Below are 55,242 nucleotides of genomic sequence, written 5' to 3' on the forward strand. Positions count from 1 at the left end.
GTCCCGACGACGTGAGCGGTGACGTCAGGTGCTGGGGAGAGGGTGGGGAGGGTGGAGAGAGGTCAGGCGCCTAGGGCGGGGAGCACCACGGCGTCGATGTACGACAGGAGGAAGGCCTGCGTCGGCGGCCGTTCGTCGATCAGCGTGCGGGCGGCGAACCCACCGATCATCATGTGCATCACGTAGTCGACCGCGGGGTTGTCCGCACGGACCTCGCCCCGGTCGATCGCCCGTTGCAGCACCCGGCGGAACTCCGCCATCTCGGGCTCGATCAGATACTCCTTGAACGCCTTCAGCAGGTCCGGGTTGCCATGGATGGCCATGGCCAGACCTCGCATCAGGGCGGAGTTCTGCTCCATCTCGCAGTCGTCCGACGCCATCGTGAGCGCGTGCAGGTCACCCCTGAGCGAGCCGGTGTCCACCGAACCGCCCGCCGCGCCCGGCTTGTTGTGCCGCACGGCCTTCGCCACCAGCTCGGCCTTGCCGCCCCACTGGCGGTAGAGCGTGGCCTTGCTCGACTTGGTGCGCGCGGCCACGGCGTCCATGGTGAGGGCGTCGTAGCCGACCTCCCTGAGCAGGTCGAGCACGGCCGCGTACAGCTCGGCCTCGCGCTCGGGCGTGATCCGACTGCGACGCGCGGTCGCGACCTCAGTCATGCCACTCACCTTTCCGCTCGGGGGGTGCCTTCCTCGTACACCACGAACATACCCTGCCAGCGAGCGAAACGAAACCGTTTCGTACGTGTGCTGGCTCACGTGTGTGAAGGAACCGTAAGTATCCACAAGTTGCCCTGCCCCATCCAGGGGAAAAGCATGGGGAGGTGAGTTATCTGCGCCTGCCGCACCTGAGCGGCGACCTGTTGACCTTCGTGGCCGAGGACGACCTCTGGCTGGCTCCCCTCGACGGCCCGGGCCGCGCCTGGCGCCTCACCGTGGACCGTACGAAGACGGGCCACCCCCGCTTCTCGCCCGACGGCGCCACGATCGCTTACACGAGCTGGCGCAGCCTGGTCCCCGAGATCCACGTCGTGCCGGTGGACGGCGGCCCGGGACGGCAGCTCACGTACTGGGGCTCGCCCGATACCCAGGTCTGCGGCTGGGACCCGGGCGGCACGGTCCTCGCCGTCGCCTCCCACGGCGAGCCCTTCTCCTACTTCACCTGGGCCTACAAGGTCACCCCCGACGGCTCCCCCGGCCGCAAGCTCCCCTGGGGCCCGGTCTCCGACATCCAGGTCGCCGACATCGCCGGCGAGCGCAGAACGCTCCTGCTCACCGGCACCCCGCCGCACGAACCTGCCGCCTGGAAACGCTACCGGGGCGGCGCCACGGGCCGCCTGTGGCTGCACGGCGAACGCCTGCTCGCCGACCTCGACGGCCACCTCCACTCCCCCATGTTCGTCGGCGGCCGGATCGCCTTCCTCTCCGACCACGAGGGCATCGGCAACCTCTACTCCTGCGCGTACGACGGCTCCGACCTGCGCCGGCACACCGACCACGACGCCTTCTACGCCCGGCACGCCTCCAGCGACGGCACGCGCGTGGTGTACCAGTGCGCCGGGGACCTGTGGATCGTCGACGACCTCGCCGCCGAGCCGCGGAAACTCGACGTACGGCTGAGCGGGCCGCGCGCGGGCCGCCGTACGTACCAGGTTCCCGCGGGCCAGCACGTGGACGGCATCTCGGTCGACGAGACGGGCCGGGCCAGCGCGGTCGTCGTACGCGGCAGCCTGTACTGGCTGACCCACCGCGACGGCCCCGCCCGCACCCTCACCGACACCCCGGGCGTACGGGTCCGCCTCCCCGAGATGCTGGGCTCGACCGGCCAGGTCGCCTACGTGACCGACGCCGAGGGCGAGGACGCGATCGAGATCGCCTGTCTGCCGAGGGCCACGGGAGACCGCGAGCCGCGCCGGCTCGCCTCCGGACAACTGGGCCGGGCCCTGGAACTGGTCTCCGATCCGCAGGGCGAACGCCTCGCCATCGCCTCGCACGAGGGACGACTGCTGCTTCTCGACGCCAGTGAGGACTCCAACGGCGAGGTGACCGAGCTGATCCACTCGGTCAACGGCCCGGTCCGCGACCTCGCCTTCTCTCCGGACGGGGCGTGGCTGACCTGGTCGCACCCGGGGATCGGGCGGACCCTGCGGCAGATCAAGATGGCCCGCATAAGAGACCGCCACATCATCGACGTCACCGACGGCCGCTTCGAGGACGAGGGCCCGGTCTTCACCCGGGACGGCCGCTATCTGGCGTTCCTGTCCTGGCGCGGCTTCGACCCGGTGTACGACGTCCACACCGGCGACCTGTCCTTCCCGCTCGGCTGCCGCCCCTACCTGGTGCCCCTGTCCTCGGCCACGCCCTCCCCCTTCGCGCTGACCCCGGAGGGCCGGCCGGCCGCCGGGGGCCTGGACCCGGTGGAGGAGGACGAGGGCGACGGCGCCGTGACCGTGGAGGTGGAGGGCCTGGAGAGCCGGGTCACCCCGTTCCCGGTCGCCGCCTCCAAGTACTCGGCGCTGCACCCGGTCGCGGGCGGCGGGCTGGTCTGGCTGCGCTGGCCGATCTCCGGCGCGCTGGGCGAGACCTTCGCCAACCCGGACGACACCACCGGCCGCCCGACCCTTGAGCACTTCAACATCAGCAAGGCGAAGAAGTCCGAACTCGTCGAGCACCTCGACTGGTTCGCGGTCAGCGGCGACGGCACCCGGCTGGTCGTGGTCGACGAGGGCGATCTGCGGGCGGTCCCCTCCGCCGAGTCCGGCGACGGCGACTCCACGGTCTGGATCGACCTGCGCCGCATCCTGCACGAGGTCGACCCGGCCGCCGAGTGGCGCCAGTCCTACGAGGAGGCGGGCCGGCTGATCCCCGCGTACTTCTGGGACCCGGGGATGTGCGGCGTCGACTGGAAGGGGATCCTGGAGCAGTACCGCCCGCTGGTCGAACGAGTCGCGTCCCCCGACGAGTTCGCCGACCTGCTCCGCGAGGTGCTCGGCGAACTCGGCACCTCCCACGCCTATGTCACGGCCGCCCGCCGCAACGAGGGCCCGCCGCACTACCAGCGCTGGCAGGGCCTGCTCGGCGCCAACTTCGTGCACAGGGACGAGGGGTGGGTGGTCAAGCGGATCCTCCCCGGCGACTCCTCGGACTCCAAGGCCCGTTCCCCGCTGGCCGGCACCGGCATCCGCGAGGGCGCGGTCCTCACCCATGTCGACGGCCGTGCGGTGGACCCGCTGACCGGCCCGTACCCGCTGCTCGCGGGCGCCGGCGGCACGACCGTGGAGCTGACGTTCACGCCCGCGGAGGGCGAGGCGGGCCGCTCCCGCCGGGTCGCCGTGGTCCCCCTGATCGACGAACGCCCCCTGCGCTACCAGGACTGGGTCGCCAAACGCCGGGCCGTCGTACGGGAGTTGAGCGCCGGACGGTGCGGCTACCTGCACATCCCGGACATGGGCGGTTCGGGCTGGGCCCAGTTCAACCGCGACCTGCGCATGGAGGTCTCCCGCCCCGCGCTCATCGTCGACGTGCGCGGCAACGCGGGCGGCCACATCAGCGAACTGGTCGTGGAGAAACTGACCCGCACCATCCTCGGCTGGGACCTGACGAGAAACGCCCAGCCCGTGTCGTACGCCTCGAACGCCCCGCGCGGCCCGGTGGTCGCCCTCGCCGACGAGGCGACCTCCTCCGACGGTGACATGATCACGGCCGCCTTCAAACTCCTGAAGCTGGGCCCCGTCGTGGGCCAGCGCACCTGGGGCGGAGTGGTCGGCATGACCGGCCGCCACCGCCTGGGCGACGGCACGGTGATCACCGTACCGATGAACGCGGCCTGGTTCGACGCGTACGGCTGGGGCGTCGAAAACAGGGGCGTCACCCCCGACTTGGAGATCCTCCGCACCCCCCTGGACTGGGCGGAGGGCCGCCACGCCCAACTGGACGACGCCGTACAACTGGCCGTGGACCTCCTGGAAACCAACCCCCCGGGAACACCCCCGGACCACAGCAACGTCCCAGACCGTTCACGTCCAAAACTCCCGCCCCGAGCAACTCCCTAGGGGCGCGGGGCTGTATCGATGTGCGGCTCCGCCGTGTGGGCGCCATCAGCCCCCACCGCCCCGCACCCGACAACGCACCCCTGCGGCAACCCAAAAGTGGGGCGCCCCAAAAACACAGGGCACCCCACCTTGTCGGCTAAAGCCCAGCGCAGCGGCTACGCCTCGAAGTCCTCGAGCCGGTCCTCCTCGTGCCGCATGCGGTCCGACTCCTCGTCCCGCATCCGGTCACGGTCACGGTCCTGACCCGGGCCCTGGCCCTGGCCCTGGCCCTGCTGACGGCCACGCTGACCCTGCTCACGGGCCTGCTCGGCCCTCCGCTTGGCCTGCTCCTGCAACTGCTGGGACTTGTCCTGGAACTGGTCCTTCATACCCATGTGGGTTCACTCCCATTGAGGGTGAGGGGAAAGGCCCTTGACCGGGCCTCGACCAGATTCACACGCCCGGACAACCCTCGCATTTCGATCAGTTACGCTGCGTGGCCCGAGCCGCCTCGTCCGCCGCCCCACCTGCGCCGACGAGCCCCCCGCGCATACCCTCAAGCCGTGACCCGAACCGCCGCATCTCCCGTTGTCCGACGGTCCCGATGATCCCCGGCAGGTATCCGCGCACGCCCTGCATCCCGCGCAGCCACCACTGCCCGTACACATGGCTCGACCGCCGCTCGATCCCGGCCACGAGCCGGTCCACGGCCGGACCCAGCGAGTACGTCTTGTTGGACGGCCAGGGCAGCCGCTGCCTGAGCTCCCGCATGACCTCGTCCTGGTCGGCGCCGCGCACCATGTCCGTGTCGGTCCAGGAGAGATACCCGACGCCGACACGTACGCCCTTGTGGCCGACCTCGGCGCGCAGACTGTGCGCGTACGCCTCCACACCGGACTTGGAGGCGCAGTACGCCGTCATCATCGGCGCCGGGGTGATCGCCGCGAGGGACGCGATCTGCAGCAGATAGCCGCGGCTCTCCATCAGCACCGGCAGGAACGCCCGTGCGGTGACGGCCGATCCGATGAGGTTGACCTCGATCACCCGCCGCCAGGCCTCCGGGTCGGAGTCGACGAAGGGCCCGCCGGTCGCGACGCCCGCATTGGCGACGACGATGTCGACCTTGCCGAACCGCTCCTTGACCTCGGCGGCCACCCGGCTCATCGCCTCGTGGTCGGTGACGTCGGCGTACCAGTGGTCGCTGTCGCTGTGCAGCCGCCCGGAGACCTGCTTGAGGGCGTCCGGTTCCAGCCCGACCAGCGCCACCTTGACCCCGCGCGCCGACAGTTTGCGCGCGAGCAGTTCGCCGACCCCGCGCGCCGCGCCGGTGACGACCGCGACCTGTCCCTCCAGGCTCACCCTGCTCATGCACCCTCCTTGATCGTCACGTACATCGTCACCAGGTCCCGGATCCGGGCCGTGACCAGCTCCGGCGCCTCCACCGGGGTCATGTGGCCGAGCCCCGGCAGCTCGGTCAGGCCCACGCAGTCGGGCAGCGCGGCGACCAGCGCCCGCGCCTGCACGGGCGGTGTGAGCCGGTCGGCGGTCCCGACGACGACGGCCGTCGGCACCCTCAACTCCCGTACGGCGTGGTCGAGATCGAGCAGGTCCAGCACCTGCGACCAGGCATGGCGCACCGTGCGCGGGCAGGCGTGCACGATCCGCGCGCACGCCTCCACCATGTGCGGTGCCGAACCCGGCCCCATCGTCCCGTACTTGAGGATCCGGCGCGCGAGGGGCGTGACCGGTCCGAGCGGCGCGCGCGAGCCGAGGATGTGCTTGGTCAGCCAGGTCCGCAGCGCCCCGGCCCCGATCGGTACGACGGTCGACTCGGCGACCAGCCGTGAGGAGCCGGTGCTGCACAACAGGACGGCGGCTACATGCTCCCGGAACCCGGGCCGTCCACTCGCGGCCATCACGGTCATGCCGCCCATGGAGTGCCCGGCGACCAAGGCCTTCTCACCGGGTTTCAGGGTCGCGTCGAGTACGGCCTCGAGGTCGTCCGCGAGGGCCTCCGTACTGCAGGCCGGGCTCGCCGGGCTGCGTCCGTGGCCGCGCTGGTCGTAGGCGATGACGCGGTGGTCGACGGCGAGGTCCCGGATCTGGGCCGCCCAGAAGGCGGTCGAGCAGGTCCAGCCGTGGGCGAGGACGACGGCGGGGGCGCCGTCCGGGCCGTGGATCTCCACGTGCAGCCGGGCGCCGTCGGCGGAGACGGCGGTGAGCTCACGGGCCGGGGCGGGCGGGGCGTACGGCCCGGAGGCCACGGCGGTCAGACGGCTCACGCGCCCACCTCCGCGGCCGAGGCGGCGGGAACGCGCAGGAGTTCGTACTCGGCGAGATCGACCCGCCGGGTGGCCCGCCGGAACTCGGTCGTGGTCCCGGGCCAGATGGTGGTGTTACGGCCGCTGGGGTCGAGGTACCAGCTGGTGCAGCCACCGGTGTTCCACACCGTCCGCCGCATCCGCTCCTGCACCCGGCGGTTCCAGGCGGCGACCGCGCCCGGCCGGGCGTCCAGGGCCGCTCGGCCGCCGAGGACGTCCAGTTGCCGCAGGAAGTCCGCCATGTAGTTGAGCTGGGACTCGATCATCAGGATCATCGACGAGTTGCCCAGACCGGTGTTGGGCCCGATGATCGTCAGCCAGTTCGGGAACCCGGCGGCGGACGCCCCGCGCAGGGCCTCCATCCCGCCCTTCCAGGTCTCGGCGAGGGTCTTGCCCTCGGCGCCCACGACCCGTTCGGCGATGGGCATGTCGGTGACGTGGAACCCCGTACCGAAGATGATCGCGTCCACCTCGGCCTCGCTCCCGTCGGCGGCCACCACGTTGGAGCCACGGATCTCGCTCAACCCGCTCGCCACGACGTCGACGTTGGGCCGCGCGAGCGCCGGGTAGTACTCGCTGCTGAGCAGGATCCGCTTGCAGCCGATGCGGTAGTCCGGGGTCAACTCGGCACGCAGGGCGGGGTCCTTGATGGCACGGCCCATGTTCCGCTTGGCCAACTGCTCCACGAAACCCAGCTCGTCGGGGTGCTTGGTGAACGCCTGGACCTGCAACTCCCGGATGCCCCACAGCAGTCCGCGCCGGGCCTTGGCGGTGAAGGGCAGCGCGCGGTGCAGCGCCCGTTCGGGCCCGGTGATGGCGCGGTCGACGCGGGGCAGCACCCAGGGCGGGGTGCGCTGGAAGAGGGTGAGGTGCCCGACCTCCGGCTGGATCGCCGGCACGATCTGAATGGCGGAGGCACCCGTCCCGACCATCGCGACGCGCTTGCCGCGCAGGTCGTAGTCGTGGTCCCAGCGGGCGGAGTGGAAGACCTTGCCGGGAAAGGAGTCCAGCCCCGGCACCTCGGGGATCCTCGGGTCGGACAGCGGCCCGGTGGCGGAGACGACGACATCCGCGGAGAGCGACCCGGAGCTGGTCTCGATGTCCCACCGGAGCTTCGCGCCGTTCCAGGTCATCATCTTGACCTCGGAGTCGAAGCGGAGGTGCGGGCGCAGTCCGAAGACGTCCGTCACATGCTCCAGATAGGCGCGGATGCGCTCCTGCCCGGAGAAGGTGCGCGGCCAGTCGGGATGCGGCGCGAAGGAGAACGAGTACAGGTGGGACGGCACGTCGCACGCGCACCCGGGATAGCTGTTGTCCCGCCAGGTGCCGCCCACGCTCCCGGCCCGCTCCAGCACCACGAAGTCGGTGACACCCTCGCGCCGCAGCCGTACGGCGGCCCCGAGCCCGCCGAACCCGGACCCGATCACCGCCACCCGCACATGCTCGTGTTCGGCCATGCCGTCGCCCTTCCTCCGCAACTCCGCCAGTGAACACTGGCGCAATGGGAGGGTAGAGCAGCTCCGTACCGATGGGTAGGGGGTGCGGAAGGGAAAGTTACCGGCGGTACAACATAGGCTGCGGGCGGGACAGGGGCTGACGGACGACGCGAGTACCGCATGGAGGAGCTGGCACGGCTGGCCGGCATCACGGTGCGCACCCTGCGCTTCTACCGCGAACGCAAGCTGATCCCGCCACCCCGCCGCGAGGGCCGTATCGCCTGGTACGACGACCACCACCTGGCCCGGCTGCGCACCATCGCGGCGCTCCTGGAACGCGGCCACACCCTCACCGGCATCGCGGAACTGGCGGAGGCCCTGGACCACGGCCGCGACGTGGCCGACGTCCTCGGCGTCGCCCCCACCGAGGAGGAGCCGGTCCGCCTCACCCCCGAGGAACTCGCCGCCCGCTTCGAGGGCCAGGTCACCCCAGAGAACCTCGCCGCCGCCCTCGACCTCGGCTACCTGGGCACCGACGGCGACGAGATCGTCCACATCAGCCGCCGCCTCCTGGACGTCTCCTCCGCCCTGGTCCGCGAGGGCATCCCGCTCGCCGAGGTCCTGGCAGCGGGCGCCCGCGTCCGCGAACACGTCGACGAACTCGCCGAGATGTTCGCGGCCCTGGTCCTCCGCCACGGCACAGAGACCGACCTCCACCGCCTGCGCCCCCTGGCCCGCAGCGTGGTGGAGGCGGAACTGTCACTGGCGCTGGATCGGCGGTTGCGGAAGCGGGAGTGACGGGGTGGCTTACCGGAGGTCGTAGACGACCGTCACGGGCGCGTGGTCCGACCAGCGCTCGTCATGTGTGGCCGCCCGCTCGACGTACCCCTTCACGGCCTTGGCGGCCAGCCCGGGCGTCGAGACGTGGTAGTCGATGCGCCAACCGCTGTCGTTGTCGAAGGCCCGTCCGCGGTAGGACCACCAGGTGTACGGGCCCTCGACGTCCGGATGCAGGGCGCGTACGACGTCCACGTAGCCGCCGTCGGCCTGGTCGAACACCTGGGTGAGCCACTCCCGCTCCTCCGGGAGGAAGCCGGAGTTCTTCTGGTTGCCGCGCCAGTTCTTGAGGTCGGCCGGCTGGTGGGCGATGTTCCAGTCGCCGCAGACGACGACCTCGCGCCCGTCGGCGGCGGCCCGCTCGCGCAGCGCCTTCAGGTGGACGAGGAACTCGGCCATGAAGCGGACCTTCTCGTCCTGCCGCTCGGTGCCGACCTCGCCGGAGGGCAGGTAGAGGGAGGCGACGGTGACCCCGGGCAGGTCGGCCTCGACGTACCGCCCGGTGGTGTCGAACTCGGCCGAGCCGAAGCCGACCCGGACGCGGTCGGGCTCACGGCGGGTGTAGAGGGAGACGCCGGCGCGGCCCTTGGCAGCGGACGGCGCGTGCACGACGTGCCACCCGTCCGGCATGCGCACCTGCTCGGGCAGCTGCTGCGGCTCGGCCCGCACCTCCTGCAGGCACAGCACATCGGCGGAGGTCCCGGCGAGCCACTCGACGAAGCCCTTCTTCGCGGCGGCACGCAGTCCATTGACGTTGACGGAGGTCACAGTGAACACGCGGGAACCCTACCGGCACACTGGACACAGTCCAGATCCCGGCTACGCACAGGTGTACGGTCCACAGCATGAACATTCGCCGCGTCCCCTTCGACCACCCGGACGCCGTCAAGCTCAACGACGAGGTCCAGGCCGAGTACCACGTCCGCTACGGCGACGGTGGAGACGCCACCCCGCTCGACCCGACCGACTTCGAGCCCCCGAACGGCGTCTTCCTGATCGCGTACGACGAGTACGACAGCCCGGTCGCGACCGGCGGCTGGCGCGCCCAGGACGCCAACGACGAGGGCAACCGCGATGGCGACGCCGAGCTCAAGCGCATGTTCGTGGTGGCCTCGGCCCGCGGCCGCGGCCTCGCCCGCCGCATCCTGGCCGCCCTGGAGGAGGACGCGCGGGCGGCGGGACGCGCCCGGATGGTCCTGGAGACCGGCCTGAAGCAGCCGGAGGCCATCGCCCTGTACACGTCCAGCGGCTACGAGCCGTGCGAGAAGTTCGGCTACTACCGCTTCCACGAGAGCAGCCGCTGCTTCGCGAAGCCGCTGGGCTCCTGAGCCGACCGTCCCGGGAATCGGTGTCCGTCCCGGGAGCCGGCCGTCACGCCCGGCTGACGTGCTGTCAGCCGGGCGTCGCTCGCGGCACAACAAAGATCCCGCCCGATCTTCCGATCGGACGGGATCTCATCAACTGCCCCAGGTTTCCCTGACCAGTTGTTGCGGTGGACCTGAGGGGATTTGAACCCCTGGCCCCCTCGATGCGAACTACGGGCGGGGCGGTCGCTGAGGTCTCTAGGGCTGGTCGGGCAGGCGTTGGGGGTTGGTGGTGGTCGGCTGTGGTCGCGGTGGTTGCTGTACTCCGGTGCTGTACCGCACGGTTGCCCTACGGTGTTCGCATGGCGGACGTATCGGCACACGTAGAGGTCCCCGATGTTGTCGGGATGACCACGCAGAAAGCCCATGCATTATGCCGTGATCTGGGGCTATTCCTGGGCTACTACAACATGGACCAGCAGTTGCCGCGACATGCGGTGATCGCTCACCAAGAGCCACCAGCGGGCACCATGGCCCCCGCTGTTGCTGTGGTGAGGGTCTGGACGACGTTGGATCCGCTGCCCGACGACAGGCGGCCACAGTAGCTCCCTCCTCAACCCACCACTCTCCCCAGCTTCCATCCCGTCCGCCGTCGACCCACACACCGTGGAGCGGGCGTGGTTCATGGCGTCCAGGTGGAGCGCGCCACTGTACGAACGACCTGGACGCCATGGGCCGCGTCTGCTCGGCTCTGCCTGGGTCGACGGTGGACGGGATGGGAGCACACCACGCACGCCACTACGGACTCGCGGGCGGGAACGGCGCCCCCTCCATCCCGGTGCCGGCCGATCCCCCGCCGGAGGCATCGTCTTGGCCGTGGGCCGCTCTGCGGTGATCGCCTCATGGCCTCCGGCCCTATCCACATGTGGGCGCGCGTCGGCGCAGCGCGGGCGGAGCGGGCCGGAGGCAGGAGCGGCGCCCGCAGCGGAGCCGGGAGCGCGCCCGGCGGAGCGGAGCGCAGCCGGGGCTTGATGAGGTAGAGAAACCTGTAACAACTGCCTGGCCGGTACGGATCTGGTGTCGGTCGCGCCTCCGTGGTGATCTGAGTGCGTCGGCTCATCGGGGAGGGGCATGGTGCAGCCTGGGATCGGCGATTTAGCGGCCAATAGGCCGGGTGACGCGGTAAGGCGCAAGATCATCGAGTTGGAACCGAACCCCCTACGCCGCATGCTGGGCCGTTGGCTACGCGGCTCGGAGATTCACAGTTGGGCGAACGGGCTCGTCGGCGAGCAGGTGACAGGACGCCGACTCCGCAGACTCCGTCATCACGGCTGGTTCACGCTTCACGCTGTGCAGTGGGCGAGCGGGGCAGACATCGACCACCTTGCCATCGGCCCCGCCGGCGTCTTCACCATCAACTCCAAGCGGCACAGGGGTAGTGCCGTCTGGTACGGAGACTCCGCGATCACGGTGAACCGCACACCAAAGCGATACATACCGATCAGCCTGCATGAGGCGCGACGCACGGCTGACGTCCTGTCCCACAAGTGCGGCATGATCGTCAACGTTCGCCCCGTCATCTCGGTAGTGCATGCCGCATCCCTGAAGGTAAAGGGGGCTGCCCCACCCGTGCTCGTACTCGAGGTCACCGAGTTGGACCGGGTGCTTTCCGGACTGACCCCTGTGCTCTCGCCGGATCAGGTTGCACACATCTACGAAGTGGCCCGGGATCCCACCACATGGGTGTAGTCGCCTACGCGTCGAAGTCGTACTCCAGGATGTAGGAGGCGGCATCGAGCGTCATTTCGTTGATCTCGACCGGGCGTCCCTCGTCGGCGAACGCGGTTCGGCAGACCAGGATGACCGGGGTGCCCGCCGAGATGCTCAACTGTGTTGCTTCATGCTGCGTGGGCATGCGCGAGCGGATCTCTTCGCGGAAGTGCACCGGCTTGTAACCGAGTTCGGCCAGACGCGCGTACGTTCCACCGGGGCCCGTGTCCTCTTGCGTGATCGCCGAGCCTGCGACCATCGAGGTGGGGAGAAAGCTCGTTGCGAGAAGAACGGGCTTCCCGTCCAGGACGAACCGCCGGCGTCGCACGCAAACGGTCTCCTCGTCAGCCAAGCCCAGCACCTGCTTGATCTGGTCTGACGCGACCTCTTCCGACACGGTCACCTGGTCCACCACCAGGGTCCGGTCTTCGGTGTCGGCAGACCAGATGGATCGGCCGCTGCCCCACTGCTCCTGGGAAAGTCGCTGGATGCCTCGACGCCTCAACGGGCGGAAAGAGCGGACGAACACGCCGGCGCCCTTGCGGGACTCGGCGACCCCTTCGTCCTTGAGCACACTCAGGGCCTGACGGGCTGTCATCCGGGCCACACCATGCGCGGCCATCAGGTCGTTCTCTCCCGGAAGCCGATCACCGGGACCGTACTGGCCCGACTGGATCGCCTCTCGTAGAGAGTCCGCGATCCGCTGGTACTTCGGCCGACGGTCGTCGTCGGTGGTGGTCATTCGGGAGCCCTCCTCTCTTCTCTAGACAGCCTAGGCCATAGGTGCGGCACCCGCTCTGTCGTGTAGCCCCAATCCCGCTTCTTCAACATCTCTAGACAGATTCCCTTGACGTCTCTAGAGACGTGCGCTCTACTTGAAGATGTCTAGAGAGGTCGCCATCGGGCGGCTTCCAAGAGCTGAGGGATGTGCTCATGCCGTCGTTCAAGATCGACACTTCGACTGCTGTGGTGTTCGTCGCGACCGCGCCGGTACCGAAGCTGGCCAATGCGAAGACTGGTGAGCGTGCGATGGACCGGGAGACCGGTGCGGCGCTGTCGACCGTGGGCCTGCTGGTCTCGGACGAAGGGGAGGGGAACCTCTACCAGGTGACTATCCCGGAGACGGGTTACCCGGAGGGCCTGGCGCCGGGTATGCCGGTCAAGGTCATCGGCTTGAAGGCCCGTGACTGGGAGAACGAGTTCAACGGCCAGAAGCGGCACGGGATTTCGTTCCGCGCGGTCGCGATCACGTCGGCGGTCTGACCATGACCGATCTGGCGACCTGGTTCGAGGTGGGCGGCGCCGCTGCCGGTGCCGGTGGTCTCGGCTACGCGAAGGTCCGCGCGCCGCGCGTGTACTGGTCGCTGGTCGGGCTGCCGGTCACGTGGGGCCGGTTCACCTGGACCTACCGCGACACGATGGAGGCGTGCGGGCTGACGGTACAGCCGTCCGGCTTCCGTGCCTTCGTCAAGCGCAACCTGGCCAACAGTGAGGTGCGGCCGGTGCCGCCGAAGGTGCGCCGGGTCCGTGGCACCTCGACCGGCCTACGCGTCACGCTCCGACTTCCGGCCGGTCTGGAGCCCGCCGACCTCGCCGCCTCGTCCGAGCGCCTGCGCCATGCGTGGGGTGTGCGGTCGGTGCGCGTGGCGGAGACCAAGCCCGGCTACGTCGAACTGAGCATGACCGGCTGGGACGTCCTCAACCGGGTCACGCTTCCGCGTAAGGCTCAGCCGCATGACCTGGTCGTGCCGGCCGCTTTGCGGGAGGACGGCTCGGTGTTCGAGCGGGACTACCGTGCGGTGCCGCACGCTTTGACGCTGGGCGCGAATCAGTCCGGCAAGTCGGTGTATCAGCGCAACCTGATCAAGGGTCTGGCTCAGCTCCCGGTCGGACTGGTCGGGATCGACTGCAAGCGGGGTGTGGAGCACAACCGGTACGCGCCGCGTCTGTCGGCGCTGGCCACCGATCTGCCCTCGGCCGGCCGCCTGATCGATGCCCTGGTGGCGGAGATGGAAGAGCGCTTCGACCTGCTCGCCCTCTACGGCGTCTCGGACCTGTGGGAACTGCCCGATCACGTCCGGCCGGTGCCGCTGGTGGTGCTGATCGACGAGGTCGCCGAACTCTTCTTCGTCCTGTCCAAGAAGGACGAGCCGGAGCGCGACCGGGTGGTCATGCAACTGGTCCGTCTCGGGCAGATGGCCCGCGCCATCGGCATCTACCTGGAGGTGTGCGGCCAGCGCTTCGGCTCCGACCAGGGCAAGGGCGCCACCGCCCTGCGTGCCCAGCTCACCGGCCGCGTGGTGCACCGCGTGAACGACAAGGCCAGCGCGGACATGGGCCTCGGGGACATCTCCCCCGAAGCGGTCATCGCAGCAACGGCGATCCCGGCCGACCGTCCCGGTGTCGCGGTGGCCGGCGACACCTCGGGCGGCTGGTCCCGCATCCGCACCCCGGAGATCAGCGCGGAGGAAGCGGCCGCGATCTGCCACGAGTTCGCTCACCTCACCCCGGACCTGCCGTTCCTGGCACCGTTCCGCCCGGTCGGCCCCGGCATCATCCCGCCGAAGCCCGCGATGCCACCCCGGGTGCAGCCCCGGCCCGCCACCTCGTAACCCGCTCCCTGCTCCACGGTCGGCGTGACCGCCTCACGCCAGGTCCCTACCCGCGCCATGCCGAAAACCGGAACGGAGACCGTCCATGGCACGCAAGACCGCAAAGCCCAAGGTCACACCGTGTGAGCCCTGCAAGGGCACCGGTGAGGTCTCCCGCACCGTCCGCGTCGGCCGCAAACAGCGCAACGTCGGCCAGCAGACCGGCATCTGCCTGAACTGCCTGGGCGCCGGCGAGATCCCCGCCGATCAATGAACTGCCTGGGGCCGGGCGGCCGGACATCGCTCCCCGCCCCGCCCCGGCCCGATCCCCGCGAAGGAGGTGAAGAGTCGTGTCCCGCTCGATCCGCCCGGACGCCGTTCTCGTACAGGCCGTGATCGCCGGTGCGCTGTCCTTCGCCCACCTGCACGACCTCGCCCAAGCGGCCGGACAAACCGGCTGGAAAGCCTGGGCCTACCCGATCTCGGTCGACCTGCTGATGGTCGCCGCCTGGCGACGCCTGCGCGCCAACCGTTCGCGTCTGGCCTGGTGCTGGTTCCTGGTCGCCCTGGTCGCCTCGCTCGGCGCCAACGTCGCCACGGCCGGCTTCCTCGACCTCGACCACCCGCCCGCCCTGCTCCGCCTCGGCGTCGCAGGCTGGCCCGCCCTCGCCTTCCTGGGCGGCACCCTGCTCGCCCACGCACCCCACACCCCGGCAACCGCCCCGGAGCCCGTAGCCGAGTCGGCGCCGGTCGTCGCGCGGCCCGAACCGCCCACATCGGCACCGGAGATCGCCACACCGGAGCCCGCCCCGGCCCTGCCGGAAGCGAAGGTCCCGTCCGTGCCTCCGGCGCTGATCGACCACGCGCGGAAGGTCGCCACCGAGCACCGCACCCGCACCGGATCCGAGATCGACACCGCGACCCTGCGCACTCGCCTGGGCATCCCGGAAGACCTCGCCGGCGCGATCGTCGCCCAACTCGCTTAACAGACAAGGAGGTTCAGCCCGTGCGTCCGAACCGCTTCTACAACGTGATCCGTATCGGACCGGTCAAGGTCGGCACGTTCAACAACGGCCGTGGCCAGACCAAGCACACCGCCGCATGCACCGCCCCGAACTGCGGCTTCTCCACCGAGCACGGTGACCGGTCGGCCGCCGAACTCGCCGCCCGCACCCACAAGTGCGCGTGAGGGGAGGGCCGTTCGATGCAGTTACCCGAAGACCAGTTGCGCGCCGGGCACATTCCGGCCGACCTTTACCGGCGCCTGCCGCCCGGCTCGGACGTGCACAAGGTCGTGATCGTCCAGGAAGCCCCGCGCTCCTACACGGGCCCGATCGTGCTGACCCTGGTCATCACCGCCGGCGCCGTGACCGTGCTGCTCGTGCTCGCCTTCGTCGTCCACATCATCGCCGCCGCTGCGGTCGCAGTCATCTCCGCCAGTGGCGGGATCAGCTACACGATCAACCGCAGCAAGCACACATAACGCCCTCCGGGGCGGGTCTCTCGCCAAAGAACTCCCGCCCCGGACGGCTCCACCACTCCCAGATCACTGATCCGAAAGGGCTCCGTCCATCATGCCTGTCCACACTCCGAACCGTCCGGTCTGCTACCACTGCGACGGCTTCCCCGTCGTCTCCATCACCACCGGCACCCGCCATCGCGACGGCTCCCGCGTCCTGCTCCGCGTCGTCTGCCACGTCTGCGACGGCACCGGCCACGCTCTCCCCACCCCCGCCGTGCTCGCCCCGGCCGGGAGGTGACGACGTGAAGAGCCTGACCACCTCCGCCCACATCGAGCCGGACACCCGTTTCCGGGTCACCCCGTTCGCCGACCGCGCCAACCCCTTCGTCTGCCTCCGCATCGGCGGTGACTTCGTCGAGCTGGCGCTGATGGCCCCTCTCGGCACCTCTGAAGCCCTGCGCGCCCTCGCCGCTGCTGCCATCGAAGCCGCCGGAGCCCTGGACGCCATGGCTGCCGACACGGCGGAGGTGACCAGCCGTGGCTGACCTCACCCCGACCCCGGAGCGTCCCGGCCTCCACGTCAGCAAGCCGTCCCCGAATGCCCCCGCCACCGCCTCGGCGGTCTGCCACTGCGGCGCCTCCGCCACCGCCAAGGGTGACGCCCAGGTCAAAGCACTGGTCGAGGGCTACACCGCCAACCACGGCCCCGCCCACAACCGGAGGTGACCAAGTGACCGACGCCGCCACCCTGGCGGGCCTCGATGCGGCCACCCTCGCCGACGTGCTGAGGGTGGCCAATCGGGCCGACTTCGACCGCTGGCAAGAACAGATCAAACGCACGGGCGGCTGCTCCGACCCGATCCGCCTCATCGGCGGCACGAAGACGATCGACCCCGCCACGAAGACCGTGCTGCACGCCTACTCCACGGACACCGAGCCGGGCGGCATGCTCCGCATCGCCTGCGGCAACCGCCGTGCCTCCCGCTGCCCGGCCTGCGCCTGGACCTACGCCGGAGACACCTACCACCTCATCCGCGCCGGCCTCGTCGGCGACCCCGCCAAGGGCACCCCGCACACCATCCGGGATCACCCTCGGGTCTTCGCCACCCTGACCGCGCCCTCGTTCGGCCCCGTCCACAACCGGCCCGGCACCCGGCCCTGCCGCTGCGGCATCCGGCACGGCGAGGACGCGCCTGAACTCGGCACCCCGCTCGATCCCGAGTCGTACGACTACGCGGGCGCGGTGCTGTGGAACAACCACGCATCCGAGCTGTGGCGCTACTTCACCATCTACCTGCGCCGCGAGATCGCCAAGCGTGCCGGCCTCACGCAGAAGGCGGCCCAGGAACAGTCGCGGGTCTCCTTCGGCAAGGTCGCCGAGTACCAGAAGCGTGGGGCCGTGCATTTCCACGCGGTGATCCGCTTCGACGGCCCTGAGGGTCCCGACAGTCCGCCCCCGGCGTGGGCCACCCTCGACCTGCTCACCGACGCGATCCGGGCCGCTGCCGCTCGCGTCGCGGTCGACGTGCCTCCGGCGGGCGATGAGCCGGCGCGCACGCTGCGGTGGGGCACACAGCTCGACGTCCAGCCGATCGGCGCCTTCGGCCACGGCGAGGAGATCACCGAGCAGGCGGTCGCCTCCTACGTCGCCAAGTACGCCACCAAGGCAGCCGAGACCACCGGCACCGTGGATCGCCGGATCGGCAACAAAGAGGCCCTGGTCCTGCTCGACGTGCCCGACCACCCCGCCCGGCTCATCGCCGCGTGCCTCGACCTGCACGCGCTCTATCCCGACCGGAAGTTACGGGACTGGGCTCACATGCTCGGCTTCCGCGGCCACTTCTCCACCAAGTCCCGCCGCTACTCGACCACGTTGGGCGCCTTACGCCAGGTCCGCGCCGACTACCGCGCCGCCCAACAACGCCAAGCGCTCGGTCTGCCCGACCCCGAGGACAACCCGGAGGCAACCACGCTCACCCTCGCCCACTGGACCTACGCCGGCCATGGCTACACCCCCGGCGAATCCTGGCTCGCCGCCAACATCCGCCGCGACATCCAGCACAACCGCGAAACCGCACGTGAAGCCCTGCAAGACGAACTCGAATGGGAGGAAGTCGCAGCATGACGACGGCTGTGATCACGCGCAAGTGGTACACCACCGCAGAGGTTGCCGAGATGCTCGGCTACGGCCTCTCGAAGACCAAGATGCTGGTCTTGACCGGGCAGATCCGCTCGATCAAGGACGGTCGTAACCGCCGCATACTCCCCCGCTACGTGGATGAGTACGTCGAACGCCGCGCGCAGGAAGCCGAACGGGAGTGGTCGGCATGAGCGGCAAGCGCGGAAACGGCGAAGGGTCCATCTACCCCTACAAGAACGGCTTCGCTGCGTACGTCTGGGTCACCACCCCTGAGGGCAACCGCAAGCGCAAGTACGTCTACGGCAAGACCCGTGAAGAGGTTCACAACAAGTGGATCAAGTTGCACGCTGAGGCCAAGGAGGGGCCGGTCGTCACGTCGACACCGACCCTCGCGCAGTACCTCGCGCGGTGGCTCAAGGAGGTCGTAGAGCCTGATCTGAAGCCCAAGACGGCGGAGACCTACGCGATGCACGTCCGCCTCTACATCGTGCCGGGACTGGGCTTGAATCGGCTCGACAAGCTCACCGTGCGGGACGTGCGCAACTGGGTGAACACCCTCCTGGAACAGTGCCAGTGCTGCGCTCAGGGCCTCGATGCGAAGCGCGAGACGCCCCGTTGCTGCGCCGTCGGCGAGTGCTGCGAGCGCATCCCGTCGCGCCGTACGGTGCAGGATGCTCGTGCGGTCCTGCGATCGGCCCTGACCAACGCCATGACGGAGGAACTGATCTCGAAGAACGTCGCGGGCCTCGTCAAGGTGCGATCGGCGCGGAAGAAGAAGCGGCATCCGTGGTCCGTCGAAGAGGCTCGGCAGTTCCTCGAAGCGGCCAACACCGCCCGTGACCCGCTGTACGCGGCCTACGTGCTCATTCTGGTGCTCGGCTTCCGGCGTGGTGAGGTGCTGGGTCTGACCTGGGAGAATGTGAACCTGGACGCTGGAGAGATCACGGTGCAGATGCAGCTACAGCGGATCAACCGACGCCTGGTCCACGATGAGACCAAGACTGAGGCATCCACGGCCACGCTCCCCCTGCCGGAGATCTGCGTCACTGCTCTGCAACTCCGCCTGAAGGAGCAGGAGTTGACGAAGAAGGCCGCCGGCGAGCTGTGGACCGAGTCGGACTTCGTCTTCACAACGCGCTACGGGACGCCGTACGAACCCCGGAACTTCAACCGGCTGTTCGTCGCGCGGTCGAGCCGTGCCGGTGTCCGTCGCATCCGCCTGCACGACACCCGGCACACGTGCGGCTCACTGCTCGCCGCCCTGGACGTGCACCCTCGGGTCGCGATGCAGATCCTTCGTCACAGCAAGATCGCGGTGACGATGGAGGTCTACACGCACGTGCCGTCGGAGTCGACCCGGCGGGCACTTCGCAAGCTCGGCAAGCACCTTGGGAAGCAAGATCCAAAGTAGTTGCTGTACTTCGCTGCTGTACGGCATGCCAAAGCCCCTACTGGTGATCGCCAGTAGGGGCTTTGAGCTGCGTGGACCTGAGGGGATTTGAACCCCTGGCCCCCTCGATGCGAACGAGGTGCGCTACCGGACTGCGCCACAGGCCCTTGCAACGAGTGAAACTCTAGCACCCCGATCCGCGTGCTTGGAAATCCGTTCCCGGGCGGGCGGGGACGGCAGCGTCACAGGTGGGACGGGCGGGAGACGCCGCGAGAGGCCGAGGGGAGGAGACGGCTCGGGGCCGTGGGCTACTCGTTGGCGGCCTTCGGCCGGTCCCCGTCCTCGTACTGGTCGAACAACGGCGTACGTCCCCGCTCCCGCGCCCGCCGCGCGGAGGCCGCCCGGCGGGCGTCACTGCGCCCGTCGTCCTCGGCCCTCTCCTCCGCGTCGGCCTCCGGCGCCTCCGCGCCGTCCCGGCGTTCGGCCGCGCCGGCGTCCTGCGTCTCCTGGTCCCGGGCCACGGAACTCGACCGCGCCGAGCTCCACGCGTCCGGCGCCCCGAGGTCCACGTCCGCGGTCGCCCGCGGAGCGACCGGCGCGGTCACGTACGTCGGCAACGGCACCGGCACCGGATCCCAGCTGTCCCCGTGCCCCGGCCGCCGCTGCCGCTCGCGCTGCTGGTCGACCCACTCGGCGTGGTCGGTCTGCTCGACGAGGGCGCGCCGGTCGGCGGCGAGCGCGGACAGCCCGGGGTCGGCCTCGGACTCCGGGCCCTCCTCGGGCTCGTCGACCTGTGACTCGACGGTGGGGCGGCGGCGCGGTTGGCGGGCGCGCTCGCGCAGGCGCTGCGCGGCGGCCTCGGCCCGGCGCCGGTCCATCTGGAAGGCGAAGCGCCGGCGCTCCTGGGCGCGCAGGTAGGCGATGTAGCCGCTGAGCAGTACGGCGGGAACGCCGGGTGCCCACAGGAACGCGAGGCCTCCGACGGCGGCGACGATCGTGCCGAGCGTGAAGGCGAGGAAGAGCATCACGGTGGTGCGCCGACGGCGCGCGAGCACCTTCGTACGCCGGGCGCGGGCGGCGGCGGCTTCCTGCGAGGGCGTGCGGCGTGCGCCCGGCACTCGCTTCCGCGCCGACGCGGAATGGGATCCGCGCGCCGGAGCGGTGCCTGCTGCGGCCGCCGGCACGGAGTCGCCGGCTCGGTGGTTCGTGGAGGCCGCGCGCGCGGGCGCGGAACTTGATCCGGGCGCCGGCGCGTCGGACTTGTCGCGCACCGGTTGCGCACGCCCCGACGCCTGCGCCTGCACGTCCGCGCGCGCCTGCGGGCGCGTCGGAGGCATGACGAAGGCCCGGACGTCCACCGAGTCGGTGATCGCGTCCGGAGCGTCCGCGCCGGGCTCCCCCTCTTCGGTGGAGCGCGCGCGCAGGTCCCTGGCGTACCGACGCTCCATGCCCGCTCGTCCGGACAGCAACCGGATGGCGGTGCTGAAGCGTTCCGTCGGACGGGCCTCGTTCAGCTCGTCCTGCCTACGGAGCCACATCGGCACCAAGTAGGCGGCCCAGGCCCCGACAATGACTGCGTAGATGAGGCCGCTGCTGCTCACGCTTCACACGGTAGAGGGGTTTGCGTGAGGCCATCTGCCAATTGGGCCGGTGTGTCGCACGATCTGGCTGATATTTCGAACTTTTTTTGCGACCGATGCGATCAGCCGCCCGCCGAGGCGCGAATTTAATGCTTCGAGACGGTCACCGTGCGATCATTTTCGAACAAGTATTCAATTACCTCGGCGCCTGGGCCGACTATGCGGGATTCCCCGGAGTGTTGTGGGCGTTCCGGTGGGTCGTGCGGGGCGCGTCCTGCGAGGCCCGCTGGGAGGCTGCCCGCTTCCAACGGCTGAGCAACCCGTCCGGGACCTCTTCCGCGGTGAGCGCGAACACGAGATGGTCGCGCCAGGCTCCGTCGATGTGGAGATAACGCGGCCTGAGTCCCTCCTCGCGGAATCCGAGTTTCTCCACGACCCGTCGGCTCGGCCCGTTCTCGGGGCGAATGCAGACCTCGATGCGGTGCAGACCGACGGCCCGGAAACAGTGGTCAACGACAAGTGCCACGGACGTCGGCATGACTCCGCGGCCGGCCACCGCCTCGTCCACCCAGTAACCGATGTGCCCGGAACACATCGAGCCCCAGGTGATGCCGGCGACCGTCAACTGCCCGACGAGCCGCCCTTGGTACTCGATGACGAACGGCAGCATCCGGCCCGCGTTCGCTTCCGAGCGCAGGTGCCGGACCATCTGACGGTAGGTCGGCCGGTGCGCTATCGGGCCGCTGGGCGTGGGCGGCGGAATGGTCGCCTCCCAGGGGCGCAGCCAGTCCCGGTTGCGCCGGTTGACCTCGCGCCACGCCCGCTGGTCGCGCAGTTTTATCGGCCTCAGGACGATGTCGCCGTCCGTCAGCACGACGGGCCAGGATGGGCTGTTCAGCTCGCACCCCCACTGGTGGAGCCTGGTCTGGGGTGGTCGCCGCCGCGGATCTGGTCGACGGCGTGGACCAGCAGGGGTTCCAGGACGGCCAGCCCGTCCCGGACCCCGCCGGTGGAACCCGGCAGGTTGACGATCAGCGTGCGCCCCGCGACCCCGGCCAGGCCCCGGGAGAGCGCGGCGGTCGGCACCTTCTCCCGTCCGAACGCCCTGACGGCCTCCGCGATGCCCGGCACCTCGTAGTCGATCACCTTGCGCGTCGCCTCGGGGGTGCGGTCGGTGGGCGAGATGCCGGTGCCGCCGGTGGTCACGATCACGTCGTAGCCGGCATCGGCGCCCGCGCGCAGGGCGGCCTCCACGGGGTCGCCGTCGGGGACGATCTGCGGGCCGTCGACGGCGAACCCGAAGCGCTTGAGTCCCTCGGCGATCAGCGGGCCGCCCTTGTCCTCGTAGACACCGGCGGCGGCACGGTTGGAGGCCGTGACGACGAGCGCGCTGTACGGGGCGAGCAGCGCACCGCCGATCCCGGCATCGAGCGTCATGTCCGGCTCCAATGGCCCGACTTGCCGCCCGTCTTCTCCTCCACGCGCACGTCCGTGATGACCGCTCCCTTGTCGACCGCCTTGACCATGTCGATCACGGTGAGCGCGGCGACGGAGACGGCGGTCAGGGCCTCCATCTCGACGCCCGTGCGGTCCGTGGTCTTCACGGTGGCCCGGATCTCCACGGCGTCGTCCGCGACCGACAGATCCAGTTTCACACCGGACACCGACAACGGATGGCACAGCGGGATGAGATCCGGGGTGCGCTTGGCGCCCATGATCCCGGCGATGCGCGCGGTGGCGAGGGCGTCTCCCTTGGGCACTCCCTCACCGCGCAGCAGTTCGATCACGCGTGGTGAGACGAGGACCCGGCCGCTGGCGCGGGCGGTGCGCGCGGTCACGTCCTTGCCGGACACGTCGACCATGCGGGCGGCGCCCGCCTCGTCGATGTGTGTCAGGCGGTCCTGCACAGACGGTCCGGGGGTCTCCCCCCGGGAAGGCACGGTCATGGTGTGTGGCGCTCCCGGTCCGGGCCCCTCGCGGTGCGGCGCGTGGGCCTGCTGTGCGCGACACGGTACGCCAAATCGGCGCGGACGAAGGAGCAGGACCGTCCCCATGAGCGGCCCACGCGCGCGTGGGTCAGCCGAGCAGTACGACCTCGACCTCGCTGCCGGGCTCGACGGACTCCACGTCCTCGGGTACGACGATCAACGCGTCGGCGTGCGCGAGGGCCGCGACCAGGTGCGATCCGGCGCCGCCGACGGGACTGACGGAGCCGTCGGCATACGTGCCCCGCAGGAACTGTCTGCGGCCCTTCGGCGAGGTCAGCGCCTTGCCGGTGGTGAGAGTGGCCCTCGTGCGCGGCCGGTGGACGTCGTCGAGCCCCATAAGGGTGCGGATCGCGGGGCGGACGAACAGCTCGAAGGAGACGTACGACGAGACGGGGTTGCCCGGGAGGGCGAGCAGCGGAACGTGGTCGGGGCCGATGGTGCCGAAGCCCTGGGGTTTGCCGGGCTGCATGGCGAGCTTGCGGAACTCGATGCCGCCGCCCGCCTCGTCCTCGTCGCCGACGTACGACAGGGCTTCCTTGACGACGTCGTACGCCCCGACGCTCACGCCACCCGTGGTGACCATGAGGTCGGCGCGCACGAGCTGGTCCTCGATGGTGGCGCGCAGGGTCTCGGCGTCGTCGGCGACGGCGCCCACGCGGTAGGCGATGGCGCCGGCGTCGCGGGCGGCGGCGGTGAGAGCGAAGCTGTTGGAGTCGTAGATCTGGCCGCTGCCCAGTTCCTCGTCGGGCTGGACGAGTTCGCTGCCGGTGGAGACGACGACCACGCGCGGGCGCGGGCGCACGCGAACCGTGCCACGGCCGATGGCGGCGAGCAGGGCGATCTGCGGTGGCCCGAGGACGGTGCCGGCCTCGAGGGCTCGGTCCCCGGCCTGCACGTCGCTGCCCTTGGCGCGCACGTGCGCGCGTGCGTCGGCCGACCGGTACACGTGCACGTGCCCCTCGGCGCCCTCGGGGCCGAGGCTGCGGGCGCGCATCCCGGCGACCGGGCCCTCGCCGAGGCCCCCGTCGGTCCACTCGACGGGGACGACGGTCTCGGCGCCGGGCGGCAACGGGGCGCCGGTCATGATGCGGGCGGCCTGGCCGGGCCCCACGTGGAGCAGCTCGGCCTGGCCCGCCGCGACGTCCCCGACGACGTCCAGCACCGCCGGGAACTCCTCACTCGCGCCCGCGACGTCCGCGACCCGTACCGCGTACCCGTCCATGGAGCTGTTGTCGAACGGCGGCAGCGACAGCGGCACCGTGACGTCCTCGACCAGGACGCAGCCCTGGGCGTCGAGGAGCTGCAGCTCGATGGGTTCCAGGGGGCGGACGGTGGTGAGGATGTCCTCCATGTGCTCGTCCACCGACCACAGGTGGTCCGGGCCGGTGGTGCGGGGCGCGGCGCTGCTCAACGTTGCTACATCTCCTCGGCTACGTAACTGCGAAGCCAGGTCCGGAAGTCCGGGCCCAGGTCTTCACGTTCGCACGCGAGTCTGACAATGGCACGCAGATAGTCACCGCGGTCGCCGGTGTCATAGCGGCGGCCCGTGAAGACCACGCCGTGCACCGGGCCGCCGACCTTCTCGTCCTGCGCGAGCTGCTGGAGGGCGTCGGTGAGCTGGATCTCCCCGCCGCGGCCCGGCTCGGTCTTGCGCAGTATCTCGAAGATGTGCGGGTCGAGGACGTAGCGGCCGATGATCGCGTAATTCGACGGCGCGTCGACCGGGTCGGGCTTCTCGACCAGTCCGGTCACCTTGACGACGTCGCCGTCCTCGGTGGTCTCCACGGCCGCGCATCCGTAGAGGTGGATCTGCTCCGGCGCGACCTCCATGAGCGCGATGACGCTGCCGCCGTGCTGCTCCTGCACCTCGACCATGCGCGCGAGCAGGGGGTCGCGCGGGTCGATGAGGTCGTCGCCGAGCAGGACGGCGAAGGGTTCGTCGCCCACGTGTGGAGCGGCGCACAGCACGGCGTGACCCAGCCCCTTGGGGTCGCCCTGCCGCACGTAGTGCATGGTGGCCAGGTCGCTGGATGCCTGGACCTTGGCGAGACGGCCGGCGTCGCCCTTCTTCTGAAGGGCCGACTCCAGCTCGTAGTTGCGGTCGAAGTGGTCCTCGAGCGGGCGCTTGTTGCGGCCGGTGACCATGAGGACGTCGTCGAGACCCGCGGCCACGGCCTCCTCGACCACATACTGGATCGCGGGCTTGTCGACGACCGGCAGCATCTCCTTGGGAGTGGCCTTGGTGGCCGGCAGGAACCGGGTGCCGAGGCCGGCTGCGGGAATGACAGCCTTGGTGATCCTGGGGTGGGACTGAGTCATGCCCGCAACCTTATCCGGTGCCTTTGCGGGGAATCCGCGACTCCGGTTAATTAGCTCTCATATGAGCGGATTGGAAGGGTACGGGGTGCGATCAGTGAATCACGCCGGACATGCTGCCGAGTCTGACAAGCGAATGTTGCGGCGAGAGTTCCTCGCGGTGAGAAACAGATTGACGGCGGATGACGTGCGGGAGGCCGCCGAGGCGCTGGCCGGCCGCGCCCTCGGGCTGCCCGAACTGGCGCGGGCGCGCACGGTGGCGGGGTACGTCTCCGTGGAGAGCGAGCCGGGCACCCTCGCGCTCTTGGACGCGCTGTGCGCGCGGGGCGTGCGGGTCCTGCTCCCGGCGCTCCTGCCGGACAACGACCTGGACTGGGGCGCGTACACCGGCGAGGGCTCCCTGGCGCGTGTCCAACACGGCGGAAAGATGGCCCTCTTCGAGCCGACCGGCGAGCGTCTCGGCCCGGACGCCGTGGCCGGAGCCGACGTGGTGCTGTTGCCGGGGCTGGCGGTGGATGCGCGCGGGATGCGGCTGGGGCGCGGCGGGGGGTCGTACGACCGCGTCCTCGCGCGTCTGGAGGGCGCGGGCGCACATCCGGCGCTGGTGGTGCTGCTGTACGATTCGGAGGTCGTCGAGCGCGTCCCGTCCGAGGCGCACGACCGGCCGGTGCACGCCGTGGTGACACCGTCGGGCGTACGCCGCTTCCCCAGCGGCGCGTGAACCGGGGAGGGGCGCGCGCCGATCATCACGCGCCCCGCGCTCGCCGATACGCCCCGCGCCCAAGCAGCGCCTCGCGCCCAGCTGCCGTGCCCCCGCCCTCCTGCCGTGCCCGCGCGCTCCGCGCACCGTCGGCGCCGTCCGCACCCGCAGACGCCGGCACATACGGAAAGGGGTCCTCCACGCGTGCGTGGAGGACCCCTTTCCGTGGCTCATGGCCGGAGGCTCGGCCTCATGGCTTCAGCACCAGCGTGTCGCTCGTGTTCTTGTCGACGGCCCTGTCGGAGAAGTTCCAGTCGAGGAGTTCGCCGTCGGCCCACTTGCCGGTCTGGTCGGTGTAGTGGGCGCTGAAGGCGTGCCCGGAGGCTCCGGTGAGGTTGATCCACTTCGACTTGTCGAGGTCGTCGAGGTTGACCACCATGCGCATCGACGGGACCCACACCACGCCGTATCCGCCGGCCGCGTTCCAGCCGGTGGCGTTGACCGTCGCCTCGCCGCCGCTGAGCTTCCAGGGGCCGCGGTTGAGGATGTACTGCAGGAAACCGGGGCCGTCGGTGCCGAGGGTCTGGTTCTTCAGGAACAGGCGGTGCAGCCGGCCCCAGCTCCACGTGTCTATGTCCTTACCCAGCTTGGCGGTGAGCTCCCAGCGGGCGTCGATCAAGGCGCGCTTGAACAGGTCGTCACGGTTGTTCTGCGCCCCAGGCCGGGTGAGCGACTTGGGCGTGGTCCACCAGTCGCTCTTCGGGTCGTTCATCAGGGTGCGCACGACCTCGAACCAGCGATCGCCACCGTCCGGCTGCGCCTGGTCGGCGTCGCGCTGGCCGCACTCGCGGACCTTGTTGGTCTCGTCCGCGGGGCCGGTGGTGTTGACCGGGTCGACCCACAGGCACTGGCCCTCGACACGCAGTTCCTTGGGCAGCTTGTTGCCGAACGCCAGCTTGAGGATGTTGCGCCAGACGGCGTTGAAGTAGGCGGCCGCGGCCGAGTCGGCGTCCTGGGTGTAGTCCCAGCCTTCAAGCAGCTGCTGCGCCTCGCGGACGTTCTTGTCACTGATGTCGATCTTCAGCAGTTTAGGCACGAGCAGTTTGGCGATCTCACTGCTGTTGTCGAGCTGCATCTGGCGCATGTCGTCCGTGGAGATCTTGCCGCCGTCCTTGATCTTCGACTCGATCAGGTCGGTGATGCGCTGGCTGCGGGTGCCGTACCCCCAGTCCGTGGTGAGCGTGTAGGGGTACTTGTCCGGGTCGACCACCGCCTGGTTGGCGGTGACGATGTAGCCGCGCTTCGGGTTGAACTCGTAGGGCAGCGCCTTCTGGGGGATGAACCCGGTCCACTTGTAGCCGGAGTCCCAGCCCGGCGCGGGGATCGAGCCGTCGTCCTTCTTCGCGCGCGTGGGGATCTTTCCCGGCAGCGTGTAGCCGATGTTGTCCTTGTCGGCGTAGACCAGGTTCTGCGAGGGCACGTCGAACAGGGCGGCGGCGGAACGGAAGCCGCTCCAGTTCGAGGCCTTGTCCATGGCGAAGACGGCGTCCATGGAGGTGCCCGGGTCCAGCGCGGTCCAGCGCAACGCGACGCCGTAACCGTCGCCGCGGTCGGGAGCGGCGGTGTCGACGGTGGCCTTCCTGCCGACCTTGACGAGCTCGTCGTCCCGGTCGGACAGCAGCGGCATGCCGTCGGCGGTCTGGCGGACGATGATCTGTTTGGAGGCGCCGCCGGCGACCTTGATGGTCTCCGTGCGGGTCTTGAAGGGCTTCACCGTGCCGTCGTAGAGGTAGCCGTCGCCGGTGAGCTTCTCCAGGTAGAGGTCGGTGACGTCGACGCCGGAGTTGGTCATGCCCCAGGCGATGTTCTGGTTGTGGCCGATGACCACGCCGGGCATGCCCGCGAAGGTGTAACCGGTGACGTCGTACTGGCACTTGCTGGAGACGGTCCGGCAGTGCAGGCCCATCTGGTACCAGACGGACGGCAGCGAGGCCGACAGGTGCGGGTCGTTGGCGAGCAGGGGGTGGCCGGTGATGGTGTGATCCCCGGAGACGACCCACGAGTTGGATCCGATGCCCTGGCCGTTCACGCCCACGGCGGCGGGAACGTCGTCCAGGACCTTGTAGAGGCCCGAAAGCTGGCTCTGCAGCGCCGAGGACGCCGTCGAGGCGGAAACGCCCGTGGAGCCGCTCGTGGAGGTTCCGCTGGTGGAGGTTCCGCTGGTGGAGGTTCCGCCGGCCGACGTCCCGCTGGTGGACGTTCCGGTCGTGGACGTTCCGCTGGTGGACGAGCTGCCGTTCTGTTCGAACGCCTTGGTGAGGTCGTTGTACTGGCCCTCCTGGACGATCGCCTTGTTGCGGCTGTACGGGTAGTCCGGGTACAGGTCGGCGATCTGCTTGGGGCCGAGGCGGCTGGTCATCAGGGCGCGGTCGATCTCGTCCTGCATGTTGCCGCGCAGGTCCCAGGCCATCGCCTTCAGCCACGAGACCGAGTCGACCGGGGTCCACTTCCCCGGCTTGTAGTCGTTGGTGAAGCCCAGGGCCGCGTACTCGAGGGAGATGTCCTTGCCGTCCTTGCCCTGCAGGTAGGCGTTGACTCCCTTGGCGTAGGCCTGGAGGTACTTCTTCGTGGAGGCCGACAGCTTGGTGTCGTACTCCTGGCGGGCCACCCGGTCCCAGCCCAGGGTGCGCAGGAACTCGTCGTTCTTGACCTGGCTCTTGCCGAACATCTCCGACAGGCGCCCGGCGGTCATGTGGCGGCGTACGTCCATCTCGTAGAACCGGTCCTGCGCCTGGACGTAGCCCTGCGCCATGAACAGATCCTCGTCCGAGGAGGCGTAGATCTGCGGGATGCCGTAACTGTCGCGCTTCACGTCGACGGGGCCTGACAGACCGTCGAGTGTTATCGAACCCGTCGTCTGCGGGAAGGAGGCGCGGACGGTGCTGATGGACCAGTACGCCCCGTAGGCAACGCCCGCAATGAGGGCCAAGACCAGTACCAGCACGATGAGTCGGGCTTTGCGCCCCTTCTTCCTGCCGGACTTGGCGGGCTTGTCACCCGTTGTGGCGGTGATGTTGGGGGGCATCGCTGTCCTTGCTGTCCTAACGCGAGCGGCAGGCGGGCTGTGACTTTGAATGAGCGCTGGAGCAACCATAGGCGCAGGGTCCCGAGCCCCTTGACGCGGTGTCGGGAACGAGCGCGAGCGGGCGTTCGATCTTGCCTCGCGGAGCGTCAAGAAATCGTCAAGAGTTAGGTAAGGTAACAAAGTACTTGGATGCGGAGTCCCACGACCTCGTGTCCCATGTACGTGAGCTCCCGCGCGGGATGCGCGTGAGTCAGGGAAGGGAACGGCCGCTGACTGTCCACCACCTCAACCAGCTTCTGCTCGTCTGCTCGCTCGTCCTGCTCGTCGCCGTGGCAGCGGTCCGGATCTCCTCGCGCAGCGGGCTCCCCAGCCTGCTCGTTTACCTGGCGATCGGGATCCTCATGGGCCAGGACGGCATCGGCGACATCCGCTTCGACAACGCCGAACTCACCCAGGTCATCGGGTACGCGGCGCTCGTCGTGATCCTGGCCGAGGGCGGTCTCGGCACGAAGTGGAAGGAGGTCCGGCCGGTCCTGCCCGCCGCCTCCGCGCTGGCGCTGGCCGGAGTCGCGGTGAGCGTCGGGGTCACGGCCACGGCCGCGCACTACCTGGTCGGGCTGGAGTGGCGGCAGGCCCTCATCATCGGCGCGGTCGTCTCCTCGACGGACGCGGCGGCGGTCTTCTCGGTGCTGCGCAGAATTCCCCTCCCCGCGCGCGTGACGGGCACGCTGGAGGCCGAGTCCGGCTTCAACGACGCTCCCGTGGTCATCCTGGTCGTGGCGTTCTCCACGGCCGGCCCGGTCGAGCACTGGTACGTGCTGCTGGGCGAGATAGCTCTCGAACTCGCCATCGGTGCGGCCATCGGTCTCGCGGTGGGCTGGCTCGGCTCCTGGGGGCTGCGGCACGTGGCACTGCCTGCCTCCGGCCTCTACCCGATCGCCGTCATGGCGATCGCGGTGACGGCGTACGCCGGGGGCGCGCTGGCACACGGCAGCGGCTTCCTGGGGGTCTACCTCGCCTCGATGATGATGGGCAACGCGAAGCTGCCGCACTGGCCCGCCACGCGCGGGTTCGCCGACGGGCTCGGCTGGATCGCACAGATCGGCATGTTCGTCCTGCTCGGCCTGCTGGTCACCCCGCACGACCTCGGGGACGACGTCGTGCCCGCCCTCGTCATCGGCCTGGCGCTGACCATGGTCGCGCGTCCGCTGAGCGTCGTGCTGTGCCTGCTGCCGTTCCGGGTGCCCTGGCAGGAGCAGACGCTGATGTCGTGGGCCGGGCTGCGCGGGGCGGTGCCCATCATCCTGGCGACGATCCCGATGGTGCAGGGCGTGGACTCCAGCCGCCGCATCTTCAACATCGTCTTCGTCCTCGTCGCCGTCTACACACTCGTCCAGGGGCCGACCCTGCCGTGGCTGGCCCGCAAGCTGCACCTCGGCGAGGGCGGCGAGGCGGCGGACCTGGGCATCGAGTCGGCCCCACTGGAGCGACTGCGCGGACACCTGCTGTCCGTGGCGATCCCCGAGGGCTCGAAGATGCACGGCGTCGAGGTCAACGAGCTGCGGCTGCCGGCCGGAGCCGCCGTCACGCTCGTCGTCCGCGAAGGAAAATCGTTTGTTCCTATGCCGACGACGGTGCTGCGGCGCGGCGACGAGCTGCTGGTCGTCGCCACCGATCCGGTGCGCGACGCCGCGGAGCGGCGGCTGCGCGCCGTGGGGCACGGCGGCAAGCTGGCCGGGTGGCTCGGGACGAACGGGGCGGGCGCGGGGCGCTGAACCCGCACCGTCGCGCCGCGCACGACACCTCTCACCGGGCCGTTAAGGGCGTGTTTCGCACGGTTCACACCGGCGCCAATCACAGGTGAACGCGCGCGTGGTGCTCGTTTTCACAGGCCCACAAACCATTGATCCCTGTAGGATGAAGGCGCACCCTGATCGAACCAACTCTGCCTGACGCAGAGCTGGCGCGACCGTATGGCGGCCGGCCAGTCCTCCGCAGTGGACACCGGTATCTACCGCAGTTCCGCGCAAGAGGACAGCTCTCGGCGCCCCCGCACGGGCGCGCTACCAGGCGGCAGAAAGGCACGGACCGTGGCATCCACGGTCACCACCGAGCCGTCCAGGAACTCGGCGGCGCCGGCCCGCCCCGGGTACGGACAGCTGCTGCGCACCCGCGGCGCCTGGACGTTCCTGCTTCCCGGCTTCGCGGCGCGCCAGCCGTTCGCGATGCTCACCATCTCCATCGTGCTGCTCGTGCAGCACACCACCGGCTCGTACGGCGCCGCGGGCGCCACCGCGGCCGCCACGGGTGTCTCCATGGCCCTGTTCGCGCCCTACAGCGGCCGGCTCGCCGACCGGTACGGGCAGCGCGCCGTCCTCATCCCCGGCGTGCTGCTGCACTCGCTCGCGGGGCTGTCACTGACGGCGCTCGCGCTCGCCCACGCGCCCCTGTGGGTGCTGTTCGCGGCGGCCGTTCCGACAGGTGCCTCGGTGCCGCAGATCGGCCCGATGGTGCGCGCCCGCTGGGGCGTGAAGCTGCAGGACACGCCCCTGATGACCACCGCGGCCGCCTTCGAGTCCGTCACGGACGAGCTCACCTTCGTGTTCGGTCCGCTGCTGGCCACCGCCCTGTGCACCACCGTGGCTCCGGCCGCGGGCCTGGTGACGGAGGCAGGGCTCACCCTGCTCGGCGGCCTGCTGTTCGCTGCGCAGAAGGGCACGCAGCCGGCGATCACCCTCGCCGGGCACGCGCGCGTGGAGCACGCGTCCGCTCTGCGGGTGCCCGGAGTGCTCGTCCTGGTGGTGGCATTCCTGGGCATCGGATCCGTCTTCGGCGGCATGCAGGTGTCGCTGGCCGCGTTCAGCGAGTCGATCGGGGAGCCCGGACTGAACGGCGTGCTGTACGGCGTCTTCGCCGCGGGCAACATGCTTTCCGGCATCGTCTGCGGCGCCGTCGCGTGGAGGACCGCGCCCCAACGCCGCCTCGTCGTGGGCTACGGCGCGCTCGCTCTGGTGGCCTCCGGCCTGTGGGCCGCGCACTCCCTGTTCGTCCTGGCCGGCCTCGGCCTGCTCGTCGGCATGTGCATCGCGCCCGCGCTGATCACCGGTTACACGCTGGTCGAGGGACTGGTTCCGGCCGGTGCCCGCACCGAGGCGTTCACCTGGCTCACCGGAGCGGTGGCGCTCGGCCAGGCGGCCGCCGTCACGGTCGCCGGGCAGCTCGAGGACCGCTTCTGGGACGGCGCGGGGTTCCTGGTGCCGATGGCCGGTACAGTGCTCGCGCTGGCGACCCTCCTGGCGCTGCGATCCAGGCTCGTGGCGCACCCCCGCGGCCGGACCGTCGCGCGTGGCGTCGGTCACCGCGTGCCGGTCACGGTGGACTGATCCTCAGGAATACGTCACTATGGACCCTCGTTAGCACTCATTGAGTGAGAGTGCCAGGAGGAAGACAGTGCCCACCTACCAGTACCAGTGCACCGAGTGCGGCGAGGGCCTCGAGGCGGTGCAGAAGTTCACCGACGACGCTCTGACCGAGTGCCCCAACTGCGGTGGCCGCCTGAAGAAGGTGTTCTCCGCGGTCGGCATTGTCTTCAAGGGCTCGGGCTTCTACCGCAACGACAGCCGCGGCTCCTCGTCGAGCAGCTCGCCGTCGTCGTCCAAGCCGGCGACCTCGACATCGACCACGTCGTCGTCCACGTCGTCCTCGGACTCGAAGTCCTCGGGCACCGGCACCTCCTCCAGCAGCAGCTCCGCCGCCTAGGCACCGCTTCCCGGACCCTGCCGTCGTACGACGGCGGGGTCCTCGGCGTACGCGGGCGGTTCTCCGTGCCTCGCCGGGGACGGATACTGTGCTGGCCATGGCGAACGCAGAAATCGGTGTAATCGGCGGCTCGGGCTTCTACTCGTTCCTCGACGACGTGACCGAAGTCCAGGTGGACACCCCGTACGGCCCTCCCAGCGACTCCCTCTTCCTCGGCGAGGTCGCCGGACGGCGCGTCGCCTTCCTGCCCCGGCACGGACGCGGCCACCATCTGCCGCCTCACCGGATCAATTACCGGGCCAACCTGTGGGCCCTGCGGTCCCTTGGCGTGCGGCAGGTCCTCGGGCCCTGCGCGGTGGGCGGCCTGCGCCCCGAGTACGGGCCCGGCACGCTGCTGGTGCCGGACCAGCTGGTCGACCGGACGAAGTCCCGGGTGGTGACGTACTTCGACGGGCTGCCGCTGCCCGGCGGTTCCGTCCCCAACGTGGTGCACGTGTCCCTGGCGGACCCGTACTGCCCGGTGGGGCGGGCGGCTGCGCTGAAGGCCGCACGTGGCCGGGACTGGGAGCCCGTGGATGGCGGCACGCTGGTCGTGGTCGAGGGACCGCGCTTCTCGACCCGTGCGGAATCGTTGTGGCACCAGGCACAGGGCTGGTCGGTCGTGGGCATGACCGGTCACCCCGAGGCGGCGCTCGCCCGTGAACTGGAGCTGTGCTACACGTCGATGACCCTGGTGACCGATCTCGACGCGGGTGCCGAGACCGGCGAGGGTGTCTCGCACGACGAGGTGCTGCGCGTCTTCGCGGCGAACGTGGACCGGCTGCGGGGTGTTCTCTTCGACGCCGTGGCGGCCCTGCCGGCCAACGAGGACCGGGACTGCCTGTGCACGACGGCGCTGGGCGGGATGGATCCGGGGTTCGAGCTGCCGTGACGCGGTGACGGACAGGGATTCCGGTACGGAACTCCCCGTTCGAGGGACGGAGTTTTCCACAACTAGTCGGTAGTCCACGGGCCTCGGCGGAGATCGGCTCGAAGCCTCATCGTGGGCCTGCAAGCCGATTCTCCGACGCAGGTGGTGATGCCCCATGTCCCTTCCGACTCCGCCCCTCTCCCCCTCTTCTCCACACCCGCCGGGCGCCGACGCTCCCGCCACATGCGAGGTTCCGCATTTCGCTCCCGTGCGGGTGCGCGGTGGGCGCCATCAACTGCGACGGCTCGTGCGGAGCCGCAGGCGGGCCCTGGCAGCCGGTCTCGCCGTCACCGCTGCCGCACTGGTGGCCGCGGGACCGCGGAGCGGCGACGGTGCACGCGGGCATCCGGTGGCGGGTCCCGTACCGAAGCGCCCCGCCGTCGAGATGGTGGCCGCACCGGTGCGCATCGCGGACGCGGCCACGGTCCGACTGTTGCGGCCCGGCGACCGGGTGGACGTCATCGCCGCCCAGGAGACGGCGACGGGTGGCGACGCACGCGTGGTCGCGCGCGGGGCGCGGGTGACGAAGGTGCCGGAACCCTTGGAGAGCGCGACCGACAGCGGAGCGCTGGTCGTGCTGTCCGTTCCCCGTACGACCGCGGCACGCCTCGCCGGTGCGAGCGCGACGGCACGGCTGGCGGTGACACTGTGCTGAGCGTCGTCGCCCGTTTTATGCGCGACTTTCTGTCAAGCCCTTCGATCGAGCGACCCCGTTGGACAGAACGGCCCAGCGTTGACGTAGGTTGCGGAGCTGTTTGTTCCACAACCTGTGCATGCGAGGAGAGGCCCCGCGGTGAGCAAGAAGAAGGAAACGACCGTCTGGCAGGGCTTCAAGGCCTTCCTGATGCGCGGGAACGTGGTCGACCTGGCGGTGGCGGTCGTCATCGGTGCCGCGTTCACCAACATCGTCAACTCGGTGGTGAAGGGGATCATCAACCCGGTTGTGGGCGCGTTCGGGACCAAGAACCTGGACAGCTACACGTCCTGCCTCAAGGGCCCCTGCACCGGGACGGGCGACAGCGCGACGGGCGTCCGGATCCTGTGGGGCTCCGTTCTCGGCGCGACCCTCACCTTCGTGATCACCGCGGCGGTCGTCTACTTCCTGATGGTGCTGCCGATGTCGAAGTACCTGGCGCGGCAGGAGGCCCGCAGGAAAGCCAGGGAGGGGACGCACGAGGTGATCGAAGTGACCGAGCTGGAGGTGCTCAAGGAGATCCGCGACGCCCTGGTCGCGCAGCGCGGCTCCGGGTACGGCGGACGGTAACGACGGCGGCCCTCCTGACCCTGCGGGCCTGGCGGGCGGCAGCCGACGCGACTCAGAGGTGGTGGGGCGGCTTCTCGTCGAGGAAGCGCTTGAGGTCGGCCGCCGCATCGGCGTCGGTGCCCGGCCGCTCGCCCCAGCCGCGGTCCGTGTCGTCCGAGGACTGCTGGTCCAGCGGATCGTCGAAGATCAGCGAGGGCTTCGGGGAGCGCGGCTCGGGGGCAGAGGTCATGTCTCCAGGGTACGGCCCCGAAAGCGGGAGCCCTCCCGGCCGTCCCCTCGCCTCACACGGCGTAAAGACCACGGTCGGCGAAGATACGCCGAGCGAGGGCGGTCTGCTCGGGGGTGGGACAAGGTGTGTCGTGGAGCGCGAAGCGGCGGCCGAGCGCCTGCCACTTGGCCTCGCCGAGCTTGTGGAAGGGCAGGACGTCGACGCGGGTGACATTGCCGAGCGAGGCGGTGAAGGCGGCGACGCCCTCGATGTTGGCCGGGTCGTCGGTGAGGCCGGGTACCAGCACGAAGCGGACATGGACCTCGTTGCCGAGATGGGCCAGGCGCCGTGCGAAGGCGAGCGTCGGCTGCAGAGGCTGGCCGGTGACCTTGCGGTAGGCGGTGCGGTCCCAGGACTTGATGTCGAGCAGGACCAGGTCGGTGTCGCACAGCAGGGCGTCGGTGGCGCGGACGCCGAGGAAGCCCGAGGTGTCCAGCGCGGTGTGCAGACCGAGTTCGTGCTTGAAGCGGTGCAACAACTCGCCGGTGAAGGCGGGTTGGAGCAGCGGCTCACCCCCGCTGACGGTGGCGCCGCCGCCGGCGGCCGCGATGAACCGCGTGTACTTGCCGGCCTCGGCGAGGATCTCATCGGCTGTGGTGCGCTTGCCGTCGCGCATGCGCCAGGTGTCGGGGTTGTGGCAGTACAGGCAAGTCAGCGGGCAGCCCGACAGGAAGGTGACGAAGCGGGTGCCGGGGCCGTCGACGCCGGTCGACAGGTCCCACGAGTGGACCGAACCGACCACCGGTCGCCGCCCGGCCGCGGCGGCCGGGGTGACCGCCGCGGCAACGGCCCCGCGGGCCGACGTCGGCAGGGTCGGCGCCGTCGGAGGAAGCGCGGTCATCGTCCCCGCCCCTTACAGCGAGCCGTGGAAAGTGCGGTTGATGACGTCGAGCTGCTGCTCGCGCGTGAGGCGCACGAAGTTGACCGCGTAGCCGGAGACCCGGATGGTCAGCTGGGGGTACTTCTCGGGGTGCTCCATCGCGTCCTGCAGGGTCGCGCGGTCGAGGACGTTGACGTTCATGTGGAAGCCGTCCTCGGCGATGAAGCCGTCCAGGACGCCGGAGAGGTTGGCGACGCGTTCCTCGGGGGTACGGCCCAGCGCGTCCGGGGTGATGGTGTTGGTCAGCGAGATGCCGTCCTCCGCGTCGTCGTACGGGAGCTTGGCGACGGAGAGCGCCGAGGCGATGTAACCGTGCTCGTCACGCCCGTTCATGGGGTTGGCGCCGGGCGCGAAGGGGGTGCCCGCGCGGCGGCCGTCGGGCGTGTTGCCGGTCTTCTTGCCGTAGACAACGTTCGAGGTGATCGTCAGCACCGACTGGGTGTGCACCGCGTCTCGGTAGGTCGGGTAACGGCGGACCTTCTCCATGAACTCGTGGACGATCCAACGCGCGAGGGAATCGGCCCGGTCGTCGTTGTTGCCGTACGCCGGGTAGTCGCCCTCGACGACGTAGTCGACGGCGAGACCGGTGCCGTCCCGAACGACCTTCACGCGTGCGTGCTTGATGGCGGACAGCGAGTCGGCGGCGACCGACAGGCCGGCGATGCCGCACGCCATGGTGCGCAGGACGGCTCGGTCGTGCAGGGCCATTTCCAGTCGCTCGTAGGCGTACTTGTCGTGCATGTAGTGGATGACGTTGAGCGCGTGCACGTAGGTCTTCGCGAGCCAGTCGAGCATGGCGACGTACGCCGTGAGGACGCTGTCGTAGTCGAGGTACTCGTCGGTGATCGGCTCGAAGCCCTCGACGACGGTCTTGCCGGACGTCTCGTCGCGGCCGCCGTTGATGGCGTACAGCAGGGCCTTGGCGACGTTGACGCGGGCGCCGAAGAACTGCATCTGCTTGCCCATCGCCATGGCGGAGACGCAGCAGGCGATGGCGGTGTCGTCGCCGAATTTGGGGCGCATGAGCTCGTCGGACTCGAACTGCAGGGCGCTGGTGTCGACGGCGACCTGGGCTGCGTACCTCTTGAAGGCCTCGGGCAGGCGCTGACTCCAGAAGACGGTGAGGTTGGGTTCGGGGGCCGGGCCCAGGTTGTAGAGGGTGTTCAGGGCGCGGAAGGTGGTGCGGGTGACCAGTGGGCGCCCGTCGGCGCCGATGCCGGCCATGGACCAGGTGACCCAGGTGGGGTCGCCGGAGTAGAGCTCGTTGTACTCGGGGGTGCGCAGGAAGCGCACGATGCGGAGCTTGATGACGAAGTCGTCGATGAGTTCCTGGGCCTCGGACTCGGTGAGCAGGCCGCGCTCAATGTCCCGCTGGAGGTAGATGTCGAGGAAGGCGTCGATGCGCCCGATCGACATGGCGGCGCCGTTCTGTTCCTTGACGGCGGCGAGGTAGGCGAAGTACAGCCACTGGACGGCCTCGCGGCCGGTGCGGGCGGGGCCGGAGATGTCGTGGCCGTAGGAGAGGGCCATGGCTTTGAGGTCCTCGAGGGCGCGGATCTGCTCGGCGATTTCCTCGCGTTCCTGGATCACCTCCGCGCTCGGCCAGAGGACTTCGACTGCGCTTTTGTCCACTCGCTTCGCGACGATGAGCCGGTCTACGCCGTAGAGGGCGACGCGACGGTAGTCACCGATGATGCGGCCGCGGCCGTAGGCGTCGGGCAGGCCGGTGATGATGCCGGAGGAACGACAGGCGCGGATCTCGGGGGTGTAGGCGTCGAAGACTCCGTCGTTGTGGGTCTTGCGGAGCTTGGTGTAGATCTCCCTGACGGCGGGGTCGGCCTCGTACCCGTAGGCGCTCAGGGCGCTCTCGACCATGCGCCAGCCGCCGTTGGGCATGATGGCGCGCTTGAGCGGGGCGTCGGTCTGGAGGCCGACCACGAGGTCGAGGTCGCGGTCGATGTAGCCGGGTGCGAAGGCGTCGATGCGGGAGGGTGTCCTGACGTCGACGTCGTAGACGCCCCGCTCGTTCTCGGTGGGGAACATCGCGAGGAGCTTGTTCCAGACCTTGGTGGTGCGCTCGGTGGGGCCGGTGAGGAAGGACGCGTCTCCCCGGTAAGGGACGTAGTTGTGCTGGACGAAGTCGCGGACATTGATGGCGTCACGCCACAGCCCGCCCCGGAAGCCGCTCCAGGCGTCCTCTTGCGGCGACGGCTCACCCGGCGCCTCGTCGGCTGGGGTGAGGTTCGTGGATTCCGCAGGAGTGGCAGTCATGGCCGGCGCCTTCCGCATCGCTTCGTGGGTACGGATCCATTGCACGCTGTCCGCACCGCCCCAGGGCGAGGCGTTGGTCCCCGATCTCGGGCCAAAGGTCCTAACGGCAAACGACACCAGGGACGTTCGTGCTGGCTGACCTGGTCTTTCCTCCGCGATGACGAACCTCCATCCTCTTGTGAATCCCTTCACAAGAGGATGGAGGGGTTATCTGGTGTGCTAGGACGCATGACATCCAGTTCGACTCCGCCTTCGGGCTCCTCCGACGCGTCCGCGAGTCACGGGCCGCTGCGTCGGCTCACCGCCCGGGGCCGTGACGAGGCGCACCGCGTCGCCTCGCCCCTTGAGCTCTTCTTCGACCTCTGTTTCGTGGTGGCCGTCGCGCAGGCGGGCGTCGGCCTGGTGCACGCCGTCGTCGCAGGACATGCGGGCAGCGGGATCGCGAGTTACGCGATGCAGTTCTTCGCCATCTGGTGGGCCTGGATGAACTTCACCTGGTTCGCCTCGGCCTACGACAACGACGACGTCCTGTACCGAGTCGTCACGCTGGTGCAGATCGCCGGTGTGCTGGTGCTGGCCGCCGGAATTTCGCGGGCCTTCGAGGACCACGACTACCTGGTGGTCTGGCTGGGTTACGTGATCATGCGGCTGGCGATGGCGGCGCACTGGCTGAGAGCGGCGAGATCCGCGGAGGGGGCCGAGAGAACCACGGCGCTGCGGTACGCCGGTGGCGTGCTGCTGTGCATGGTCGGCTGGCTCGGCCTGGTCGTTCTGCCGGAGCATGCCCGCCCGTGGGTCTTCCTGGTGATGGCGATCGTCGAGATGTGTGTCCCGCTCTACGCGGAGAAGGACTTCGCCACGTCCTGGCATCCGCACCACATCTCCGAGCGGTACGGGCTGTTCACGATCATCGTGATCGGCGAGACGATCGCCGCGGCCACGGCGGCCGTGCAGTCGGGGGTGGACGAGCACGACGCGCTGGGCGAACTGCTGCCGATCGCGGCGGGTGGGCTGCTCATCGTCTTCGCAGCCTGGTGGATCTACTTCGTGGTGCCGATCCACGGACGTCTTCGCATCAGCGGCCAGGCGTTCCTGTGGGGTTACGGCCACTACCTGATCTTCGGCTCGGCCGCCGCGATCGGTGCCGGCCTGGAGGTGGCGGTCGAGCAGGCCGTCGGCAGGGCACACATCTCCACACTGGCGGCGTCGGCCGCGGTCACCCTGCCCACGGCGCTGTACCTGGTGTGCGTGTGGGCGCTGCACTCGCGCTACTTCAAGGTGGGCATCACCCAGCAGCTGGTGCTGCCGGTCACGGCACTGCTGGTGATCGTCTGCACGTTCCTCGGCAGGTGGGCGGTGTTGGGGGCGGGCATCGTGGCGGCGCTGGCGGTGGCGACCGGCGTGACGTTGACGGCACGCATGGTCGCCCGGGAGCGCGGGGCGAGCGGAACGAGCGGGGAGCAGGCGACCAGTCCCGTCGTCTGACGCACACGCGCTGTGGCGGTGGTGCGGGCGAGACTGGCTCCATGACAGTTGACGCCTTGACCGATGTCGCCGGGCTGCGGGTGGGGCACGCGACACGCACCGGCGGCGGTTGGCTCACCGGCACCACGGTCGTCCTCGCCCCGGAAGGCGGCGCTGTCGCCGCCGTGGACGTCCGGGGCGGCGGCCCCGGCACCAAGGAGACCGACGCCCTCGACCCGCGCAACCTCGTGCAGAAGGTCGAGGCGATCGTGCTCACCGGCGGCAGCGCCTACGGGCTGGACGCGGCGTCCGGGGTGATGGCGTGGCTGGAGGAGCAGCGGCGCGGCGTGCGGGTCGGGGAGGACCCTTCTCATGTCGTGCCGGTGGTGCCCGCCGCCTGCGTCTTCGACCTGGGGCGGGGCGGTGACTTCCGGGCCAGGCCCGACGCCGCCACCGGGCGGGCCGCGGTCGAGGCCGCGGCGGCGAGCGCGATCGGCGCGAGCGTACGGGAAGGGTGCGTCGGAGCCGGCACGGGAGCCGCCGCCGGACCGATGAAGGGCGGGGTGGGCAGCGCGAGCACCGTGCTGGACTCCGGGATCACGGTGGGTGCGCTGGTGGTCGTCAACGCGGTGGGGTCGGTGATGGATCCGGAAACGGGCGCGCTGTACGGGGAGTTGTTCTCGGGCCGCGTGAACCATCCGGAGACGCACGTCCACGAGGCGGCGCGCCGGCGCCTCGCCGAGGCCGCGGCGAAGAGCGCGCGCCCTCCGCTGAACACCACGCTCGCCGTGGTCGCCACCGACGCGGACCTGTCGAAAGCGCAGGCGCAGAAGCTGGCCGGTACGGCGCACGACGGCATCGCACGCGCCGTGCGGCCGGTGCACATGCTGAATGACGGCGACACGGTCTTCGCCCTGGCCACGGGGGAGCACCAGCTCGACGCCGGCAATCCCCTCGCGCTGAACGCGATCCTCGAGGCCGGTACGGACCTGGTGACGCGCGCGATCGTACGCGCCGTGCGCGCCGCCCGGTCCGTGGACGGGCCGGGCGGAGTATGGCCGTCGTACGAGGAGTTGTACGGCGGCGAGTGAGCGGCGGGGACGGGCGCCCGGGCGTACAGGCAGAGCGCCAGCTGATCGCGTGCGCCCTCTTGATCGCCGTAAACGGCCTCTGAGCGGCGGATTTTGACGGATCATCGGGCCGAGCGGGAACTTCTCGCACGGCCCGCGCGTTTTCCCGGCGTACGTTTTCTCGGTTCCCGGACATGATGTCCGGCCGAGGGGCTACGGTATGCACCCACAAGGTGACATGCAGCAACGCCGGGAGAAACCTTGAGCGTTCCGTACGAGACCACTGCGTACGAACCACCCGAGTCGCCCGAGTCTCCGGAGGAGCACCTCGAGCGGCTCCTCGGTCGTGCCCTGAACTCCTTCGAGTTGCCGGACGACACCATACGGCGACTCGACTGTGCGCTGGCGTATGACACTTCGCTGCATTCGGCGCACCACAGTTCGGGGCTGCACCGGGAGACGTACCGGCACACCTGGCTGCTCGCCGACGGGTCGGCGCTCACCCTGTGGGAGCTCGTGCACAACACCGCGCCGGGCAGCGTCACGCAGCACGAGGTGTATGTGGACGAGGAGGAGGTCCGCACCGCCACCGCCCGGCTGCCGCTGCCCCCGGACGCGCCGGACTTCGAGCTGCCGGTGACCGTGCATCTGTCGCCGGTCCCCGCGCCCCGGCACGCGTACCTGCCGGACGACTCGGCGGACCACGCGCGCCGGCTGCTGCGCCGTGCGGAGAACGCGGACCGGCCGGGTGCGGAGACGGCGGCGTTACTGGCCACGGCGTTCGCGCACCAGATCACGCAGGCTTTCGGACGCCCGTGTCGAGCGGGCCGTGCCGGGCTGTGCTTCTCGCTCTACGAGCACGCGTTCCTGCTGCGCGACGGCGCGGAGGTCTCCCTCTGGGAGGTCGAGCACACGGCGACACCGGACGGGCGGCACATGTGCGAGGTGTACGTCACCGAGGACGCGGCGCGGGACGCCATGGAGCGGCGCGCGTCGCGCGTTTCCTGAGCCGCGGCGCCGACGGCGCGTGAAGTGGGGCGCACGGTCCCGGCGCACGCCTCAGCGCCAGGCGGGTGTCTCGCGCCTCAGTGGCCGTCGTTGAGCCGGCGTACGAGAACGGCGAACGCGTCTCGCTCCGCGGGGGTCAGTTCGACGGCCTCCAGGTGGGGACCGGCCTCACGCTGGGACGGGAGGCCGTGCAGGAAGTCGTCCGCGCCCCACAGGTCGGCTCCGGAGCGGTAGCGGCGCAGGAGGCGGACCAGGCCGAAGCCCCAGACGACGGTGGCGAAGGCCAGCAGGGCCACGCCCAGCGACTGGAGGATCGAGACGTGCTCATCGGGCATGAGCCCAGTAGACACCACGGTCCGGGACTTTAGGCCTGGACCGTGACGTATCTCGCAGGTCGCACAGGTGCCGCAGTTGCCCCGTAGGTGCCGCGACCAACTCACAGTGCGCCAAAGGGACATGGGTCGGCCGTGGCCCCTCCCACGGGACCACGGCCGACCGCCGCACGGATTGCGGGGCGCTGGTTACGCCGCCACCGGCTGCTTCGCATCGGCCGTCGCTGCGGCCGGGTCGGCGGCGGTGCCGGGGCTCACGGCGCCGGGCGCCGGCTTGCGCATCCCCTTCAGGACCACGACCAGGGAGGTCGTGACACACACGCCGACCGCGATGGCGATCAGGTAGAGGAACGGGTTGCCGATCAGCGGGACCACGAAGATGCCGCCGTGGGGGGCGCGCAGGGTGGCGCTGAACGCCATCGACAGGGCGCCGGTGATCGCGCCGCCCACCATGGAGGAGGGGATGACGCGCAGCGGGTCGGCCGCGGCGAACGGGATCGCGCCCTCGGAGATGAAGGAGGCGCCGAGGACCCAGGCGGCCTTGCCGTTCTCGCGCTCGGTCTCGGTGAAGAGCTTGCCGCGGACCGTCGTGGCCAGGGCCATCGCGAGCGGCGGGACCATGCCGGCGGCCATGACCGCGGCCATGATCTTCATGGCGGAGTCGCTCGGGCTGGAGACCGCGATGCCGGCGGTGGCAAAGGTGTAGGCGACCTTGTTGACGGGTCCGCCGAGGTCGAAGCACATCATCAGGCCGAGCAGGGCGCCGAGCAGGATGGCGTTGGAGCCGGAGAGGCTGTTCAGCCAGTCGGTCATGCCCTTCTGGGCGGAGGCGATGGGCTTGCCCACGACGACGAACATCAGGAACCCGACGATCGCCGAGGAGATCAGCGGGATCACCACCACCGGCATGATGCCGCGCAGCACCGCCGGGATGTTGATCCGCTGGATCGCCATCACCACACCGCCGGCGAGCAGACCGGCGACCAGACCGCCGAGGAAGCCCGCGTTGATGGTGGACGCGATCATGCCGCCCACGAACCCGGGGACGAGACCCGGCCGGTCCGCCATGCCGTACGCGATGTAGCCGGCCAGGACCGGGACGAGGAAGCCGAAGGCGACGCCGCCGATCTGGAAGAGCAGGGCCGCCCAGCTGTCCGTCTGGGTCCACACGAAGTGGTCCATCACCGACGGCGCCGTCTTGATCTCGTATCCGCCGATCGCGAACCCGAGGGCGATCAGCAGACCGCCCGCAGCGACGAACGGGACCATGTAACTCACGCCGGACATCAGCCACTTGCGCAGCTTGGTGCCGTACCCCTCGTCGGCGTCACCGGCGCGCTCGACCGGCGTGCCCCTGCCCGCGGGGGCGCCCGCGGTCACCTCACCGCGCTCCGCCTTCCCGCGCACCTCGGAGATCAGCTCGCCGGGACGGTTGATACCGGCTTTCACGCCGACGTCGACGGTCGGCTTGCCGGCGAAGCGCTCCTTCTCGCGTACGGGCACGTCGTGGGCGAAGATCACACCGTCCGCAGCCGCGATGACCGCCGGGTCGAGCCGGGTGAAGCCCGCCGAGCCCTGCGTCTCGACGACGACCTCGACGCCCGACTCGCGGCCCGCGTTCTCCAGCGACTCGGCCGCCATGTAGGTGTGGGCGATGCCGGTCGGGCAGGAAGTGACCGCGACGATGCGGAAGGGGCGCTCGTCGGCGGAGGGGGCGCCCGACGCCGGGGCGGATGCGTCATCGACGCTCGCGCCCGGCGCCGGGGCCGTGTTGTCCGTGGCGGCGTCGGCGGAGGCCGCCACCGACGACGCCACGGAGTCTGTGGAGGCGCCCTGAGCGGCGCTCGCGGCGCCCTTCGCACCCTCCGACGCGCTGCCCGCGCCCGCGGATCCGCCCTCGCCCGCGCCGCTCGCGCTCTCGGCGTCCGCCGCCGGCGCGTCCCCGCGGATCAGCGCCGCCGCGGCCGCCGCGTCCCCCACCGACCGCAGCGCGCCGGTGAACTCGGCGTTCATCAGCTGCCGGGCCAGCGACGACAGGATCGTCAGGTGGGCGTCGTCGGCACCGGCCGGCGCGGCGATCAGGAAGATCAGGTCGGCGGGACCGTCCGGCGCGCCGAAGTCGACACCGGCGGCGCTGCGGCCGAAGGCGAGCGTCGGCTCGGTGACGTGCTCACTGCGGCAGTGCGGGATGCCGATGCCGCCGTCGAGGCCGGTCGGCATCTGTGCCTCGCGGGCGGCCACGTCGGCGAGGAAGCCCTCCAGGTCGGTCACCCGGCCCAGGGCCACCATGCGCTCCGCGAGGGCACGCGCCGCCGCTTCCTTGGTGTCGGCGGACAGGTCGAGATCGACCAGATCCGCGGTGATCATGTCGCTCATCGCGGGCTCCTTAGCACGCGTATCGCCCGGGGAGTGGGGTGGGCGGGGGTGGGGACGGGGGTTTTGTGGGAGGTGGGGAGGATCTCGGTGCCAATGGAGGCGGGGCCGGGGAAACCCCGCCTTCTCAGGGCGGCAGGACGGCTCAGGTGCCCCTGCCTCCCGTCGTTCATGGCGAGTAACGCGGAGCCTCGCCGTTCGAGAGCCGGGTGACCGAGCGCAGTCCCGCGCGCCACGCCGAGCGCCGTCTTGCGCGCCACACCACGCGCCGTCCCGGGCGTCGTACGCACGCTCATGACACCGGCTCCGTCAGTGCGCGGTCCATCGGTACCTCGGTCGTCACCGTGACCGCTGCCGGGTTCAGGTCGGACGGGGTCGGCATGACGCTGCCCGGTAGCTGGACGGCCGCCGCACCGTGGGCCACCGCCGAGGCGAGGGCCTTCGGGCCGCTGCCGCCGGCGATCAGGAAGCCGGCCAGGGACGAGTCGCCGGCGCCCACGTTGCTGCGGACGGCGTCCACACGGGCGCTGCCGAACCAGGCGCCCGCGCCGTCCACGAGCAGCTGCCCGTCGGCGCCCAGGCTCGCGAGCACGGCGCGCGCGCCCATCTCGCGCAACTCCTCGGCCGCCTTCACCGCGTCGCCAACCGTCGCCAGGGGGCGCCCGACCGCTTCCGCGAGCTCCTCGGCGTTCGGCTTCACCACGTCGGGCCGCTCGCGCAGCGCCTCCAGGAGCGCGCGCCCCGAGGTGTCCAGGGCGATCCGCACGCCCCCGGCGTGCGCCCGCGCGACGACGTCGGCGTACCACGCCGGCGCGAGGCCACGCGGAAGGCTCCCGCAGCAGGCGATCCAGTCCGCGTCCCCGGACTGGGCGCGCACCGTCTCCAGGAGCAGTTCCTGCTCCTCCGCGGACAGCTCCGGACCCGGCGCGTTGATCTTGGTCAGTACCCCGTCCGCCTCCGCGAGCGCGATGTTGGAGCGGGTGGCTCCGGCGACCGGGACCGGCGCGACCTCGATGCCCTGCGCGTCGAGCAGGTCCGCGACGAGCGCTCCCGGCGCACCACCCAGGGGCAGGACGGCGACCGTGCGCTGTCCGGCGGCCGCGACGGCGCGCGAGACGTTCACGCCCTTGCCGCCCGGGTCCATGCGTTCGCCGGTGGCGCGGATGACCTCGCCGCGCTCCAGGGAGGGAACTTCGTAGGTGCGGTCGAGGGAGGGGTTGGGGGTGACGGTGAGGATCATGCGCGCACCACTTCCGTGCCGCCGCGCTCGATGGCGACGGCGTCGTCTTGGCTCAGACCGCTGTCGGTGATCAGCAGGTCCACGTCGCTCAGGTCGCCGAAGCGGGCGAAGTGCTCCTGGCCGTGCTTGGAGGAGTCGGCGAGCAACACCACGCGGCGGGCTGCGGCGACGGCCGCGCGCTTCACCGCGGCCTCGGCGAGGTCGGGGGTGGTCAGGCCGTGGTCGGCGGAGAAGCCGTTGGCCGCGACGAAGAGGACGTCCGCCCGGATCTCGCCGTAGGCGCGCAGCGCCCAGGCGTCCACGGCGGCGCGCGTACGGTGCCGTACGCGCCCCCCGACCAGATGGAGCTGGATGCCGGGGTGGTCCGCGAGGCGGGCCGCGATGGGGAGGCTGTGGGTGACGACGGTGAGGGACGACTCCAGCGGGAGGGCGGCCGCGAGGCGGGCGACCGTCGTACCGGCGTCGAGGATCAGGGTGCCCTCGGTCGGCAGTTCCGCGACGGCGGCCTTGGCGATGCGGTCCTTCTCGTCGGTGGAGGTGCTCTCGCGTTCGGTGAGGTCCGGTTCGAAGTCGAGACGTCCGGCCGGGATGGCACCGCCGTGCACGCGGCGGACCAGGCCGGCGCGGTCGAGGGCCTTCAGGTCGCGGCGGATCGTCTCCGCCGTCACCTGGAACTCCTCGGCCAGCGACACGACGTCCACCCGGCCGCCGTCACGGGCGAGCCGGAGGATCTCCTGCTGCCGCTCCGGTGCGTACATGTCCGTTCCCCTCCGGTGCGAGTACCCGTTGACCCCGGCGAACCCGATGTCCGACCGTTTCCGATCGATGCCCGAACCTGTGGCTTCAGTCGGGAGGCTACGCCCGGATTTCCGGAAAGTAAACAGGTTCGGGCATCAGTCGGACACATACGGGCGCCAGCGGCCCGAGAGGACGCCGGGGGCGGCACGGCGAAGGCCCGCCCCCGCGATGCGAGGACGGGCCCTGACGACCGGTCCGACCTGGGGCGACGCCCACTCACCCGACCAGCGACGGCTGCTGCTCCTCCGACTGCCCAGACCTGAGCCCGGGCCCGTCACCGCCGTCACCGCCGTCAACACCAGCGACATCGGCAACATCAGCGGCATCAGCGACGCCATTCATCCCGTCCGCCCCCTCCACATGCTGCGCCGGCCGCTTCGGCAGCGCGAACATCAGGGTGAAGATCAGCCCCATGACCGCCGCCACCCACACCAGCGCGTGCTGGAAGGCGTTCACGAAGGCCGGGCCCACCTGGGTGCGGGTCAGCCGGTCGCCGATCTCGCCGAAGAAGACCACCGACACGAGGCCGAGTCCGAGCGCGTTCCCCATCTGCTGGACCGTGTTGATCAGGCCCGACGCCGATCCCGCGTGCTCGCGCGGCACCTCGGACAGCACCACGTCCGTCAGCGGGGCGACGATCAGGCCCATGCCGACGCCCATCACCACCAGCGGAAGGGCCATCTGCCAGGAGGCGATGCCGAGGCCGTACCGGTCGGACTCGGCGATGTAGAGCAGCACGCCCAGGGCCATCAGCAGCGCGCCCGCCTGCAGCACCTTGCGGCCGAACCGCGGGACCAGTTGCTGCACGGACAGCCCCGCCGCCGTGGAGACGGCGATCGAGAAGGGCACGCCGGTCAGGCCGGCCCGCAGCGGGCTCCAGCCCAGGCCGATCTGCATGTACAGCGTCCACACCAGGAAGAACACACCGAGCGCGACCCCGAAGACCGTCTGCACCGCGATCCCCGCCGCGAAGCTCTTCACCCGGAACAGGGAGAGTTCGATCAGCGGCGAACCGTCCCGTGCCGCCTTCCGGCGCTCGTACGCCACCAGCGCCCCGAATACCACGACCGCGCCCGCCATCGAGCCGTATCCCCACAGCGGCCAGCCCAGCTCGCGGCCACGGGTCAGCGGGTAGAGCAGCATCAGCAGGCCCAGGGTCACCAGCGCGACGCCGACGAGGTCCAGCCTCAGCGCGCGCGGGGCCCTGGACTCGGTGATGAAGCGACTGCCGAGGATGAGCCCCGCGATGCCTACGGGCAGGTTGATGAGGAAGATGGGGCGCCATTCGAGGCCGAACAGGTTCCACTCGGTCAGCAGGGCGCCGAGCAGCGGGCCGGTCACGGCGCCCAGGCCGACGACCGCGCCGAACAGACCGAACACCTTGCCGCGCTCATGGGCCGGGAAGGTCGCGTGCACGATCGAGAGGACCTGCGGGACCATCATCGCCGCCATGCCGCCCTGCATGATCCGTGAGGCGACCAGCATCTCCGGGTTCGCGGCGAAGCCGCACAGCGCCGAGGCGAGCGTGAAACCGCCGATACCGACCAGGAACAGTCGCTTACGTCCGTGAATGTCACCCAAGCGACCACCTGTGATCAGCCCGGCGGCGAAGGCCAGCGCGTAACCGGCCGTTATCCACTGGATCTGACTGAAGGAGGCGCCCGCTTCCCGCTGGATGGACGGGATCGCGATGTTGACGATCGTGACGTCGACGAGGTCCATGAAGGCGGCGGTCATCACGATCGCGAGCGCGAACCAGCGACGCCGGTCCGTTACGACGGCCGTACTCACGTCGGAGCTCACGTCGGCATTCACATCGGAATTCACGTCTGGTGTTTCGGTGGAGGTCATACCTTGAAGCTACGGCCCCTATAGGTCAGATCGTGTCCTAGTTGTACGGCATCCTCGAACTCATGACGACGGACACCCCGGCACGACTGCTGCAGCTCCTCTCCCTCCTCCAGACGCCCCGCGAATGGCCCGGCGGCGAGCTCGCCGACCGGCTCGGGGTCTCCCGGCGCACGGTACGGCGCGACATCGAACGGCTGCGCGAGCTGGGCTATCCCGTGCAGGCCACGATGGGTGCGGACGGCGGCTACCGGCTGATCGCGGGCAAGGCGATGCCGCCACTCGTGCTCGACGACGAGGAGGCGGTGGCCATCGCGGTCGGTCTGCGCGCGGGCGCCGGGCACGCGCTGGAGGGGGTGGACGAGGCGTCCGTACGGGCGCTGGCCAAGCTGGAACAGGTGCTGCCCTCCCGCCTGCGGCACCGCGTCTCCACGCTCCAGGCCGCGACCATGCCGCTGACCAGCGGGGACGGGGCGAGCATCGCGCCCGAGACACTGACCGTGATGGCGTCCACGGTGGCGGGGCGGGAGCGGCTGCGGTTCGCCTACCGGGCGAAGGACGGCACCGAGACGCGGCGGGTGACGGAGCCGTACCGGCTCGTCTCGGCCGGGCGGCGGTGGTACCTCGTCGCGTACGACCTCGATCGCGCCGACTGGCGGACCTTCCGGGTCGACCGGGTGAGCGAGCCATTCGCGACCGGCGCGCGGTTCGCTCCGCGGGAGCTGCCGACGGGGAGCGCGGCCGAGTATCTGCGCCGCTCCATGCAACGGCAGCAGGAGTCCTACGACTTCGAGGTCACCTTCGCCGCGCCGGCGGAGGTCGCCGCGGCGAAGCTGCCGACGTGGCTGGGCACGCCGGAGCCGCTGGACTCGGGGTCCTGCCGGCTGCGGGCGACGGTGAGCGACGCGATGGAGTGGACGGCGGTCCGGCTGGTCCTGACGGGCCTTGAGTTCACGGTCCGGGAGCCTGCGGAACTCGTCGAGTGCGTACGGGAGTTGGGGGGCCGGTTGGTGAGAGCGGCCGGCTAGCCCCGAGCTCCCAAGCCCCAAGCCCTAACCATGCTCTTCCGTGAACTCCCTCCACGGGAAGTCCCGTAGCGCATCGAGGTTTCTCAGTGCCATCGCCGCCGGTCCGTTCGGGCCCGTGGTCGGGGCGTCGCTCGCCGCCCACGCCTCCACGGCCACCCGCACCGCGGCACCGGCCACCGCTGCGGCGAACCGCAGTCGCGGGGACGTACCGGAAGCTGTGCCCGGCGACGCACCGGAAGCTGTGCCCGGCGACGCACTGGAAGCTGTGCCCGGCGACGCACCAGAGGCTCTGCCAACGTTGTCCAAAGCGCCGAGCCTCCTCGCCAGCGCCTCCCCCAGCCTGCCCTCCGAGTCCCGGCAGACCTCCGCCCAGACCTTCCCCAGGGCCGGGCTCGTGTCGGTGAGGCGGATGAGGGTGCGGACGAGTTCCCAGGAGGACGCGGAGACGCCGGCGCCCGGGGTGAAGGTGTGGCGGGCCGCGTGTTCGAGGGCCTCGGGGACGGAGAGGTGGGCGGGGGCCTCGGTGACCGCCTCCACCCAGCGGTGGGCGCCGGCCGCGTAGAGGGGGGCGACGGCCTCCTCCTTGGTGGCGAAGTAGCGATAGAACGTGCGCGGCGCGACCCCGGCGGCCTGGGCGATGTCCTCGGCGCGGGTGGCGCGCAGGCCCTGTCTCACGAACAGTCCGGCCGCCGCTCGGGCGATCTCCATCCTGGTGGCCGCCTTGCGCCGTTCGGTGAGGGTGGCGGGGGCCTGCGAGGAGGTTCCACGGGAGTTCGAGGAGGGGGTGGGGCTGCTCACATCGGCAGGCTATGCCGATGTGGCACAATCTGCCATCCGGCGGGCCACCCCGGGGTTCAGGTCCGGGGTGCCCCGTCTCCCAGCATGCCCGGCCCCGCCGCCCGCACGCCAGCGGCCCCCGGCCCCGGCCGACAGCCACGCACCTCCCCCGCCCCGCCACCGCTCGGGTCACAAAAAGAGCCGGGCTCCGGCGCCCGGGGGGAGGGCGCCGGAGCCCGGCTTGGGAAGGTCCCGGCGCCGGGGGGGTGTTGCGTCGGGACTTGGCTCTTGGGTCCGCTCAAAAGACACGGACTGCTGACGACTTCACGTTCGTCGACTCACGCTCGACGACCCACGCTCGACGACTCACGGCTACGGTGTCGAACTCCCGTGCCCCGAAGTCTTGTTCCCGCGAGCTGACCTGTTGAAGCGGTCTGACTCCGCCAGGTTTGCGCGGTCTTGAGCCACCCGGCGCACGCGGTCCGCGACCGTCGTACGCCGAGCGACCCGGGCTGTGCCCCGTCGCGCACGGAATCCCGTGGCGGCCGCGGGCCCCGCCTCGGCCTACGCCGCCGCCTCGAAGCCCGTGTCGCGGGCCAGCTTCTTCAGTTCCAGGAGGGCGTGCTTCTCGATCTGCCGGATGCGCTCGCGGGTGAGGCCGTGCTCCTTGCCGACCTCCGTCAGCGTGCGCTCACGGCCGTCCTCGATGCCGTACCGCATCTTGATGATGGACGCCGTGCGCGGGTCCAGGCGGCCGATGAGGTCGTCCAGTTCCTCGCTGCGGAGCAGGGTCAGGACCGACTGCTCGGGAGAAACCGCCGAGGTGTCCTCGAGCAGGTCGCCGAACTGGGTCTCGCCCTCGTCGTCCACCGACATGTTCAGCGAGACCGGGTCACGGGCCCAGTCCAGGACGTCGGAGACGCGCTCCGGTGTCGAGCCGAGCTCGGCGGCGATCTCCGCCGGCTCCGGGTCGCGGCCGTTCTCCCGGTTGAACTCGCGCTGCACCCGGCGGATCCGGCCCAGCTCCTCCACCAGGTGGACGGGCAGCCGGATGGTGCGGGACTGGTCGGCGATCGAGCGCGTGATGGCCTGGCGGATCCACCAGGTCGCGTACGTCGAGAACTTGAAGCCCTTGCGGTAGTCGAACTTCTCCACCGCGCGGACCAGACCGGCGTTGCCCTCCTGGATCAGGTCCAGCAGGGGCAGGCCGCTGCGGGGGTAGCGCCGCGCCACGGCCACGACCAGGCGGAGGTTGGAGCGGATGAAGATGTCCTTGGCCCGCTCCCCCTCGGCGACCAAGGCCTCGAGCTCCTCACGGGAAGCGTCGGCCTTGGACTCCTCGTACCCGTCGAGAACCTGTCGCGCGAACACACCCGCCTCGATGATCTGGGACAGCTCGACTTCCTTGGCGGCATCGAGCAGCGGTGTGCGCGCTATCTCGTCGAGGTACATGCCGACCAGGTCGCGGTCTGCGATCTCGCCGCCATGTGCGCGAACACTGCTTGCCGTGTCGGTCTCGCCGGTGGCGGACTGACGACGGGCGACGGCACGGGTTGCCATGCGTGCTCCCTTGCAATGGTGGGCTGGCGGGTGTTGGTCCTTCTCAGACGCTGGGCACTCGTCGTCGAGTACCGCTCAGCACCTTTGTCGGGTGCCCTGCATCTGACCGGAACAACGACTGGAAACCGGACAGAATTCCCAACCCGACCCTCCGATTTTCTGATCATGCAGTACCCTGTGCGGCCACACGAGGAGGCAGGATGCCGGCGGAGCGTGGAGAGGTGCAGGTCAGACCGGGAGTCGAGGCGGACCTCCAGGCCCTCACCGACCTCTACAACCACTACGTCCGTGAGACGTCCATCACATTCGATACCGCTGTTTTCACTGCTCAGGAGCGCCGCCCGTGGCTGCTCTCCCACCCTGAAGACGGGCCGCACCGCCTGAAGGTTGCCGCAGACGCGGACACACAGGAAATTCTGGGCTACGCCACGTCCAGTCCTTATCGCGCCAAGCCCGCCTACGAGACCTCGGTGGAGGTCACGGTCTACGTCGCCCCGCGCGCGGGCCGGCGCGGCATCGGCACGCTGCTGTACAAGGCCCTGTTCGAGGACCTGGCGGGCGAGGACGTGCACCGCGCCTACGCGGGCATCGCGCAACCCAACGAAGCGTCCACGCGGCTGCATGAACGCTTCGGTTTCCGGTACGTCGGCACGTACCGCGAGGTGGGCCGGAAGTTCGGCCGCTACTGGGACGTGGCCTGGTACGAGAAGGAGCTGTAGTCCTCGAAGCCGTAGCCCCCCGAAGCCGCGGTCCCCGAAGCTGAAGTCCCCGAAGGCGTAAGTCCCAGGAGCCTCAGCCCCCGAAGGACCTCAAAGGACCTCAGCCGAACTGCACCGACCGCTTCGCCATCCCCATCCAGAAGCCCTCGATCACCGACTTCTGCGCGTCCAGCTCGCCACCGGCCTCCGCCGCGCCCATCGTGACGAACAGCGGGGCGAAGTGCTCGGTGCGCGGGTGGGCGTAACGGCCGGCCGGTGCCTTGTCGAGGAAGTCCAGGAGGCTGTCCCAGTCGCGGTTCTCCAGCGCCCGGTGCCCCCAGTCGTCGAACTCCGAGGACCAGGTCGGCACGCCGTTCCCGGCGTACCGCAGGGCGGCCAGGTTGTGGGTGAAGAAGCCGGAGCCGACGATCAGCACGCCCTCGTCGCGCAGCGGCGCCAGCTTGCGGCCGATCTCCATGAGCCGGACCGGGTCGAGGGTCGGCATGGAGATCTGCAGGACCGGGATGTCGGCGGCCGGGAACATCTCGACGAGCGGGACGTAGGCACCGTGGTCGAGGCCGCGGTCGGGGATGTCCTGAACGGGCGTGCCGGGGGCGCGCAGCAGCTTGCGGACGGACTCGGCGAGTTCGGGGGCGCCCGGGGCCCCGTAGGTCACCTGGTAGTAGTGCTCGGGGAAGCCCCAGAAGTCGTAGACGAGCGGGACCGTGTGCACCGCGCCGAGGGCGAGGGGGGCCTCCTCCCAGTGGGCGGAGACCATCAGGATCGCCTTGGGGCGGGGCAGGTCGGCGGACCAGGCGGCGAGCTGGCCCGGCCAAACGGGGTCGTCCGCGAGCGGCGGGGCGCCGTGGCTCAGGTACAGGGCGGGCATGCGCTCCTGGGTGGCGGCGGACATGGCGGCGGCTCCCTGATAGTTGAAATCTCAAACTCTATGAACCGAGCGTACGCCGGTTTTGTTTAATTTTCAAGAAGGGGTCTCGTACAGTAGATGCATGAATACGGCACCCGCATCCGCCAACGAGACCGAGACCCGCTGGCTCACCCCCGAGGAACAACGCATCTGGCGCTCCTACCTGCATGCCACCACCCTCCTCGAGGACCATCTCGACCGCCAGCTCCAGCGCGACGCGGGCATGCCGCACATCTACTACGGCCTGCTGGTCGGCCTCGCCGAGGCCCCGGACGGCCGGCTGCGGATGACGGAGCTGGCGATGAAGGCGAAGATCACCCGCTCCCGGCTCTCGCACGCCATCGCGCGTCTGGAGAAGAACGGCTGGGTGCGCCGCGAGGACTGCCCCTCCGACAAGCGGGGCCAGTTCGCGGTGCTCACCCAGCAGGGCCACGAGGTGCTCGACCGCACCGCGCCGGGCCATGTGACGGCCGTACGGCAGGCGGTGTTCGAGCGGCTGACCCCCGAGCAGCAGCAGGCCCTCGGCGAGATCATGCAGATCGTCGCCGAGGGCCTGCAGCCCGACGAGGCGGGCGCGGACCTGCCCTGGCTCCGCTGAGCCGCTCACTCAGCAAGACCAGGGCAGATCCCGGGGCCGTACGCGGGGGGCGTCCCCTTCCTCCCGCGTACGGAGGTTTCCGAAGGGGTACGGCCGTACGGGGGCCGTCAGTGGGCGATCACCGGGACGGCCAGATCGTCCTCGGCGCCCTCCTCGGAGCCGGTGACGGTGGTCGAGCCGGGGGTGCCGGTGTTGACCAGGGTCACCACGATCACCGCCGCGAGCACCAGCATGCCGACGGCGAACCAGATGGCGTTGGTGTAGCCGTGCACCTGGCCCTGCAGGGCCACCAGCTGCTGCTGGGACTTGGAGCTCGCGCCGGCGATGTGGTCCTTGATGTACGACGTCGTCGCGGACGCGGCGATCGTGTTCAGCAGGGCCGTACCGATCGCGCCGCCCACCTGCTGCGAGGTGTTGACCATCGCGGAGGCGACACCGGCGTCCCGGGGCTCGACACCGAGCGTGGCCAGGGACATGGCCGGCATGAACGCCGTACCCATGCCGAGACCGAGCAGCAGCATCGCGGGCAGGATCGTCGAGGCGTACGAGGAGCCGATCTCCAGCTGCGTCATCAGCAGCATGCCGACCGCGGCGACCAGGAAGCCGGGACCCATCAGGGCACGGGCCGGGACCCGGGTCATCAGGCGGGTGCCGATCTGGGTGGAGCCGACCATCATGCCGGCGATCATCGGCAGGAAGGCGAAGCCCGTCTTGATCGGCGAGAAGCCCTTCACGACCTGCAGGTAGTAGGTCAGGAAGAGGAAGGTGCCGAACATCGCGATGATGGCGATGCCGAGCGAGAGGTAGATGCCGCCGCGGTTGCGGTCGGTGACCACGCGCAGGGGCAGCAGCGGGGCCTTGACGCGGGCCTCGGTGACGACGAACGCGATCAGCAGGACCGCGGAGGCGACGAACAGGCCGACGGTCAGGGAGTCGCCCCAGCCGTCGGACTCGGCGCGGGTGAAGCCGTACACCAGCGCGACCAGGCCGAGGGTGGAGAGCAGGACGCCGGGGATGTCGAGCGGGTTGCGGTTGCGGCCGCCCTCCGGCTCACGGATGACGAAGTAGGCACCGAGCGCGGCGACGATGGCGAAGGGGATGTTCACGAAGAACGTCCAGCGCCAGTCCAGGTACTCGGTCAGCACGCCGCCGAGGATGAAG

At 70.3% G+C, this 55,242-nt stretch carries 56 protein-coding genes and 1 tRNA gene (1 of these 57 only partly in view); 30 read left to right on the forward strand and 27 right to left on the reverse strand.

Annotation, left to right across the window (positions count from 1 at the left end; all coding sequences use genetic code 11):
- Positions 1-62: 62 nt before the first annotated feature.
- Positions 63-656, reverse strand: a complete 594-nt coding sequence (locus ACWCQ1_RS12340) for a TetR/AcrR family transcriptional regulator (RefSeq protein ID WP_133045860.1) — start codon at positions 654-656, stop codon at positions 63-65.
- A 164-nt stretch (positions 657-820) separates the two neighbouring features.
- On the opposite strand from ACWCQ1_RS12340, the gene ACWCQ1_RS12345 reads away from it, so the two are divergent.
- Positions 821-4,048, forward strand: a complete 3,228-nt coding sequence (locus ACWCQ1_RS12345) for a S41 family peptidase (RefSeq protein WP_451026407.1) — start codon at positions 821-823, stop codon at positions 4,046-4,048.
- A gap of 155 nt (positions 4,049-4,203) precedes the next feature.
- Here the strand turns inward: ACWCQ1_RS12345 and ACWCQ1_RS12350 are convergent, their stop codons facing one another.
- The 4 genes from ACWCQ1_RS12350 to ACWCQ1_RS12365 form a co-directional block, all read right to left on the reverse strand.
- Complete coding sequence (locus tag ACWCQ1_RS12350) at positions 4,204-4,422, reverse strand: hypothetical protein (protein ID WP_451026408.1); 219 nt, start codon at positions 4,420-4,422, stop codon at positions 4,204-4,206.
- Between the two features lie 88 nt (positions 4,423-4,510).
- Complete coding sequence (locus ACWCQ1_RS12355) at positions 4,511-5,395, reverse strand: SDR family oxidoreductase (RefSeq protein WP_451026409.1); 885 nt, start codon at positions 5,393-5,395, stop codon at positions 4,511-4,513.
- A complete protein-coding gene (locus ACWCQ1_RS12360; protein ID WP_451026410.1) occupies positions 5,392-6,309 on the reverse strand; it encodes an alpha/beta fold hydrolase in 918 nt (305 codons plus the stop codon). Before ACWCQ1_RS12360 ends, ACWCQ1_RS12355 begins: the two co-directional genes overlap by 4 nt.
- On the reverse strand, positions 6,306-7,805 hold the full coding sequence (locus ACWCQ1_RS12365; protein WP_451026411.1) for a flavin-containing monooxygenase: 1,500 nt from the start codon (positions 7,803-7,805) through the stop codon (positions 6,306-6,308). The genes ACWCQ1_RS12360 and ACWCQ1_RS12365 overlap by 4 nt, the downstream gene beginning before the upstream one ends.
- Positions 7,806-7,964: 159 nt before the next feature.
- Between ACWCQ1_RS12365 and ACWCQ1_RS12370 the strand changes: the two genes are divergently transcribed.
- Positions 7,965-8,582, forward strand: a complete 618-nt coding sequence (locus ACWCQ1_RS12370) for a MerR family transcriptional regulator (protein WP_133046014.1) — start codon at positions 7,965-7,967, stop codon at positions 8,580-8,582.
- A gap of 9 nt (positions 8,583-8,591) precedes the next feature.
- Here the strand turns inward: ACWCQ1_RS12370 and ACWCQ1_RS12375 are convergent, their stop codons facing one another.
- The gene (locus ACWCQ1_RS12375; RefSeq protein ID WP_358592658.1) at positions 8,592-9,398 is read right to left on the reverse strand and encodes an exodeoxyribonuclease III; all 807 of its coding nucleotides are present in this window, start codon (positions 9,396-9,398) and stop codon (positions 8,592-8,594) included.
- A 68-nt stretch (positions 9,399-9,466) separates the two neighbouring features.
- On the opposite strand from ACWCQ1_RS12375, the gene ACWCQ1_RS12380 reads away from it, so the two are divergent.
- The 3 genes from ACWCQ1_RS12380 to ACWCQ1_RS12390 all read left to right on the forward strand — a co-directional run bounded on the left by ACWCQ1_RS12380 (position 9,467) and on the right by ACWCQ1_RS12390 (position 11,674).
- The gene (locus ACWCQ1_RS12380) at positions 9,467-9,949 is read left to right on the forward strand and encodes a GNAT family N-acetyltransferase (RefSeq protein WP_451026412.1); all 483 of its coding nucleotides are present in this window, start codon (positions 9,467-9,469) and stop codon (positions 9,947-9,949) included.
- A 338-nt stretch (positions 9,950-10,287) separates the two neighbouring features.
- Positions 10,288-10,530: a PASTA domain-containing protein gene (locus tag ACWCQ1_RS12385; RefSeq protein ID WP_451026413.1), complete on the forward strand. Its 243-nt coding sequence runs from the start codon at positions 10,288-10,290 to the stop codon at positions 10,528-10,530.
- Between the two features lie 526 nt (positions 10,531-11,056).
- The gene (locus ACWCQ1_RS12390; protein ID WP_451026414.1) at positions 11,057-11,674 is read left to right on the forward strand and encodes a nuclease-related domain-containing protein; all 618 of its coding nucleotides are present in this window, start codon (positions 11,057-11,059) and stop codon (positions 11,672-11,674) included.
- A 4-nt stretch (positions 11,675-11,678) separates the two neighbouring features.
- Here the strand turns inward: ACWCQ1_RS12390 and ACWCQ1_RS12395 are convergent, their stop codons facing one another.
- Positions 11,679-12,437: a GntR family transcriptional regulator gene (locus ACWCQ1_RS12395; RefSeq protein ID WP_451026415.1), complete on the reverse strand. Its 759-nt coding sequence runs from the start codon at positions 12,435-12,437 to the stop codon at positions 11,679-11,681.
- A gap of 191 nt (positions 12,438-12,628) precedes the next feature.
- Here ACWCQ1_RS12395 and ACWCQ1_RS12400 point away from each other — a divergent pair, with 191 nt between their 5' ends.
- From ACWCQ1_RS12400 to ACWCQ1_RS12455, 12 genes are all read left to right on the forward strand, one after another.
- A complete protein-coding gene (locus tag ACWCQ1_RS12400; RefSeq protein ID WP_358610301.1) occupies positions 12,629-12,958 on the forward strand; it encodes an SCO3933 family regulatory protein in 330 nt (109 codons plus the stop codon).
- A 2-nt stretch (positions 12,959-12,960) separates the two neighbouring features.
- Positions 12,961-14,307 (forward strand): FtsK/SpoIIIE domain-containing protein, encoded by a 1,347-nt coding sequence (locus ACWCQ1_RS12405; RefSeq protein ID WP_451026416.1) that lies wholly within the window; start codon positions 12,961-12,963, stop codon positions 14,305-14,307.
- Positions 14,308-14,392: 85 nt separating this feature from the next.
- On the forward strand, positions 14,393-14,560 hold the full coding sequence (locus ACWCQ1_RS12410; RefSeq protein WP_451026417.1) for a hypothetical protein: 168 nt from the start codon (positions 14,393-14,395) through the stop codon (positions 14,558-14,560).
- Positions 14,561-14,636: 76 nt separating this feature from the next.
- Positions 14,637-15,272, forward strand: coding sequence for a DUF2637 domain-containing protein (locus ACWCQ1_RS12415; protein ID WP_451026418.1), 636 nt, complete (start codon positions 14,637-14,639; stop codon positions 15,270-15,272).
- A gap of 20 nt (positions 15,273-15,292) precedes the next feature.
- Positions 15,293-15,475 carry a mobile element transfer protein gene (locus ACWCQ1_RS12420; RefSeq protein WP_451026419.1) on the forward strand — a complete coding sequence of 61 codons (183 nt, stop codon included), beginning with the start codon at positions 15,293-15,295 and terminating at the stop codon, positions 15,473-15,475.
- A gap of 15 nt (positions 15,476-15,490) precedes the next feature.
- Positions 15,491-15,769 carry a hypothetical protein gene (locus ACWCQ1_RS12425; RefSeq protein WP_451026420.1) on the forward strand — a complete coding sequence of 93 codons (279 nt, stop codon included), beginning with the start codon at positions 15,491-15,493 and terminating at the stop codon, positions 15,767-15,769.
- Between the two features lie 91 nt (positions 15,770-15,860).
- Positions 15,861-16,046, forward strand: a complete 186-nt coding sequence (locus ACWCQ1_RS12430) for a hypothetical protein (protein WP_451026421.1) — start codon at positions 15,861-15,863, stop codon at positions 16,044-16,046.
- 4 nt (positions 16,047-16,050) lie between these two features.
- Complete coding sequence (locus ACWCQ1_RS12435; protein ID WP_451026422.1) at positions 16,051-16,293, forward strand: hypothetical protein; 243 nt, start codon at positions 16,051-16,053, stop codon at positions 16,291-16,293.
- Positions 16,286-16,474: a hypothetical protein gene (locus tag ACWCQ1_RS12440; RefSeq protein WP_451026423.1), complete on the forward strand. Its 189-nt coding sequence runs from the start codon at positions 16,286-16,288 to the stop codon at positions 16,472-16,474. The genes ACWCQ1_RS12435 and ACWCQ1_RS12440 overlap by 8 nt, the downstream gene beginning before the upstream one ends.
- A gap of 4 nt (positions 16,475-16,478) precedes the next feature.
- Positions 16,479-17,873, forward strand: coding sequence for a replication initiator protein RepSA (repSA, locus tag ACWCQ1_RS12445; protein WP_451026424.1), 1,395 nt, complete (start codon positions 16,479-16,481; stop codon positions 17,871-17,873).
- Positions 17,870-18,079, forward strand: coding sequence for a helix-turn-helix domain-containing protein (locus ACWCQ1_RS12450; RefSeq protein WP_451026425.1), 210 nt, complete (start codon positions 17,870-17,872; stop codon positions 18,077-18,079). The genes repSA and ACWCQ1_RS12450 overlap by 4 nt, the downstream gene beginning before the upstream one ends.
- Complete coding sequence (locus ACWCQ1_RS12455) at positions 18,067-19,299, forward strand: site-specific integrase (RefSeq protein ID WP_451026426.1); 1,233 nt, start codon at positions 18,067-18,069, stop codon at positions 19,297-19,299. The genes ACWCQ1_RS12450 and ACWCQ1_RS12455 overlap by 13 nt, the downstream gene beginning before the upstream one ends.
- Before the next feature lie 72 nt (positions 19,300-19,371).
- On the opposite strand, the gene ACWCQ1_RS12460 is transcribed toward ACWCQ1_RS12455, so the two are convergent.
- The 7 genes from ACWCQ1_RS12460 to galU all read right to left on the reverse strand — a co-directional run bounded on the left by ACWCQ1_RS12460 (position 19,372) and on the right by galU (position 25,165).
- A tRNA-Ala gene (locus ACWCQ1_RS12460) sits at positions 19,372-19,445 on the reverse strand.
- 141 nt (positions 19,446-19,586) lie between these two features.
- The gene (sepX, locus tag ACWCQ1_RS12465; RefSeq protein WP_451026427.1) at positions 19,587-20,879 is read right to left on the reverse strand and encodes a divisome protein SepX/GlpR; all 1,293 of its coding nucleotides are present in this window, start codon (positions 20,877-20,879) and stop codon (positions 19,587-19,589) included.
- Positions 20,880-21,075: 196 nt separating this feature from the next.
- Positions 21,076-21,732, reverse strand: a complete 657-nt coding sequence (locus ACWCQ1_RS12470) for a GNAT family N-acetyltransferase (protein ID WP_207929863.1) — start codon at positions 21,730-21,732, stop codon at positions 21,076-21,078.
- Positions 21,733-21,752: 20 nt separating this feature from the next.
- Entirely contained in the window at positions 21,753-22,295 is a 543-nt protein-coding gene (locus tag ACWCQ1_RS12475; protein WP_358592642.1) for a MogA/MoaB family molybdenum cofactor biosynthesis protein, read from the reverse strand.
- On the reverse strand, positions 22,292-22,804 hold the full coding sequence (gene moaC, locus ACWCQ1_RS12480) for a cyclic pyranopterin monophosphate synthase MoaC (protein WP_133045849.1): 513 nt from the start codon (positions 22,802-22,804) through the stop codon (positions 22,292-22,294). The genes ACWCQ1_RS12475 and moaC overlap by 4 nt, the downstream gene beginning before the upstream one ends.
- A 130-nt stretch (positions 22,805-22,934) precedes the next feature.
- Positions 22,935-24,257, reverse strand: coding sequence for a molybdotransferase-like divisome protein Glp (gene glp, locus ACWCQ1_RS12485; protein WP_451026428.1), 1,323 nt, complete (start codon positions 24,255-24,257; stop codon positions 22,935-22,937).
- Positions 24,258-24,262: 5 nt separating this feature from the next.
- Complete coding sequence (gene galU, locus ACWCQ1_RS12490; protein ID WP_133045847.1) at positions 24,263-25,165, reverse strand: UTP--glucose-1-phosphate uridylyltransferase GalU; 903 nt, start codon at positions 25,163-25,165, stop codon at positions 24,263-24,265.
- Between the two features lie 133 nt (positions 25,166-25,298).
- Here galU and ACWCQ1_RS12495 point away from each other — a divergent pair, with 133 nt between their 5' ends.
- Complete coding sequence (locus ACWCQ1_RS12495; RefSeq protein WP_358592636.1) at positions 25,299-25,883, forward strand: 5-formyltetrahydrofolate cyclo-ligase; 585 nt, start codon at positions 25,299-25,301, stop codon at positions 25,881-25,883.
- A 229-nt stretch (positions 25,884-26,112) separates the two neighbouring features.
- Here ACWCQ1_RS12495 and ACWCQ1_RS12500 read toward each other — a convergent pair whose 3' ends face one another.
- Complete coding sequence (locus ACWCQ1_RS12500; protein ID WP_358592634.1) at positions 26,113-28,947, reverse strand: penicillin acylase family protein; 2,835 nt, start codon at positions 28,945-28,947, stop codon at positions 26,113-26,115.
- A 239-nt stretch (positions 28,948-29,186) separates the two neighbouring features.
- Here ACWCQ1_RS12500 and ACWCQ1_RS12505 point away from each other — a divergent pair, with 239 nt between their 5' ends.
- From ACWCQ1_RS12505 to mscL, 6 genes are all read left to right on the forward strand, one after another.
- Entirely contained in the window at positions 29,187-30,722 is a 1,536-nt protein-coding gene (locus tag ACWCQ1_RS12505; RefSeq protein ID WP_133046013.1) for a potassium/proton antiporter, read from the forward strand.
- 315 nt (positions 30,723-31,037) lie between these two features.
- A complete protein-coding gene (locus tag ACWCQ1_RS12510; RefSeq protein WP_451026429.1) occupies positions 31,038-32,330 on the forward strand; it encodes an MFS transporter in 1,293 nt (430 codons plus the stop codon).
- A 67-nt stretch (positions 32,331-32,397) separates the two neighbouring features.
- Entirely contained in the window at positions 32,398-32,706 is a 309-nt protein-coding gene (locus tag ACWCQ1_RS12515; RefSeq protein WP_133045843.1) for an FmdB family zinc ribbon protein, read from the forward strand.
- Between the two features lie 97 nt (positions 32,707-32,803).
- Positions 32,804-33,637: an S-methyl-5'-thioadenosine phosphorylase gene (locus tag ACWCQ1_RS12520; RefSeq protein WP_133045842.1), complete on the forward strand. Its 834-nt coding sequence runs from the start codon at positions 32,804-32,806 to the stop codon at positions 33,635-33,637.
- 154 nt (positions 33,638-33,791) lie between these two features.
- Complete coding sequence (locus ACWCQ1_RS12525) at positions 33,792-34,331, forward strand: CpaB family protein (protein ID WP_358592626.1); 540 nt, start codon at positions 33,792-33,794, stop codon at positions 34,329-34,331.
- 138 nt (positions 34,332-34,469) lie between these two features.
- Positions 34,470-34,940 carry a large conductance mechanosensitive channel protein MscL gene (gene mscL, locus ACWCQ1_RS12530; RefSeq protein WP_133045840.1) on the forward strand — a complete coding sequence of 157 codons (471 nt, stop codon included), beginning with the start codon at positions 34,470-34,472 and terminating at the stop codon, positions 34,938-34,940.
- 52 nt (positions 34,941-34,992) lie between these two features.
- Here mscL and ACWCQ1_RS12535 read toward each other — a convergent pair whose 3' ends face one another.
- The 3 genes from ACWCQ1_RS12535 to pflB are packed head-to-tail and all read right to left on the reverse strand — an operon-like array spanning position 34,993 to position 38,359.
- Positions 34,993-35,169 (reverse strand): hypothetical protein, encoded by a 177-nt coding sequence (locus tag ACWCQ1_RS12535; RefSeq protein ID WP_165954951.1) that lies wholly within the window; start codon positions 35,167-35,169, stop codon positions 34,993-34,995.
- A gap of 52 nt (positions 35,170-35,221) precedes the next feature.
- Positions 35,222-36,049, reverse strand: coding sequence for a pyruvate formate-lyase-activating protein (gene pflA / locus ACWCQ1_RS12540; RefSeq protein ID WP_451026430.1), 828 nt, complete (start codon positions 36,047-36,049; stop codon positions 35,222-35,224).
- A 12-nt stretch (positions 36,050-36,061) separates the two neighbouring features.
- Positions 36,062-38,359 (reverse strand): formate C-acetyltransferase, encoded by a 2,298-nt coding sequence (gene pflB, locus ACWCQ1_RS12545; RefSeq protein WP_451026431.1) that lies wholly within the window; start codon positions 38,357-38,359, stop codon positions 36,062-36,064.
- Between the two features lie 228 nt (positions 38,360-38,587).
- On the opposite strand from pflB, the gene ACWCQ1_RS12550 reads away from it, so the two are divergent.
- The 3 genes from ACWCQ1_RS12550 to ACWCQ1_RS12560 all read left to right on the forward strand — a co-directional run bounded on the left by ACWCQ1_RS12550 (position 38,588) and on the right by ACWCQ1_RS12560 (position 41,901).
- Positions 38,588-39,844, forward strand: coding sequence for a low temperature requirement protein A (locus ACWCQ1_RS12550; RefSeq protein ID WP_451026432.1), 1,257 nt, complete (start codon positions 38,588-38,590; stop codon positions 39,842-39,844).
- 41 nt (positions 39,845-39,885) lie between these two features.
- Complete coding sequence (locus ACWCQ1_RS12555) at positions 39,886-40,914, forward strand: P1 family peptidase (protein WP_133045836.1); 1,029 nt, start codon at positions 39,886-39,888, stop codon at positions 40,912-40,914.
- 240 nt (positions 40,915-41,154) lie between these two features.
- The gene (locus tag ACWCQ1_RS12560; protein WP_208780119.1) at positions 41,155-41,901 is read left to right on the forward strand and encodes a DUF6227 family protein; all 747 of its coding nucleotides are present in this window, start codon (positions 41,155-41,157) and stop codon (positions 41,899-41,901) included.
- 77 nt (positions 41,902-41,978) lie between these two features.
- Here the strand turns inward: ACWCQ1_RS12560 and ACWCQ1_RS12565 are convergent, their stop codons facing one another.
- The 5 genes from ACWCQ1_RS12565 to ACWCQ1_RS12585 all read right to left on the reverse strand — a co-directional run bounded on the left by ACWCQ1_RS12565 (position 41,979) and on the right by ACWCQ1_RS12585 (position 48,495).
- Positions 41,979-42,236 (reverse strand): hypothetical protein, encoded by a 258-nt coding sequence (locus tag ACWCQ1_RS12565; RefSeq protein WP_133045834.1) that lies wholly within the window; start codon positions 42,234-42,236, stop codon positions 41,979-41,981.
- 186 nt (positions 42,237-42,422) lie between these two features.
- The gene (locus ACWCQ1_RS12570; RefSeq protein ID WP_451026433.1) at positions 42,423-44,609 is read right to left on the reverse strand and encodes a PTS fructose transporter subunit IIABC; all 2,187 of its coding nucleotides are present in this window, start codon (positions 44,607-44,609) and stop codon (positions 42,423-42,425) included.
- A 289-nt stretch (positions 44,610-44,898) separates the two neighbouring features.
- On the reverse strand, positions 44,899-45,846 hold the full coding sequence (gene pfkB / locus ACWCQ1_RS12575) for a 1-phosphofructokinase (RefSeq protein ID WP_133045832.1): 948 nt from the start codon (positions 45,844-45,846) through the stop codon (positions 44,899-44,901).
- Positions 45,843-46,604, reverse strand: coding sequence for a DeoR/GlpR family DNA-binding transcription regulator (locus tag ACWCQ1_RS12580; RefSeq protein WP_133045831.1), 762 nt, complete (start codon positions 46,602-46,604; stop codon positions 45,843-45,845). Before ACWCQ1_RS12580 ends, pfkB begins: the two co-directional genes overlap by 4 nt.
- A 256-nt stretch (positions 46,605-46,860) precedes the next feature.
- Entirely contained in the window at positions 46,861-48,495 is a 1,635-nt protein-coding gene (locus ACWCQ1_RS12585) for an MFS transporter (protein ID WP_451026434.1), read from the reverse strand.
- A gap of 62 nt (positions 48,496-48,557) precedes the next feature.
- Between ACWCQ1_RS12585 and ACWCQ1_RS12590 the strand changes: the two genes are divergently transcribed.
- A complete protein-coding gene (locus tag ACWCQ1_RS12590) occupies positions 48,558-49,520 on the forward strand; it encodes a helix-turn-helix transcriptional regulator (RefSeq protein ID WP_133045830.1) in 963 nt (320 codons plus the stop codon).
- 24 nt (positions 49,521-49,544) lie between these two features.
- On the opposite strand, the gene ACWCQ1_RS12595 is transcribed toward ACWCQ1_RS12590, so the two are convergent.
- Positions 49,545-50,228, reverse strand: a complete 684-nt coding sequence (locus ACWCQ1_RS12595) for a TetR/AcrR family transcriptional regulator (RefSeq protein WP_451026567.1) — start codon at positions 50,226-50,228, stop codon at positions 49,545-49,547.
- A gap of 633 nt (positions 50,229-50,861) precedes the next feature.
- Entirely contained in the window at positions 50,862-51,857 is a 996-nt protein-coding gene (locus tag ACWCQ1_RS12600; protein WP_451026435.1) for a sigma-70 family RNA polymerase sigma factor, read from the reverse strand.
- Between the two features lie 200 nt (positions 51,858-52,057).
- Between ACWCQ1_RS12600 and ACWCQ1_RS12605 the strand changes: the two genes are divergently transcribed.
- On the forward strand, positions 52,058-52,576 hold the full coding sequence (locus tag ACWCQ1_RS12605) for a GNAT family N-acetyltransferase (protein WP_358592608.1): 519 nt from the start codon (positions 52,058-52,060) through the stop codon (positions 52,574-52,576).
- Positions 52,577-52,676: 100 nt separating this feature from the next.
- On the opposite strand, the gene ACWCQ1_RS12610 is transcribed toward ACWCQ1_RS12605, so the two are convergent.
- The gene (locus ACWCQ1_RS12610; protein WP_133045827.1) at positions 52,677-53,468 is read right to left on the reverse strand and encodes a dioxygenase family protein; all 792 of its coding nucleotides are present in this window, start codon (positions 53,466-53,468) and stop codon (positions 52,677-52,679) included.
- A gap of 97 nt (positions 53,469-53,565) precedes the next feature.
- Here ACWCQ1_RS12610 and ACWCQ1_RS12615 point away from each other — a divergent pair, with 97 nt between their 5' ends.
- Positions 53,566-54,081 carry a MarR family transcriptional regulator gene (locus tag ACWCQ1_RS12615; RefSeq protein ID WP_133045826.1) on the forward strand — a complete coding sequence of 172 codons (516 nt, stop codon included), beginning with the start codon at positions 53,566-53,568 and terminating at the stop codon, positions 54,079-54,081.
- A 107-nt stretch (positions 54,082-54,188) separates the two neighbouring features.
- Here ACWCQ1_RS12615 and ACWCQ1_RS12620 read toward each other — a convergent pair whose 3' ends face one another.
- Positions 54,189-55,242, reverse strand: the 3' portion of a protein-coding gene (locus ACWCQ1_RS12620; protein ID WP_133045825.1) for an MFS transporter. The gene runs 488 nt beyond the window's last position; 1,054 of the gene's 1,542 nt are visible here — the last part of the coding sequence; the start codon falls outside the window, past its right edge; its stop codon occupies positions 54,189-54,191.

It is taken from the genome of Streptomyces sp. NPDC002144 (assembly GCF_053593695.1).

Coding starts and splice junctions, on each gene's coding strand:
- ACWCQ1_RS12340 (WP_133045860.1), bottom strand. CDS start 656: ATGACTGAGGTCGCGACCGCGCGTCGCAGTCGGATCACGCCCGAGCGC.
- ACWCQ1_RS12350 (WP_451026408.1), bottom strand. CDS start 4,422: ATGGGTATGAAGGACCAGTTCCAGGACAAGTCCCAGCAGTTGCAGGAG.
- ACWCQ1_RS12355 (WP_451026409.1), bottom strand. CDS start 5,395: ATGAGCAGGGTGAGCCTGGAGGGACAGGTCGCGGTCGTCACCGGCGCG.
- ACWCQ1_RS12365 (WP_451026411.1), bottom strand. CDS start 7,805: ATGGCCGAACACGAGCATGTGCGGGTGGCGGTGATCGGGTCCGGGTTC.
- ACWCQ1_RS12370 (WP_133046014.1), top strand. CDS start 7,965: ATGGAGGAGCTGGCACGGCTGGCCGGCATCACGGTGCGCACCCTGCGC.
- ACWCQ1_RS12380 (WP_451026412.1), top strand. CDS start 9,467: ATGAACATTCGCCGCGTCCCCTTCGACCACCCGGACGCCGTCAAGCTC.
- ACWCQ1_RS12385 (WP_451026413.1), top strand. CDS start 10,288: ATGGCGGACGTATCGGCACACGTAGAGGTCCCCGATGTTGTCGGGATG.
- ACWCQ1_RS12390 (WP_451026414.1), top strand. CDS start 11,057: ATGGTGCAGCCTGGGATCGGCGATTTAGCGGCCAATAGGCCGGGTGAC.
- ACWCQ1_RS12395 (WP_451026415.1), bottom strand. CDS start 12,437: ATGACCACCACCGACGACGACCGTCGGCCGAAGTACCAGCGGATCGCG.
- ACWCQ1_RS12400 (WP_358610301.1), top strand. CDS start 12,629: ATGCCGTCGTTCAAGATCGACACTTCGACTGCTGTGGTGTTCGTCGCG.
- ACWCQ1_RS12405 (WP_451026416.1), top strand. CDS start 12,961: ATGACCGATCTGGCGACCTGGTTCGAGGTGGGCGGCGCCGCTGCCGGT.
- ACWCQ1_RS12410 (WP_451026417.1), top strand. CDS start 14,393: ATGGCACGCAAGACCGCAAAGCCCAAGGTCACACCGTGTGAGCCCTGC.
- ACWCQ1_RS12425 (WP_451026420.1), top strand. CDS start 15,491: ATGCAGTTACCCGAAGACCAGTTGCGCGCCGGGCACATTCCGGCCGAC.
- ACWCQ1_RS12430 (WP_451026421.1), top strand. CDS start 15,861: ATGCCTGTCCACACTCCGAACCGTCCGGTCTGCTACCACTGCGACGGC.
- ACWCQ1_RS12450 (WP_451026425.1), top strand. CDS start 17,870: ATGACGACGGCTGTGATCACGCGCAAGTGGTACACCACCGCAGAGGTT.
- ACWCQ1_RS12475 (WP_358592642.1), bottom strand. CDS start 22,295: ATGACGCTCGATGCCGGGATCGGCGGTGCGCTGCTCGCCCCGTACAGC.
- moaC (WP_133045849.1), bottom strand. CDS start 22,804: ATGACCGTGCCTTCCCGGGGGGAGACCCCCGGACCGTCTGTGCAGGAC.
- galU (WP_133045847.1), bottom strand. CDS start 25,165: ATGACTCAGTCCCACCCCAGGATCACCAAGGCTGTCATTCCCGCAGCC.
- ACWCQ1_RS12495 (WP_358592636.1), top strand. CDS start 25,299: ATGTTGCGGCGAGAGTTCCTCGCGGTGAGAAACAGATTGACGGCGGAT.
- ACWCQ1_RS12500 (WP_358592634.1), bottom strand. CDS start 28,947: ATGCCCCCCAACATCACCGCCACAACGGGTGACAAGCCCGCCAAGTCC.
- ACWCQ1_RS12505 (WP_133046013.1), top strand. CDS start 29,187: ATGCGCGTGAGTCAGGGAAGGGAACGGCCGCTGACTGTCCACCACCTC.
- ACWCQ1_RS12520 (WP_133045842.1), top strand. CDS start 32,804: ATGGCGAACGCAGAAATCGGTGTAATCGGCGGCTCGGGCTTCTACTCG.
- ACWCQ1_RS12525 (WP_358592626.1), top strand. CDS start 33,792: ATGTCCCTTCCGACTCCGCCCCTCTCCCCCTCTTCTCCACACCCGCCG.
- ACWCQ1_RS12535 (WP_165954951.1), bottom strand. CDS start 35,169: ATGACCTCTGCCCCCGAGCCGCGCTCCCCGAAGCCCTCGCTGATCTTC.
- pflA (WP_451026430.1), bottom strand. CDS start 36,049: ATGACCGCGCTTCCTCCGACGGCGCCGACCCTGCCGACGTCGGCCCGC.
- pflB (WP_451026431.1), bottom strand. CDS start 38,359: ATGACTGCCACTCCTGCGGAATCCACGAACCTCACCCCAGCCGACGAG.
- ACWCQ1_RS12550 (WP_451026432.1), top strand. CDS start 38,588: ATGACATCCAGTTCGACTCCGCCTTCGGGCTCCTCCGACGCGTCCGCG.
- ACWCQ1_RS12555 (WP_133045836.1), top strand. CDS start 39,886: ATGACAGTTGACGCCTTGACCGATGTCGCCGGGCTGCGGGTGGGGCAC.
- ACWCQ1_RS12565 (WP_133045834.1), bottom strand. CDS start 42,236: ATGCCCGATGAGCACGTCTCGATCCTCCAGTCGCTGGGCGTGGCCCTG.
- ACWCQ1_RS12570 (WP_451026433.1), bottom strand. CDS start 44,609: ATGAGCGACATGATCACCGCGGATCTGGTCGATCTCGACCTGTCCGCC.
- pfkB (WP_133045832.1), bottom strand. CDS start 45,846: ATGATCCTCACCGTCACCCCCAACCCCTCCCTCGACCGCACCTACGAA.
- ACWCQ1_RS12580 (WP_133045831.1), bottom strand. CDS start 46,604: ATGTACGCACCGGAGCGGCAGCAGGAGATCCTCCGGCTCGCCCGTGAC.
- ACWCQ1_RS12585 (WP_451026434.1), bottom strand. CDS start 48,495: ATGACCTCCACCGAAACACCAGACGTGAATTCCGATGTGAATGCCGAC.
- ACWCQ1_RS12590 (WP_133045830.1), top strand. CDS start 48,558: ATGACGACGGACACCCCGGCACGACTGCTGCAGCTCCTCTCCCTCCTC.
- ACWCQ1_RS12595 (WP_451026567.1), bottom strand. CDS start 50,228: ATGGAGATCGCCCGAGCGGCGGCCGGACTGTTCGTGAGACAGGGCCTG.
- ACWCQ1_RS12600 (WP_451026435.1), bottom strand. CDS start 51,857: ATGGCAACCCGTGCCGTCGCCCGTCGTCAGTCCGCCACCGGCGAGACC.
- ACWCQ1_RS12605 (WP_358592608.1), top strand. CDS start 52,058: ATGCCGGCGGAGCGTGGAGAGGTGCAGGTCAGACCGGGAGTCGAGGCG.
- ACWCQ1_RS12610 (WP_133045827.1), bottom strand. CDS start 53,468: ATGTCCGCCGCCACCCAGGAGCGCATGCCCGCCCTGTACCTGAGCCAC.
- ACWCQ1_RS12615 (WP_133045826.1), top strand. CDS start 53,566: ATGAATACGGCACCCGCATCCGCCAACGAGACCGAGACCCGCTGGCTC.